The organism is Aquirufa sp. (assembly GCF_044377215.1).
In the GTDB taxonomy this organism is placed as follows: domain Bacteria; phylum Bacteroidota; class Bacteroidia; order Cytophagales; family Spirosomataceae; genus Aquirufa.
Window position 1 is genome coordinate 1 of the sequence record NZ_JBILJM010000005.1, and the last position, 57,050, is coordinate 57,050.

General features: G+C 41.6%; 54 protein-coding genes and 1 riboswitch (1 of these 55 running past the window's edge). Of the genes, 24 read left to right on the forward strand and 30 right to left on the reverse strand.

Annotated elements, in window-relative coordinates; all coding sequences use genetic code 11:
- Positions 1 to 289, reverse strand: a 289-nt coding sequence (locus tag ACIQ6T_RS02970; protein WP_395784073.1) for an ABC transporter ATP-binding protein, incomplete at its 3' end; no start/stop codon positions are given.
- A 128-nt stretch (positions 290 to 417) separates the two neighbouring features.
- Here ACIQ6T_RS02970 and ACIQ6T_RS02975 point away from each other — a divergent pair.
- Positions 418 to 1,452 (forward strand): acyltransferase family protein, encoded by a 1,035-nt coding sequence (locus ACIQ6T_RS02975; RefSeq protein WP_395784075.1) that lies wholly within the window; start codon positions 418 to 420, stop codon positions 1,450 to 1,452.
- A 149-nt stretch (positions 1,453 to 1,601) separates the two neighbouring features.
- On the opposite strand, the gene fusA is transcribed toward ACIQ6T_RS02975, so the two are convergent.
- On the reverse strand, positions 1,602 to 3,695 hold the full coding sequence (fusA, locus tag ACIQ6T_RS02980) for an elongation factor G (RefSeq protein ID WP_395784077.1): 2,094 nt from the start codon (positions 3,693 to 3,695) through the stop codon (positions 1,602 to 1,604).
- A gap of 134 nt (positions 3,696 to 3,829) precedes the next feature.
- Here fusA and ACIQ6T_RS02985 point away from each other — a divergent pair, with 134 nt between their 5' ends.
- Positions 3,830 to 4,510 carry a ComF family protein gene (locus ACIQ6T_RS02985; protein WP_395784079.1) on the forward strand — a complete coding sequence of 227 codons (681 nt, stop codon included), beginning with the start codon at positions 3,830 to 3,832 and terminating at the stop codon, positions 4,508 to 4,510.
- Position 4,511: 1 nt separating this feature from the next.
- Here the strand turns inward: ACIQ6T_RS02985 and gldJ are convergent, their stop codons facing one another.
- Entirely contained in the window at positions 4,512 to 5,717 is a 1,206-nt protein-coding gene (gldJ, locus tag ACIQ6T_RS02990) for a gliding motility lipoprotein GldJ (protein WP_395784081.1), read from the reverse strand.
- Between the two features lie 135 nt (positions 5,718 to 5,852).
- Positions 5,853 to 9,185 carry a transcription-repair coupling factor gene (gene mfd / locus ACIQ6T_RS02995; protein WP_395784083.1) on the reverse strand — a complete coding sequence of 1,111 codons (3,333 nt, stop codon included), beginning with the start codon at positions 9,183 to 9,185 and terminating at the stop codon, positions 5,853 to 5,855.
- Positions 9,186 to 9,240: 55 nt separating this feature from the next.
- Positions 9,241 to 9,335: riboswitch (TPP riboswitch) on the forward strand.
- Positions 9,336 to 9,426: 91 nt separating this feature from the next.
- On the opposite strand from mfd, the gene ACIQ6T_RS03000 reads away from it, so the two are divergent.
- Positions 9,427 to 11,799 (forward strand): TonB-dependent receptor, encoded by a 2,373-nt coding sequence (locus ACIQ6T_RS03000; RefSeq protein WP_395784085.1) that lies wholly within the window; start codon positions 9,427 to 9,429, stop codon positions 11,797 to 11,799.
- A 48-nt stretch (positions 11,800 to 11,847) separates the two neighbouring features.
- On the opposite strand, the gene ACIQ6T_RS03005 is transcribed toward ACIQ6T_RS03000, so the two are convergent.
- Positions 11,848 to 12,585, reverse strand: coding sequence for a glycosyltransferase family 2 protein (locus ACIQ6T_RS03005; protein ID WP_395784087.1), 738 nt, complete (start codon positions 12,583 to 12,585; stop codon positions 11,848 to 11,850).
- A 58-nt stretch (positions 12,586 to 12,643) separates the two neighbouring features.
- Here ACIQ6T_RS03005 and ACIQ6T_RS03010 point away from each other — a divergent pair, with 58 nt between their 5' ends.
- The gene (locus ACIQ6T_RS03010; protein WP_395784089.1) at positions 12,644 to 13,690 is read left to right on the forward strand and encodes a TerC/Alx family metal homeostasis membrane protein; all 1,047 of its coding nucleotides are present in this window, start codon (positions 12,644 to 12,646) and stop codon (positions 13,688 to 13,690) included.
- Between the two features lie 88 nt (positions 13,691 to 13,778).
- Here the strand turns inward: ACIQ6T_RS03010 and ACIQ6T_RS03015 are convergent, their stop codons facing one another.
- Entirely contained in the window at positions 13,779 to 14,666 is an 888-nt protein-coding gene (locus ACIQ6T_RS03015) for an AraC family transcriptional regulator (RefSeq protein WP_395784091.1), read from the reverse strand.
- Positions 14,667 to 14,779: 113 nt separating this feature from the next.
- Between ACIQ6T_RS03015 and ACIQ6T_RS03020 the strand changes: the two genes are divergently transcribed.
- On the forward strand, positions 14,780 to 15,571 hold the full coding sequence (locus ACIQ6T_RS03020) for a phytanoyl-CoA dioxygenase family protein (protein WP_395784093.1): 792 nt from the start codon (positions 14,780 to 14,782) through the stop codon (positions 15,569 to 15,571).
- A gap of 181 nt (positions 15,572 to 15,752) precedes the next feature.
- On the opposite strand, the gene ACIQ6T_RS03025 is transcribed toward ACIQ6T_RS03020, so the two are convergent.
- Positions 15,753 to 16,586, reverse strand: a complete 834-nt coding sequence (locus ACIQ6T_RS03025) for a dienelactone hydrolase family protein (protein WP_395784095.1) — start codon at positions 16,584 to 16,586, stop codon at positions 15,753 to 15,755.
- 80 nt (positions 16,587 to 16,666) lie between these two features.
- On the opposite strand from ACIQ6T_RS03025, the gene ACIQ6T_RS03030 reads away from it, so the two are divergent.
- Positions 16,667 to 20,035 (forward strand): ThuA domain-containing protein, encoded by a 3,369-nt coding sequence (locus tag ACIQ6T_RS03030; RefSeq protein WP_395784097.1) that lies wholly within the window; start codon positions 16,667 to 16,669, stop codon positions 20,033 to 20,035.
- A 66-nt stretch (positions 20,036 to 20,101) separates the two neighbouring features.
- Here the strand turns inward: ACIQ6T_RS03030 and ACIQ6T_RS03035 are convergent, their stop codons facing one another.
- Genes ACIQ6T_RS03035 through glyA form a run of 4 tightly spaced genes read right to left on the reverse strand, consistent with a single transcriptional unit; the run spans position 20,102 to position 24,358 of the window.
- Complete coding sequence (locus tag ACIQ6T_RS03035; protein WP_395784099.1) at positions 20,102 to 20,323, reverse strand: VF530 family DNA-binding protein; 222 nt, start codon at positions 20,321 to 20,323, stop codon at positions 20,102 to 20,104.
- A gap of 3 nt (positions 20,324 to 20,326) precedes the next feature.
- Complete coding sequence (locus tag ACIQ6T_RS03040; RefSeq protein ID WP_395784101.1) at positions 20,327 to 22,186, reverse strand: ABC-F family ATP-binding cassette domain-containing protein; 1,860 nt, start codon at positions 22,184 to 22,186, stop codon at positions 20,327 to 20,329.
- Between the two features lie 6 nt (positions 22,187 to 22,192).
- Positions 22,193 to 23,056: a twin-arginine translocase subunit TatC gene (gene tatC, locus ACIQ6T_RS03045; protein WP_395784103.1), complete on the reverse strand. Its 864-nt coding sequence runs from the start codon at positions 23,054 to 23,056 to the stop codon at positions 22,193 to 22,195.
- Positions 23,057 to 23,065: 9 nt separating this feature from the next.
- Entirely contained in the window at positions 23,066 to 24,358 is a 1,293-nt protein-coding gene (glyA, locus tag ACIQ6T_RS03050; RefSeq protein ID WP_395784105.1) for a serine hydroxymethyltransferase, read from the reverse strand.
- 154 nt (positions 24,359 to 24,512) lie between these two features.
- On the opposite strand from glyA, the gene ACIQ6T_RS03055 reads away from it, so the two are divergent.
- Positions 24,513 to 26,432: a cytochrome c biogenesis protein CcdA gene (locus ACIQ6T_RS03055; protein ID WP_395784107.1), complete on the forward strand. Its 1,920-nt coding sequence runs from the start codon at positions 24,513 to 24,515 to the stop codon at positions 26,430 to 26,432.
- Entirely contained in the window at positions 26,432 to 26,878 is a 447-nt protein-coding gene (locus ACIQ6T_RS03060; RefSeq protein WP_395784109.1) for a hypothetical protein, read from the forward strand. Before ACIQ6T_RS03055 ends, ACIQ6T_RS03060 begins: the two co-directional genes overlap by 1 nt.
- Positions 26,879 to 26,932: 54 nt before the next feature.
- Here the strand turns inward: ACIQ6T_RS03060 and ACIQ6T_RS03065 are convergent, their stop codons facing one another.
- Together ACIQ6T_RS03065 and ACIQ6T_RS03070 are read right to left on the reverse strand one after the other, a co-directional pair.
- On the reverse strand, positions 26,933 to 27,181 hold the full coding sequence (locus ACIQ6T_RS03065; protein WP_395784110.1) for a hypothetical protein: 249 nt from the start codon (positions 27,179 to 27,181) through the stop codon (positions 26,933 to 26,935).
- Between the two features lie 57 nt (positions 27,182 to 27,238).
- On the reverse strand, positions 27,239 to 28,966 hold the full coding sequence (locus ACIQ6T_RS03070; RefSeq protein ID WP_395784112.1) for a M3 family oligoendopeptidase: 1,728 nt from the start codon (positions 28,964 to 28,966) through the stop codon (positions 27,239 to 27,241).
- Positions 28,967 to 29,033: 67 nt separating this feature from the next.
- On the opposite strand from ACIQ6T_RS03070, the gene ACIQ6T_RS03075 reads away from it, so the two are divergent.
- The gene (locus ACIQ6T_RS03075; RefSeq protein ID WP_395784114.1) at positions 29,034 to 29,852 is read left to right on the forward strand and encodes an aldo/keto reductase; all 819 of its coding nucleotides are present in this window, start codon (positions 29,034 to 29,036) and stop codon (positions 29,850 to 29,852) included.
- Positions 29,853 to 29,932: 80 nt separating this feature from the next.
- Here the strand turns inward: ACIQ6T_RS03075 and ACIQ6T_RS03080 are convergent, their stop codons facing one another.
- Genes ACIQ6T_RS03080 through ACIQ6T_RS03090 form a run of 3 tightly spaced genes read right to left on the reverse strand, consistent with a single transcriptional unit; the run spans position 29,933 to position 33,222 of the window.
- On the reverse strand, positions 29,933 to 30,985 hold the full coding sequence (locus ACIQ6T_RS03080; RefSeq protein ID WP_395784116.1) for a 2Fe-2S iron-sulfur cluster-binding protein: 1,053 nt from the start codon (positions 30,983 to 30,985) through the stop codon (positions 29,933 to 29,935).
- A 1-nt stretch (position 30,986) separates the two neighbouring features.
- The gene (locus ACIQ6T_RS03085; RefSeq protein WP_395784118.1) at positions 30,987 to 32,489 is read right to left on the reverse strand and encodes a glycoside hydrolase family 10 protein; all 1,503 of its coding nucleotides are present in this window, start codon (positions 32,487 to 32,489) and stop codon (positions 30,987 to 30,989) included.
- 31 nt (positions 32,490 to 32,520) lie between these two features.
- Complete coding sequence (locus tag ACIQ6T_RS03090; RefSeq protein WP_395784120.1) at positions 32,521 to 33,222, reverse strand: response regulator transcription factor; 702 nt, start codon at positions 33,220 to 33,222, stop codon at positions 32,521 to 32,523.
- A 98-nt stretch (positions 33,223 to 33,320) separates the two neighbouring features.
- On the opposite strand from ACIQ6T_RS03090, the gene ACIQ6T_RS03095 reads away from it, so the two are divergent.
- A complete protein-coding gene (locus ACIQ6T_RS03095; RefSeq protein WP_395784122.1) occupies positions 33,321 to 34,382 on the forward strand; it encodes an AI-2E family transporter in 1,062 nt (353 codons plus the stop codon).
- Here ACIQ6T_RS03095 and ACIQ6T_RS03100 read toward each other — a convergent pair.
- From ACIQ6T_RS03100 to ACIQ6T_RS03110, 3 genes are read right to left on the reverse strand one after another with little or no spacing between them, the layout of a single operon-like run.
- Entirely contained in the window at positions 34,368 to 35,096 is a 729-nt protein-coding gene (locus ACIQ6T_RS03100; protein WP_395784124.1) for a LytR/AlgR family response regulator transcription factor, read from the reverse strand. The genes ACIQ6T_RS03095 and ACIQ6T_RS03100 overlap by 15 nt on opposite strands.
- A gap of 8 nt (positions 35,097 to 35,104) precedes the next feature.
- Complete coding sequence (locus tag ACIQ6T_RS03105; protein WP_395784126.1) at positions 35,105 to 36,148, reverse strand: sensor histidine kinase; 1,044 nt, start codon at positions 36,146 to 36,148, stop codon at positions 35,105 to 35,107.
- A 2-nt stretch (positions 36,149 to 36,150) separates the two neighbouring features.
- Positions 36,151 to 36,792, reverse strand: a complete 642-nt coding sequence (locus ACIQ6T_RS03110) for a histidine phosphatase family protein (RefSeq protein WP_395784128.1) — start codon at positions 36,790 to 36,792, stop codon at positions 36,151 to 36,153.
- Between ACIQ6T_RS03110 and ACIQ6T_RS03115 the strand changes: the two genes are divergently transcribed.
- A complete protein-coding gene (locus ACIQ6T_RS03115; RefSeq protein ID WP_395784130.1) occupies positions 36,787 to 37,284 on the forward strand; it encodes a hotdog fold thioesterase in 498 nt (165 codons plus the stop codon). The two genes, ACIQ6T_RS03110 and ACIQ6T_RS03115, sit on opposite strands and share 6 nt — an antisense overlap.
- Complete coding sequence (locus tag ACIQ6T_RS03120; protein WP_395784132.1) at positions 37,284 to 38,396, forward strand: chorismate-binding protein; 1,113 nt, start codon at positions 37,284 to 37,286, stop codon at positions 38,394 to 38,396. The genes ACIQ6T_RS03115 and ACIQ6T_RS03120 overlap by 1 nt, the downstream gene beginning before the upstream one ends.
- Here ACIQ6T_RS03120 and ACIQ6T_RS03125 read toward each other — a convergent pair.
- Genes ACIQ6T_RS03125 through ACIQ6T_RS03155 form a run of 7 tightly spaced genes read right to left on the reverse strand, consistent with a single transcriptional unit; the run spans position 38,380 to position 44,452 of the window.
- A complete protein-coding gene (locus tag ACIQ6T_RS03125) occupies positions 38,380 to 39,702 on the reverse strand; it encodes a hemolysin family protein (RefSeq protein WP_395784134.1) in 1,323 nt (440 codons plus the stop codon). The genes ACIQ6T_RS03120 and ACIQ6T_RS03125 overlap by 17 nt on opposite strands.
- On the reverse strand, positions 39,702 to 39,929 hold the full coding sequence (locus tag ACIQ6T_RS03130) for a hypothetical protein (protein WP_395784136.1): 228 nt from the start codon (positions 39,927 to 39,929) through the stop codon (positions 39,702 to 39,704). The genes ACIQ6T_RS03125 and ACIQ6T_RS03130 overlap by 1 nt, the downstream gene beginning before the upstream one ends.
- Before the next feature lies 1 nt (position 39,930).
- Positions 39,931 to 42,474 carry a cytochrome c biogenesis protein CcsA gene (gene ccsA, locus ACIQ6T_RS03135; protein ID WP_395784138.1) on the reverse strand — a complete coding sequence of 848 codons (2,544 nt, stop codon included), beginning with the start codon at positions 42,472 to 42,474 and terminating at the stop codon, positions 39,931 to 39,933.
- Positions 42,475 to 42,476: 2 nt separating this feature from the next.
- On the reverse strand, positions 42,477 to 42,920 hold the full coding sequence (locus ACIQ6T_RS03140) for a cytochrome c maturation protein CcmE (RefSeq protein WP_395784140.1): 444 nt from the start codon (positions 42,918 to 42,920) through the stop codon (positions 42,477 to 42,479).
- Positions 42,917 to 43,123, reverse strand: coding sequence for a CcmD family protein (locus tag ACIQ6T_RS03145; protein ID WP_395784142.1), 207 nt, complete (start codon positions 43,121 to 43,123; stop codon positions 42,917 to 42,919). The genes ACIQ6T_RS03140 and ACIQ6T_RS03145 overlap by 4 nt, the downstream gene beginning before the upstream one ends.
- A 1-nt stretch (position 43,124) precedes the next feature.
- Positions 43,125 to 43,799: a cytochrome c biogenesis protein CcsA gene (ccsA, locus tag ACIQ6T_RS03150; RefSeq protein WP_395784144.1), complete on the reverse strand. Its 675-nt coding sequence runs from the start codon at positions 43,797 to 43,799 to the stop codon at positions 43,125 to 43,127.
- Positions 43,787 to 44,452: a heme exporter protein CcmB gene (locus ACIQ6T_RS03155; RefSeq protein ID WP_395784146.1), complete on the reverse strand. Its 666-nt coding sequence runs from the start codon at positions 44,450 to 44,452 to the stop codon at positions 43,787 to 43,789. Before ACIQ6T_RS03155 ends, ccsA (ACIQ6T_RS03150) begins: the two co-directional genes overlap by 13 nt.
- A 149-nt stretch (positions 44,453 to 44,601) precedes the next feature.
- Here ACIQ6T_RS03155 and ACIQ6T_RS03160 point away from each other — a divergent pair, with 149 nt between their 5' ends.
- A complete protein-coding gene (locus tag ACIQ6T_RS03160) occupies positions 44,602 to 44,841 on the forward strand; it encodes a ferrous iron transport protein A (RefSeq protein WP_395784148.1) in 240 nt (79 codons plus the stop codon).
- Between the two features lie 2 nt (positions 44,842 to 44,843).
- Positions 44,844 to 46,970: a ferrous iron transport protein B gene (gene feoB, locus ACIQ6T_RS03165; protein ID WP_395784150.1), complete on the forward strand. Its 2,127-nt coding sequence runs from the start codon at positions 44,844 to 44,846 to the stop codon at positions 46,968 to 46,970.
- On the opposite strand, the gene ACIQ6T_RS03170 is transcribed toward feoB, so the two are convergent.
- Positions 46,967 to 47,416 carry a PaaI family thioesterase gene (locus ACIQ6T_RS03170; RefSeq protein WP_395784152.1) on the reverse strand — a complete coding sequence of 150 codons (450 nt, stop codon included), beginning with the start codon at positions 47,414 to 47,416 and terminating at the stop codon, positions 46,967 to 46,969. The two genes, feoB and ACIQ6T_RS03170, sit on opposite strands and share 4 nt — an antisense overlap.
- 24 nt (positions 47,417 to 47,440) lie before the next feature.
- Entirely contained in the window at positions 47,441 to 47,860 is a 420-nt protein-coding gene (locus ACIQ6T_RS03175; RefSeq protein ID WP_395784154.1) for a DUF2147 domain-containing protein, read from the reverse strand.
- Positions 47,861 to 47,989: 129 nt separating this feature from the next.
- Here ACIQ6T_RS03175 and ACIQ6T_RS03180 point away from each other — a divergent pair, with 129 nt between their 5' ends.
- Genes ACIQ6T_RS03180 through ACIQ6T_RS03190 form a run of 3 tightly spaced genes read left to right on the forward strand, consistent with a single transcriptional unit; the run spans position 47,990 to position 50,182 of the window.
- Positions 47,990 to 48,751 carry a phosphosulfolactate synthase gene (locus tag ACIQ6T_RS03180; protein ID WP_395784156.1) on the forward strand — a complete coding sequence of 254 codons (762 nt, stop codon included), beginning with the start codon at positions 47,990 to 47,992 and terminating at the stop codon, positions 48,749 to 48,751.
- Between the two features lie 35 nt (positions 48,752 to 48,786).
- Positions 48,787 to 49,425 (forward strand): VTT domain-containing protein, encoded by a 639-nt coding sequence (locus ACIQ6T_RS03185; protein ID WP_395784158.1) that lies wholly within the window; start codon positions 48,787 to 48,789, stop codon positions 49,423 to 49,425.
- Position 49,426: 1 nt separating this feature from the next.
- Positions 49,427 to 50,182, forward strand: a complete 756-nt coding sequence (locus ACIQ6T_RS03190; protein WP_395784160.1) for a shikimate dehydrogenase family protein — start codon at positions 49,427 to 49,429, stop codon at positions 50,180 to 50,182.
- On the opposite strand, the gene ACIQ6T_RS03195 is transcribed toward ACIQ6T_RS03190, so the two are convergent.
- Positions 50,179 to 50,682 (reverse strand): phosphoribosyltransferase family protein, encoded by a 504-nt coding sequence (locus ACIQ6T_RS03195; protein ID WP_395784162.1) that lies wholly within the window; start codon positions 50,680 to 50,682, stop codon positions 50,179 to 50,181. The genes ACIQ6T_RS03190 and ACIQ6T_RS03195 overlap by 4 nt on opposite strands.
- A gap of 99 nt (positions 50,683 to 50,781) precedes the next feature.
- Between ACIQ6T_RS03195 and ACIQ6T_RS03200 the strand changes: the two genes are divergently transcribed.
- Together ACIQ6T_RS03200 and ruvX are read left to right on the forward strand one after the other, a co-directional pair.
- Positions 50,782 to 51,327 (forward strand): YcxB family protein, encoded by a 546-nt coding sequence (locus tag ACIQ6T_RS03200; protein WP_395784164.1) that lies wholly within the window; start codon positions 50,782 to 50,784, stop codon positions 51,325 to 51,327.
- A gap of 2 nt (positions 51,328 to 51,329) precedes the next feature.
- A complete protein-coding gene (ruvX, locus tag ACIQ6T_RS03205) occupies positions 51,330 to 51,743 on the forward strand; it encodes a Holliday junction resolvase RuvX (RefSeq protein WP_395784166.1) in 414 nt (137 codons plus the stop codon).
- 7 nt (positions 51,744 to 51,750) lie between these two features.
- Here the strand turns inward: ruvX and ACIQ6T_RS03210 are convergent, their stop codons facing one another.
- Positions 51,751 to 52,578, reverse strand: coding sequence for a phytanoyl-CoA dioxygenase family protein (locus ACIQ6T_RS03210; RefSeq protein ID WP_395784168.1), 828 nt, complete (start codon positions 52,576 to 52,578; stop codon positions 51,751 to 51,753).
- A gap of 289 nt (positions 52,579 to 52,867) precedes the next feature.
- On the opposite strand from ACIQ6T_RS03210, the gene ACIQ6T_RS03215 reads away from it, so the two are divergent.
- The 5 genes from ACIQ6T_RS03215 to ACIQ6T_RS03235 form a co-directional block, all read left to right on the forward strand.
- Positions 52,868 to 53,605: a transporter gene (locus ACIQ6T_RS03215; RefSeq protein WP_395784170.1), complete on the forward strand. Its 738-nt coding sequence runs from the start codon at positions 52,868 to 52,870 to the stop codon at positions 53,603 to 53,605.
- A 51-nt stretch (positions 53,606 to 53,656) separates the two neighbouring features.
- A complete protein-coding gene (locus tag ACIQ6T_RS03220) occupies positions 53,657 to 55,063 on the forward strand; it encodes a BatD family protein (protein ID WP_395784172.1) in 1,407 nt (468 codons plus the stop codon).
- 6 nt (positions 55,064 to 55,069) lie between these two features.
- Positions 55,070 to 56,155, forward strand: a complete 1,086-nt coding sequence (gene aroC / locus ACIQ6T_RS03225) for a chorismate synthase (protein WP_395784174.1) — start codon at positions 55,070 to 55,072, stop codon at positions 56,153 to 56,155.
- Positions 56,156 to 56,158: 3 nt separating this feature from the next.
- On the forward strand, positions 56,159 to 56,596 hold the full coding sequence (locus ACIQ6T_RS03230) for a nucleoside deaminase (protein ID WP_395784176.1): 438 nt from the start codon (positions 56,159 to 56,161) through the stop codon (positions 56,594 to 56,596).
- A 61-nt stretch (positions 56,597 to 56,657) separates the two neighbouring features.
- Positions 56,658 to 57,050: the 5' portion of a superoxide dismutase gene (locus ACIQ6T_RS03235; RefSeq protein ID WP_395784178.1), read on the forward strand. It continues 219 nt past the right edge of the window; 393 of the gene's 612 nt are visible here — the first part of the coding sequence; the start codon lies at positions 56,658 to 56,660; the stop codon falls past the right edge of the window.

The window sequence follows — 57,050 nt, forward strand, 5'->3', positions numbered from 1 at the left end:
AGTTGAAGGTTTGGAAAACAAATCCAATTTCCTTGTTACGAACTGCGGCTAATTCATTTTCCGACATCGTCGAAACGTCTTGGCCGTTTAAGATATAAGACCCGGTGCTGGGGGTATCTAGGCAGCCGACGATATTCATTAATGTGGATTTTCCTGAACCTGATGGACCCATGAACGCTACATATTCACCTTTGTTTACGGAGATTGTGACGTCTTTGAGCGCGTCGATAATCTCTTCTCCCATCACGTAGCGTTTGGAAATATGGTTGGTCTCAATAATTTTTGTCATGGTATCAGAAAAATTCGTATCAAAAATACGCGCTTCCGCTGATAAAGTGGGAATTTTTCGACGAAAGATATTTTGAGGGGATGAAGCGGTTGTAGGAAGGATAAGAGGTTTTACTTAGTTTTGTTTCTATGAAATACATTCCTGCGCTGGATGGCGTTCGTGCACTTGCGATTTTATTGGTGTTAGTTTACCATTGGTTTCCGGAGGGTCAAGGACTAAATATAATGCCAAATGGTCCGATCGGTGTGACCTTGTTTTTTGTATTAAGTGGCTATTTGATTTCCAATATCTTGATGGAGCAGCAGACTTTAGGGACTTATGCGCGTTCCTTTAAGAATTTTGTGGCGCGTCGTGCTTTACGTATTTTCCCAATTTATTTTTTGGTGTTGATGGGGTTGTTGGTTTTGCAACGATTTAATATTGTCTTGAATTCAGATTTTTATGATCATCCTGGGTATTACTGGATGTATTTAGTTAATTATTGGATTGAGTTGCATGGGAATTGGGCAGATGCGCTATCGCCATATTGGTCTCTCTCGGTTGAGGAGCAGTTTTATTTGGTATGGCCATTTTGTATGTTGTATTTGGCTCCGCGTTTTCGTGCTTATTTCTTATGGGTTACGGTTGTTTTTGGAGTGGTCTTCCGGTATTTTTCCGTGCATGTTTATGGCGGGTTGGGGGTAAGTATGCTTTCATGCGTGGATACGTTTGCTTGGGGGGCTTTGCTTGCTCATTACCTCCGTGATGGTCGTTTGGTTGAGGTTGAATTGTGGATTAAGCGATTGCTAATTCCGGCGGCTTTTTGCTTTCTATGCATATGTTTACTGTACACGGATGGGGATTTAATGAAGCAATTATTCTTCCGTACGTTTACGTCGATGGTGTCTGTGGTACTGTTGTTTTACGCGATGCAGCCTGGGGTGATTTCGAAGTTCTTTTCGGTTCAGCCACTCCGTTTGATCGGCCAAATGTCTTATGGCCTATATTTGTATCACATGGTTGTGCCGGATGTTTTTTTCAAATTAGCAGGCCGAGTAGGGGTTTCGATTCCGGAACTGCCTTATAATATTGTTCCTTTAGTGGTGCTCAGTTTATCAGCTTATTTATCGTATCGTTTGATTGAAATGCCTATTCAGGCGTTTAAACGCTATTTTGTAGCGTAAGATTATCAGTTTTTCGCAACGGAATTCGTGCGCAAATAAGTAACTTCGTGCGTAACGCTGCCGGGGTCGCAGACCCCGGCAGCGTTTACCCACCGCACAAAAAAAAGCCCGAACTGTGAAGTTCGGGCTTTGATTAATTTTTAAGATTATTACAATCCCTTTGCTTTCTTAACTACTTCGTCTGCAATATTTTGCGGAACAAACTCGTAGTGAGAGAACGTTAACGATGCTGTTGCACGTCCTGAAGACATCGTACGTAAATCTGTTACGTAACCGAATAATTCAGAAAGAGGCACATCGGCCTTCAAGATAACAGCACCTTGACGCGAATCCATACCTTTCATGATACCGCGACGACGATTTAAGTCACCTGTGATTGGACCCGTATATTCATCCGGAGTAACTACGTCAACGGCCATAATAGGCTCCATCAATTTCGCTCCTGCTTGCTTCGCTGCATCTTTATAACCCATACGTGCTGCTAATTCAAAAGATAATGAATCTGAATCGACATCATGGTATGAACCGTGGAATAAACGTACTTTCATGGAATCCATTGGATATCCAGCCAAAGCACCTGTTTTCATTGCTTCTTCGAAACCTTTTTGAACCGCTGGGATGAATTCACGAGGAATCACACCACCCACGATGTTATTTACGAATTCTAAACCTGGTTTGTCATCTTCTCTCGGTCCGATTTCAAACACAATATCTGCAAACTTACCACGACCACCTGATTGTTTCTTGTAAACCTCACGGTGTTCTGTCGTCTTAGTTAAAGACTCTTTGTAAGCTACTTGAGGAGCACCTTGGTTAACTTCTACCTTGAACTCACGACGCATACGGTCGATGATGATCTCTAAGTGAAGCTCACCCATACCCTTGATGATAGTTTGACCAGTCTCTTCGTTAGATTCTACTTGAAGAGTTGGATCTTCTTCGATCAATTTAGTGATCGCTTTCGAGAAGTTATCTGCATCAGCCGCTTTCTTAGGCTCGATTGCATATCCGATAACCGGCTCTGGGAAGTCCATAGCTTCTAAAATGATTGGGTGTTTCTCATCAGAAAGGGTATCACCTGTTTTGATGTCTTTGAAACCTACTACCGCACCAATATCCCCAGCACCCAAACGATCAATTGCATTTTGCTTGTTGGCGTGCATCTGGAAGATACGAGAAATACGCTCCTTATTTCCTGAACGGTTGTTCAATACATAAGAACCCGAATCCAATCCACCTGAATATGCACGGATGAAACATAAACGACCCACGTAAGGATCCGTAGCAATTTTAAATGCCAAAGCCGCAAACGGCTCTGACTCACTTGGCTTACGCAAAATCTCAGCGCCCGTATCTGGGTGAATACCTTTAACGCCTTCTTTATCCATCGGAGATGGTAAGATTGCCATTACGTAATCCAACATCGTTTGAACACCTTTGTTTTTGAAAGATGATCCACAAAGCATTGGAACGATTTTCATCGAGATTGTAGCTGCACGTAAAGCGGCTAAAATTTCATCTTCTGTGATTGACGCTGGATCTTCGAAATATTTCTCCATCAACGTCTCATCGAACTCAGCCACCGCTTCTAATAATTTTTCGCGGTATTCCGTTGCTTCCTCCAACATATCATCTGGGATAGGTACCTCAGTGAATGTCATTCCTTTATCAGCCTCATTCCATTTGATACCACGGAAGTTAACTAAGTCAACCACCCCTTCGAAACCTTCTTCAGCTCCGATAGGCAATTGAAGTGGCACTGCGTAGCTACCTAACATTTCTTTCACTTGCTTACACACGTTTAAGAAGTCAGCACCTGAACGGTCCATTTTATTAACAAAACCGATACGAGCTACATTGTAATTATCTGCTAAGCGCCAGTTAGTCTCTGATTGAGGCTCAACACCGTCTACTGCAGAGAATAAAAATACTAGACCATCTAATACACGTAAAGAACGGTTTACCTCTACTGTAAAGTCAACGTGACCCGGAGTATCAATAATGTTGATATGGTAATCTTGATCGCGGTATTTCCAACCTACTGTTGTTGCAGCCGAAGTGATCGTGATACCACGCTCTTGCTCTTGCTCCATCCAGTCCATTGTTGCCGCACCATCGTGCACCTCACCAATTTTGTGGGAAACCCCTGCATAATACAGAATGCGTTCCGTCGTGGTGGTTTTACCAGCATCAATATGCGCAGCAATACCGATGTTTCTAGTGAATTTTAAATCGCGTGCCATTTTTAAAGGTTAATTATGAAATGTTTTTTAAATCCAATTGCTATTAATCAAGTACTTGGACAATGAATTGACTAGGTACTCGTTTAGGGGTGCAAAATTACTGAAACTTAATTAAATACAAAAATTTTTCTGAGATGTTTAAAACCTTTTTACAATTGCTTTACCCAAAGCTTTGTTTTGCTTGCCAGGAGCCTCTATTCAGCAGCGAAGAATTTATTTGCACAACCTGTCTGATCGAACTTTCGCGTATTAACCTAGTTGAAAATACACCAAATTGGGTAAGGGCGAAGTTTGATGGGCTTATTGATTTCGAACATGCCATTGCCTTTTTTCATTTTATGCCGGGTAGTCGCGTGCAGCAACTCATGCATCAAATTAAATATAAAGGGGCCTCCGACCTTGGATTTTTTTTGGGGGTTTGGGCCGGGAACGCATTGAAAAAGTCCCATTTTTATGATGATGTAACTTGCCTCGTTGCCATCCCGCTTCACCCCAAACGCCTGCAGGAACGTGGCTACAACCAAGCGGAAGTCATTGCAAAAGGGCTGGCGGATACCTTATCTATTCCGCTACATGCCCATGTACTCAAACGAATCTCGCAGTCTACTTCCCTTATCGGGTTAAACCGCGCCGCACGTTACGAAGAACTTGAAAATGTTTTTGAGGTAATTGATTCCGCTAAACTACAAGGATCACACGTACTGATTGTAGATGATACACTGACCACTGGAGCCACATTTCTGGCCGCGGCACAAAAAATTAGGGCTGCCGGAGCGACAAAAGTTTCCTTCTTCGCACTGGCAGCCCTTAAATAAATTACTTATTCGTACCCGCAGAAATCATCGCACAACGGAAACCAATGGTTGCTGTTGACGAATCTTCATCCAAATAACGGCGTGTTCCAGGTGCCAACCAATAAGCTACGTCAGCCCATGATCCACCTTTGTAAACACGTACCTTGTTTGTGATTAACGAGTTTTGATTTTTACTATCGTAACGAGATGCCTTATCGTCTTTATCTGTCCGACGAACCGGGTTCAAGTCATTGAAATCTTGAAACGATAACGGACGATACAAATCTTGTACCCACTCATTCACGTTTCCAGCCATTTGATATAAGCCAAAGTCGTTTGGTGAATACTTATAAATCTCAGCCGTAATGATGGCTCCATCGTTTGATTTACCTGCAATACCTGCATAGTCACCACGTCCACGTTTGAAGTTGGCCAACATATTTCCACGACCTTTTCCGGTAGACTCGCGCAATGAAGGACCGTCCCAAGGATAAATTCGTTGATTTACCTGATTTTCATCTTGTTGCTGCGTCCCAATCATCGCTTTTGCCGCATATTCCCATTCTGCCTCTGTAGGTAAACGGTAAGAAGGCAAGACACGCCCTGATTCAATTGTTAAGCGAGCCGGAGCTGCTGCACGCGTCGTAGCTGAAGCTGTTGTCGCTGCCGCCGCTGCGCCTTTCTTTGGCTTTTTCTCTTTAGCTACAGGAACTGTGGCTAGATTATTATTAACCGCCGCCGTTCTCCACACACAATAATCAGTCGATTGTTTCCAAGAAACACCCACTACTGGGTACATACGAAATCCTGGAAAACGTAAATATTGCTCCACATAAGGGTCATTAAACGCTAAATCGTTTCGCCAAACAGTTGTATCTGGTAGCGCTGATTCATAGAAATCTTGGGTTGAATCACGCTTAACAGCATTTAAATATTCCAAATAATGTATGTTGGCAATTTCAGTTTCATCCATATAGAAAGATTGAACTGAGACCGTGCGCTCTATATTATCATGAATTCCCATGATGTCTTCCTCCAAAGAGCCCATCGTAAACCGACCACCCTCAATGAAGACCAAGTTTGGTCCGGTTAATTGACCTGTGAATTTTTTGTCAACCTGGAAACCACCCTTCTGATTATACGCCAAACCCGTGGCTGTGGATGAATTTCCAATATTGATACTGTTTGGTTTCCCGCCAGAAAGACCACCTTTTAATCCTTTATTCATGCCACTGGGACAAGAAGTTAGCAAGAAAACGCTAGCACAAAGGCTAAGTGCAATTTTTAATTTAGCAATCATTTAGATTCTTTTTCGTAAGAATTTGAAAAGCAAAGGTATGAAAATCAAACAAAATGCTCAATGCTATCCCAAAATATCCACTAAAATAGTATTTAATTCTGGTATCGTACTCACTTTATCAAGTTGTAAGATCATTTTACCTGATTTTTCCCGCAATTGACATTGTCCTTTTTTCGAGTTAACAAACTGAATAACCCGAGAAACAATATCTTGCGGAATATCCGTTGAAACGAAATAAAGCTTCAACATATTGTTCTTGAATAGTATTTTTTCTACCCGAAGTGCCTGCGCTTTCCAACGGCATCGCACTAATTCGGTCATATCACGCACTTCGTTTGGCATTTGCCCAAAACGATCTTCCATTTCCGAAACAAACGTTCCCAATTCCGTTTCGTTGTCTAATTCATCCAAGCGCGTATATAAGGCTAATCGCTCCGATATACTTTGGACATATTCCTCTGGAATCAATACGCGCAAGTCGGTTTCAATCTGACAATCTACCGTTAACGCTTCCGCAATTTGGGCTAAATCAGTTTCAAATAAGGCACGGAATTCGGTTTCTTTGAGCTCCTGAACCGCCTCATCTAAAATTTTATGGTACATGTCGTATCCCAAATCATTGATAAATCCACTCTGTTCCGCCCCCAATAAATTACCCGCCCCACGAATATCTAAATCCCGCATCGCAACCTTGATGCCATCACCTAAATCAGTGAATTCCTCCAAAGCACTAAGGCGTTTACGTGCATCGCTTGTTAAATTTGCCAGCGATGGGGTCACTAAATAACAGTATGCTTTTTTGTTTGACCGACCTACTCGGCCGCGCATTTGATGCAAATCAGATAGGCCAAAATGATTGGCATTGATAATGAAAATTGTATTCGCATTGGGAATATCTAGTCCTGATTCGATGATATTGGTGGCAACAAGCACATCATAATTCCCTTCGATAAAATCCATCATGATTTTCTCTAGTTTATCCCCGTCCATTTGGCCGTGTGCTACGCCAATTTTCGCATCAGGAACTAAACGTAAAATTCGATTCGCCGCACTTTCTAGTTCATTAATTCGATTGTGAACGATAAATACTTGTCCTCCACGCGCTAATTCATCCCGAACAGCATCACGTAGAAGCTCGTCGGTCATTACCACCAACTTCGTTTCGACGGGTTGTCGGTTCGGGGGGGGAGTCGCAATAATCGATAAATCACGCGCGCCCATTAGCGAGAAATGTAGGGTCCTCGGAATGGGTGTCGCCGTCAATGTTAGCACATCCACATCCACACGCATTTCTTTCAAACGATCTTTAACCTTTACACCAAACTTTTGCTCTTCATCAATAATCATGAGGCCCAAGTTTTTGAAAACGACGTCCTTATTGACCAATCGGTGTGTACCAATTAATATATCTGTTTGGCCATTCGCGACGCGCTCTAACGTTTCCTTGATCTGTTTCGCCGATTTGAAACGATTCACATATTCTACTTTGCATGGAAATGCGGCAAGACGATCATGGAATGTCCTATAATGCTGCATTGCTAATACAGTCGTAGGTACCAAAACGGCTACTTGCTTTGAATCAGCTACTGCCTTGAAAGCTGCCCGAATCGCAATTTCAGTTTTACCAAAACCCACATCGCCACAGACCAAGCGGTCCATCGGATGCGGTTTTTCCATATCTACTTTTACATCGGCCGTCGCTTTTGCTTGATCAGGCGTGTCCTCATATAAAAAGGAAGATTCAAGTTCTGCTTGTAGGTATGTGTCGCGCGAAAAGGCGAAACCTGGGGCATTTTTTCGTTTGGCATACAACGTAATCAGTTCCTTCGCAATATCCCTAACTTGCTTTTTTACCCGCGATTTTTTGTTATCCCATTCGGGCGAACCTAATTTAGACATGGTGGGAGGAGCTCCCTCTTTACCGGAATATTTGGAAATCTTGTGTAGCGAATGAATGGACACCGACAAAACATCGTCGTCGCGGTAGATCAGTCGGATGACTTCTTGTTCTCCATTCGACGTGTCGATTAAGTTCAATCCCGCAAAACGACCAATACCATAATCAACGTGTGTCACGAAATCCCCCACTTGAAGTGATCGTAATTCCTTCAGCGTTAAAGCCTTACTTTTTGAAAATTTATTTTTCTCTTTTGAGCGGTTAAAGCGGTCAAATAACTGATGATCTGGATAAAAAGCTACTTGCGTTTGCGTATCGATATAACCCTCTCGTAAAGATATCTGCAAGGGTTTAAATTGGATACTCGTATTAATCTCATTGAAAATCACATCCAAGCGTTCCAGTTGGCGAGGGGATTCCGAACAGATAATGTTTTGAATTCCCGCAGTTTGATTATCCAAAAGTGCGGCTGCCAAACGTTCAAAATCTTTCTGAAAAGCCCCCGGATTCTTGGCCGGATAAGCAATTACTTCAGCTTGTTTTAAGTGAGCTCTCTTGCCAAATTCGACACAAACATATTCCTGAAGATGTTTTTTTGTCGTCTTTACGGTCTCCCATCTTTCCTCAGGTTTATTCAATAAATTGATGTCTGAGCTGCTATTCGCATCATAAGCCGCTTGGCCTTTGTCGAAATACTGCTCAATGACATCCATCAAAATCGAATGATCTTTGATCCAAATTTTGGTCTTTTCTGGCAGAAAGGTAAAGAAAGATTCGCGTGTCTCTTGGACCAATTTGGTTTGCACATCCGGGATGAGGTGCATGGCCGAAACCGATTGAATGGAAAGCTGTGTTTCTGGATGAAATGTTCGAATGCTATCTACCTCATCTCCGAAAAAATCAATCCGGTATGGATATTCAGCCGCATACGAAAACACATCCAGGATACCACCGCGAACGGAATATTGCCCAGCTTCATAAACAAAATCTGTCCGCTCAAAGTCATATTCGTTGAGCGTTTCTGCTACGAAATTTCGGTCGATTTTATCGCCAACGCGAATGGATAATGTATTTTTAACTAAGGATTTTCGGTTGATTACTTTTTCCGTCATGGCCTCGGGATAAGAGACGATAACTAAGGTTTGGCCTGAATAATTACTGAGCACATTTAATACTTCAGCGCGCATGAGCACATTGGCATTATCGACCTCTTCCCATACATAGGGCTTTTTGTGCGACATGGGAAATAAAATGACCGCCGCGTCACCCATCAATGATTGCAAGTCATTTAAAATGTATTGTGCTTCTTCTTTTCCTTCACAAATAACAAGATATGGAGTTTTTTCTGGGAGAGTTGCCGCCATCAAAACCGTGTCCAATGCGCCACAAAGACCTTTAATGTGAAAAGATTGTCCTGGTTTTGCGTGTTGGATTTGTTCTGAAATGTGTTGAACAATACCGTCAGACTTGTAAATGGCAAGGAACTCTTTAACAATCATATGGATCTAAACCTTCGAATGGCTTGCAAAGGTAGAAAAATTTATATCTTTGTGCATCCACAAAAAGGGGTGCTCTGAATAAGGGCTGAGATTATACCCAATGAACCTGATGCAGGTAATGCTGCCGAAGGGATTTTGTCGAGTTTTTAGCGCTGAAAACTCAGAAAAAATCATCAAATGAAGGGTTATTGTTAAATCATACGGGATTTGACTCCTTTACCTGTTGTTAAACTTTTCAAATATGAAAAAGCTAATGACATTAGTGTTTTTATTTTTTACGCATGTGGTTTTTGGCCAAAAGGTCGAAGGAATCGTTTTCGATCAGGATACGAAGGCCCCTTTATGGGGAGCTTCGGTTTCCGTGAAAGGAAGCCAGAAAGGGAACGTAACCGATTCAAAAGGGCGGTTTCAACTAGCTTTTACGAGTTCTAGTGCAACTATTTTAGTCAGTTTTGTCGGGTATGAACCTGCGGAAGTTCCTGTGGAAAAGTCCAAGCAAATCGGCTTGAAAAAATCTAATTTCTTGCAAGACGAAGTCGTTGTTCGAGCCACCCGGGCAGATGAAAATTCAGCCATGGCCTATTCCAATGTTTCTGCCACGGAATTAGGGAAAAGTAACCTGGGTCAGGACATGCCAATGTTGCTTAATTTTACCCCTTCGGTGGTAACTACCTCAGACGCAGGTGCTGGAATTGGATATACCGGTATCCGAATTCGAGGCTCAGATGCGACGCGTGTGAATGTGACGGTCAACGGTATTCCCATTAATGACTCGGAATCACAAGGGACTTTCTGGGTAAACATGCCGGATTTTGCGAGCTCCGTGAATTCTGTTCAAATCCAACGTGGGGTAGGAACGTCAACGAATGGCGCGGGGGCTTTTGGGGGGTCTGTCAATATGCAAACAAATACCTTTGAACCCAACGCGTATGGAGAGGCGAATGCTTCCGGGGGTTCATTTGGGACGCTAAAAACGACGCTTAAATTTGGATCGGGATTGTTAGGGGGGAAGTTTACGTTGGATGGGCGTTTGTCGCGAATTGTATCGGATGGATTTATCAATCGAGCTTCATCTAATCTACTATCTGCCTATTTTTCTGCGGGGTATTTTGGCGCGAAAAGCTTCGCTCGTTTTAACTACTTTACGGGAAATGAAAAGACATATCAATCATGGTATGGAACTCCAGAAAGTAGAGTTAATGGTTCAGTAGATGAGATGAAAGCTTTTATTGACCGTAACTATTTGTCGGAATCTGATGCAAACAATTTGTTGAATAGTGGCCGTAGATACAACTACTACACCTACGATAATCAAACAGATAATTACGCTCAGGATCATTTTCAGTTGATTACGAATCACCGATTGGCCGAGGCGTGGAATTTGGATTTGAACGCGCATTACACGTATGGTCGTGGGTATTTTGAAGAATTTAGACCCAATGCTGATTTGCAATCGTATGGGCTTGGCGCAAAACCTATCGTTGATGTGGTGCGTCGAAAATGGCTAGATAATGATTTTTATGGGTCGACATTTGCGTTGAATTATGCCGGTTCGCAAAAATTCAAGTTCACTTTTGGCGGGGCATGGAATCGATACATTGGTCGTCATTATGGTTTACTTGTTGCGCCAGTTGCTTTTGCAGGTCATGAGTGGTATCGCAGTCGATCGCAAAAAACGGATTTGAATTTGTATGCCAAAGCGAATTGGGATCTAGCTACAGCTTGGAATGCCTACTTTGATGTCCAATTCCGTACTGTGGGTTATCGCATGCTAGGAACAGCGGATAAGTTTTTGACTTTGGATTCCGACAATTCGTATTCATTTTTTAACCCCAAATTTGGCCTGACACATCAAGTTTCAGAAAAATCTAAAGTTTATGGGTCCGTTTCAGCGGGCAGCAAAGAGCCCAGTCGGCAAGATTTTGTCGACAACGCAGCCGCAGCACCGCGTCCGGAGTACTTGCAGGATTATGAGTTTGGATATGAGCGATCAGGCCTCCGGTATGGATTGCAGTTAAATGGTTATTTCATGAATTATCAGGATCAGCTCGTCTTAACCGGAGCTGTTAATTCAACTGGGGATGCCATACGTCAGAACGTAGATGCCAGTTATCGTTTAGGTGTCGAAGCATCGTTAAATTACCAAATTTCTAAGCGCCTATCTTGGAATGGAAATGTGACGTTGAGCCAAAACCGTATCCGTCAATTTAAGGAGGTCGTTATTGATTATGATACATATGACCAAGCCATTATTCATCACACGAATACGGATATTGCCTTTTCGCCTTCGGTCATTTATGGAAGTACGTTGACCTATACAGCAGGCGCGTTTGAAGGCAGTATTTTACGCAAATATGTTGGAAAACAATATTTGGATAATACATCGGATGACGCCCGTTCACTCGCAGCCTACAATACACATGATATTCGCTTGAAATATACCTTGAAGAAAGGACCAGTATTTACCTTATTATTGAATAATGTATTGAACGAGATGTACTCTTCCAATGGCTACACCTATTCTTATCGGTATGGAGGGGCAACAACGACGGAGAATTTTTACTATCCGCAAGCCGGATTCAATTTCTTGCTAGGCGCGAGTATTCGATTCTAATTCGTATGAAAAAAGCCTCAGTATCTTGCAAGATCTGAGGCTTTTTTATTAGTTCATTAAATCCCATTTCCATCCCCATTTGGCGAGGCGGTAACGGATGGAGTACCAAAGAACGCCTATTCCATAGATGGAGCTTCGTGTGAAGTTGATCGAGGAGGCCTCCTCAAAATATTTTGTGGGGCAGGTTACTTCGCCTACTTCGAATCCTTTCCAGAATACTTGTAAAATCATTTGGTTGTCAAACACAAAGTCGTCGTCACATTTCGTGAAGTTGACCGCTTGAAGCACTTCTTTTGAGAATGCGCGGTAGCCGGTATGATATTCGGATAATTTTTGGTCGATCAGGATGTTTTGAAACAAGGTCAAAAGCCGATTCGCAATGTATTTGTAAATGGGCATCCCACCTTTGAGGGCTCCTTTACCTAAGATTCTGGAGGCAAAAACGACTGGATATAATCCGTTTCCGATGATCGAAATCATGGCTTTCAGTAACATCGGGGTATATTGGTAGTCGGGGTGCAGCATGATCACAATATCGCCGCCTAGTTCAAGTGCTTTGGTATAGCACGACTTTTGATTTCCTCCGTAGCCTTTATTTTTATCGTGGCGGATGATGTGTTTGATGCCAATTTGTTGGGCCACTTCCACGGTATTGTCGGGGCTATAGTCGTCAACTAAAATGACTTCATCTACCCAGTCGTGCGGGATTTCGTTATATGTTTTTTCTAATGTGAGTGCTGCTTTGTAAGCAGGCATCACGACGATTACCTTTTTGCCTTCGTACATATGATATTGGTCAAAATTTGCGACCTTTGTCCCTTTGAATGCGTAAAAATACTTATTTATGAGTGAATCTCTATTTTTTCTTGTCTTTTCAGTGCTCGTGATATTGGTGATGTTAATTGACTTGGGCATCTTTAAAAAGGCGGGGGCGGCGGAAGTTACGTTTCGCGAAGCTGGATTTTGGACGGGGGCGTGGGTGTTATTAGCGCTGATGTTTTACATATTTCTGGGGTATAACGGCGCTTTGGTGCATGGGATAAAGGATTTGGCTGGTTTGCGGGCGGTCCAACAAGCCTATGCCTCGCACATTGATTTGGGCACGGGGTCATATTTTGACCAGTTGTCCATTTTTCAGGATAATTTATCGCTTGAGTTTATTACGGGTTATTTGGTCGAGTATTCGTTGTCGGCCGATAACGTCTTTGTCTTTATATTAATTTTTAATTCGTTTGGGGTTCAGAAGCGGTATTACAAGAAGATATTGGTTTGGGGGATTTTGGGAGCGATTGTGTTGCGGCTTGTATTTATCTTTTTGGGGGCAGCCTTGCTACAGAAATTTGATTGGATCATTTATTTGTTTGGGGCATTTTTGGTTTACACGGGTGTGAAGATATTATTTACGAAAGAGCATGAGGAGGAGATTGACGTGGCTGATCATCCAGTTGTCAAATTACTTTCAAAGTATTTTAATGTCTACAAGCGAAATGTGATTGGGCACTTTTTTGTACGTATGAAAAATACGGGGAAGATTTTTATAACGCCAATTTTTGTGGTGGTTGTGGTCATTGCATTTACTGATATTTTGTTTGCGGTGGATTCTATTCCGGCGATTTTCTCTATATCAAAGGATCCGTACATTGTATTCTTTAGCAATGTTTTTGCGGTCATGGGGCTGCGCTCTCTTTTCTTTTTCCTATCAAGTTTGATGGGCTTGTTTCGCTTTCTGCCGATGGGCTTGGGGGTGTTGCTCAGTTTCGTCGGATTAAAGATGATTGGTCACCATTATTTGGAGCAATGGGGTTTTGGAACCCTAGCATCTTTGGGCGTAATCCTAGGGATACTTACTGCTAGCATCGGATTGAGCCTTTTATTCCCGGTGAAAAAATAATCAGTTTTTTATCAGTTTTTTTCTAGGTGGTGCTGTCCTAAAATGTGATTTTTGGTAACGCTGCCGGGGTCTTCAACCCCGGCAGCGTTTACCCCACCTGCCATTCGCGAACTAATTTCCGATACTGCAGCGGTGTTTCGTTCATGTAATGCTTAAACTGTTTATTGAAATGTGATAGGTTTCCAAAACCGCTTTCAAAGCAGATTTCAGCCATGTTTAATTGGCTACTGCGCAATAATTCACAGGCGTGTTTGATGCGGAACTCAGTCACCATCTCTACAAAAGTCTTTTTCGTCACCTTCTTAAAATAACGGCAAAAGGCCGTTTCAGTCATATTTGCTAAATGCGCAACTTCATCCAAATGTACTTCTTGCGTATAATTCGCGATGACATACGCATATACCCGATTGATACGTGCGAGATCTACGGCCGATAAGGCATAGCTAGCATCATTCGATTCAATGATTTGCACATCAGAGCCTCCTTGACTAAGCTGATTTAGTATATTTAAAAACGCAAGTATCCGTGGAAATGGTGCTAAATCCCCGAGCTGCATTAATTCACGAGCCACCCGATCTTGGGTAGGGCCTTGCACCGACAAGCCACCCCGCGCTTTGTCAAATAGCTGTCGGAGCGCCGCACATTCCGGCCTCGAAAGGAAATCGCCGCCCAAAAAGTCTTTTCTAAAATGTACAACTAATGCTTGTGCTGCTTGAGGGGTTTCTTCGGTGGCCAACCAGTCTTTGCGGTGATTTTGCCAACAATGCGGCACATTTTCACCGAGCAGTACTAAGTCGCCAGGCCCAAAATCTGTAATTTGATTCCCCACAAAGCGCTTGCCTTTCCCTGTAATAATGAGGGTTAGTTCAAATTCAGGATGAAAATGATAGGGTGCGTCAAAGCGTGCTTGAATAACCTCTTTCAGTTGGATGGAGCTTCCCGTAGGTTCTCCTAAATGCTCTAAACTCGCCTTCATTGTTTTATCAAATTACCTGCCTCGCCCTAAAATGCATAAGCTTCAGGTAAAATTGCATTATTATTGGCAAATTTTCAGGTAGTCTTTACCATAAAATTTCTCAAATTTTGGGAATGCTTTCAACTCCATACAAACTCAATGCCAATCAAATTGCTGAATTCCAGCAAAATGGCCACATTTATTTACCCAATATTCTTACCCAAGAAACGCTTGAGCCCTATCGAAGTGCCATTCGTAATTGGGCTGCAGATTTTCAAGCGAAGCAAAAACCCATCGCAGAACGTGATACTTATGGTAAGGCTTTTTTGCAAATGATGAATTTATGGGAAGAAGATGATAAGATAAAAGAATTTGTTTTGGCTAAACGGTTTGGGCAGATTGCCGCTGATTTATTAGGCGTTAAACAGGTGCGTTTATATCATGATCAAGCGCTATTCAAAGAACCCGGAGGAGGATTGACGCCTTGGCACCAAGACCAATATTACTGGCCCATGCAAACCCCCAAAACGGTGACCATGTGGATGCCTTTGGTCGATATTGACGCAGAAATGGGGATGTTGACTTTCGCTTCGGGCACTCAAAAGGCTGAATTGCCTCCAATGCCCATTTCCGATGAATCCGAAGCGATGATCGCGCGCTACGTCCAAGAACAACAATTCCCAATTGCTGCTCAAAAAACGATGCAAGCTGGTGATGCGACTTTTCACATGGGCTGGACGTTGCATGCCGCACCTGGGAACGCATCTCAAACCATGCGCGAAGTCATGACCGTCATATTTATGGATGCAGATGCGGAAGTGATGGAACCTAAAAATGCCAACCAAGAAGCAGATCGCTTACGTTGGTTATCCGGTTATGCACCTGGCCAAAAAGCTGATTCGCCCTTAAATCCTGTGATCAATTAACTAGGTAGCGGCGGGCATTTGCACTTTTTCTTTCGTTTTAAAAAAGAGAAAAAGCCTTTTTTCTTTTGGTAAACTTTAGGTTTCGCTATCGAGTAATGGGTGGTTACGACAACCGCAGCTTCCGATACATAAAACGAACCTATCACTAGTGCTCCTGCCAACACGACGATCACTTTTTTCATTAGTTCAAACGAGCTTTAAAGTAGTTGGTCGCTAATTTCCAGGCCTCTTCAGTCGCGGCCTTATCGTAAGCCGGGTTTGATGGATTCGCAAATGCATGTTCTGCATCAAACGATTTAATTTGAATTCCCTTGCCCGCTAATTTCATATTGTCCTCAAATTCTTTCACGACAGCTGGTGAAATGAATTTTTCCCGTCCAGCAAATAAGCCCAATACATCCGTATTCAATGTTTTTAATTGCTCCACATCCTTAACCGGCATGCCATAATACATGACGCAAGCGGTTGCTTGGGATCCAGCCAGGATAGATGCTTTCAACGAGAGTGCCCCGCCAAAACACCAGCCCACAGTCGCAATTTTTGCTTTGGATCCCGCGTAGGCGATTGCGCCTTTAATGATGCTTTCTAAGCGTAAGGGATTTGCGCCTCCCATATATTTACCTGCTTCTTCACGTGTCGTGGCCACTTTTCCATCGTACATATCAATTGCCAACACATTGACATTCCCCAAATCCGTATAAAAATGTTCCGCTTCGCGCTTGATGTGGTCATTTAAACCCCACCATTCTTGAAAAACAAATAAGGTATAATTGGTTGGTTTTGCTGCCTTAATGAAGAAGGCATTGGCCTGTTGGCCATCCGGCGTCGCAAACGTAATCATCGCTCCCCCAGCTTGACTAATATGCCGGTATGGTTTTGGTAATTTGTGCGAACGCATAAAAGCTTTGTTGGACGCCATTAATTGCATTTCATCTTTAGTGACAAAGCAGCAGGACTGGCCGAAGGTGAATGTGCTAACAAATAGAAATGCAAAAACCGTAAATAATTTGCTCATGGTAGAAATATTTGAGGAAATTTATGAATAAAATTCGCATTTAGGCTAACTTGCGAGACCTATTGTTAAAATTATCAACTATGAAAAAGAATTTGTTCGGCTTAGGCCGAGTAGTGTTTGCTATCTTTGTTAGCATCATATCAATCTCAACTGCTTTCGCTCAGGAGGCAAATCCATTAAAAGGTCAAAAAGTATTGGTCTTTTCACTCACTAAAGGTTTCCGACACAGTTCCATTAAGCCGGGTCAAGTTGCCTTATTTAAAATGGCCAAAGAAAAAGGCTTTTCTGTTGACACAACTGAAAATCCTGCCGTATTCACCGAGAAAAACTTAAAAAACTACCGGGTGGTTGTTTTCATGAGCACAACGGGAAATGTATTAAACGAGCAACAGCAAAATGCATTTGAGCGGTACATTCAAGCGGGTGGAGCCTATTTTGGTGTACATGCAGCGACAGATACCGAATACGATTGGCCTTGGTATAATCAATTAGCTGGTGGCCAGTTCGCTTCGCACCCAGGGCGCCCAAATGTCCAAAAAGGAACATTTACAGCGGTTGACCAATCCCATATATCAACCAAACACATGCCTACGACGTTTGATCGTACGGATGAATTCTACGATTTTAAGAACTTCAATAAAGACGTTAAGGTATTAATTACCTTGGACGAAAAGACGTATAAGGATGGCAAAATGGGGGATTATCACCCGATGGCCTGGTACCATGAGTTCGATGGAGGACGTTCATTTTACACCAACTGGGGTCATACGCATGAAACATTTGATGAACCTTTAGTTCTTCAGCATATTTGGGGTGGCTTGCAATGGGCTGCTTCAGGTCCTGCCATTAACTTCAACAAGCCTTTGCGCACGGGTCCTCTTCCTGAGGATAACCGTTTTACGAAAACGATTTTAGATAAAAATTTGGATGAGCCTACGGAGTTGGCTTTAACAGATGGTGGAAAAATTTTCTACGGAGAAAGAAAAGGTAAGTTAAAGATGTATGACCCTAAGAAGGGTAAAGTGAAAGTTGTAGCTGATTTGAACGTATTTTCTAAGTTCGAGTACGGTTTGATGGGCGTCAATGTGGACCCTAACTACAACAAAAATCACTGGATTTATTTATTCTATTCGCCACAAACAGGCCAGCCTGATACAGCTCAGCACCTTTCGCGATTCGTTTATGATGATGTGAAAGATACCCTAGTGATGGATAGCGAAAAAGTACTTTTACGCGTTCCTGTCAAGCGTGACGGTTGCTGCCACACGGGCGGTTCAATCGCTTGGGATAAATCAGGTAACTTATATTTATCTACCGGTGATGATACCAATCCATTTGATTCGAATGGATACGGACCAATCGATAATCGTGACAAGCGTTCCGGTTGGGATGCACGCGCAACCTCTTCAAACACGAATGATTTACGTGGTAAGATCTTACGGATTAAACCGACAGATGATGGAAAATATACAATTCCAGAGGGTAATTTATTTCCTAAAGGAGTTTACCATGTTAAACCTGAAATTTATGTGATGGGTAATCGTAATCCATATCGGATTGCGGTAGACCAGCATACCGGATTCTTGTATTGGGGTGAAGTAGGTCCAGACGCGGGAGAAGATTCGCCAAAGTATGGTTCAAAAGGACATGATGAAGTGAATCAGGCTCGTGAGGCCGGATATTTCGGATGGCCTTTATTCGTAGCCGATAACCGTCCCTATAACCAACGGGATTTCAATAAAGATTCAACGTGGGCAAAGTTTAATCCTAATGCCCCCGTAAATGATTCACCTTTTAATACAGGTTTTGCTCATTTGCCAAAAGCACAAAAGGCATTTATCTATTATCCATATGGTGATTCTCCGGAATTTCCAGTAATGGGGAAAGGGTCTCGTAATGCGATGGCTGGTGGTGTTTACCACCACGGAGATTATCCAAAGGATTCAAAAGTAAAATTGCCAGCTTATTACGATGGTAAATTGTTCGCATATGATTGGTCGCGGGATTTAATTTATACGGTTAGTATGAAGGAAAATGGCGATTTCTTAAGTATGGAGCGGTTCTTACCTAACATGGGCTTTATACACCCGATGGATTTTGCCTTCTCGAAAGAAGGAGCTATTTATGGGTTGGAATATGGTCCTAACTGGTTTGCGCAAAATGAGGAAGCTGTTTTATTCAAATTGGAATATAACGCAGGAAATCGTACCCCTAAAGTAGTTGCGACAGCAAGTAAAAAAGAAGGTGCCGCTCCGATGCAAGTGAAGTTCTCTTCTGAAGGAACGATGGATTACGATAAGGATCCAATCACGTATAGTTGGAATTTTGGGAATGGCCAAACAAGTACAGCAGCAAACCCTTCCTATACATTTACCAAAGCAGGCGTGTACAATGTAGTTTTGAAGGTTAAGGACAACAAAGGCAATTCAAATACAGCTTCTGTTCGTGTTAAAGTAGGGAATGATGTACCTAAAGTGGACGTACAAATCGAGGGTAATAAAACCTTCTATTGGAATGATAAATCAGTGAATTATCAAGTAGCGGTGGAAGATAAGGAAGATGGAACTTTGGCTGCTAATAAAATTGCGGAGGAAGATGTAATCTTGAACATTAACTATCTAGAGGGATATGACCGGACAATTATCGAGCAAGGCCACAAGAGCAATACGACTTTCTCTAACGGAAAACGTTTAATTGATTTGTCGGATTGTAAGACCTGTCACGCGGTTGAAAAGAAATCTATCGGACCAGCGTATAAGGAAATTGCGAAGAAGTATCGGGCAAGTTCTCAGAATATCGATGAGCTTTCGAAGAAGATTATCAATGGTGGCGGTGGTGTTTGGGGCGAGCAAGTAATGGCCGCTCACCCACAAGTTTCCAAAGCTGATGCGCGCGAAATGGTGGTTTATATTTTGGGCCTATCGGATAAGAAGAAAGCAACGCAGCCTGTTAAAGGTTCGTATGTTACTTCTGATAAGGGGAAGCCAGGAACATTTATTTTCTCTGCTTCATATACAGATAAAGGAAATGGTAAAATGACTCCTGCAACAGGCCAAAAAGTAGTCACGTTGCGCGATGCGAAAGTAGCGGCTGGCTCTTATGATGGTAATGCGAAAACGATGAAAACGAAGGTGGATGGTGTAGGTGAAATTGTGGTGGCTCTTGGCGATCAAGGGTACGCATCTTTCAATCAGATCGATTTGACTGGGATTAAAAATATCAAAGCTTCCGCATTCGTTATGGCTGGCCAAACAGCTGGAGGAAAACTTGAGTTGCGCTTAGGTAGCCCAACGGGGAAACTCGTAAGCAGTGTGGATATTCAAAAAATGGGTCAAGCAACGATGCCAGTTTCCGTAACAGGGGTTAATGATTTGTACTTTGTATTTGTTAATCCAAGTGCTGGAGAGAAACCGCTTTATGCATTAAAAGATTTCTTCTTTGAGAACTAGAGTTAGAGTAGCCTCAGGTTAAAACCTGGGGATATAAATGAAAGAGGCCCCAAACGGGGCCTCTTTTTATTTCGGGGGATGCTCATCCATTCGACTCGCCTTGATGTACAAGTTCTCTACTTTCTTTCGCGCCCAATCTGTTTTTCGCAAAAAGGTTAAGCTCGAATTGACACTCGGCTCATGCGCGAAACAATTGATTCGAATGCGACTAGCCAGGCCTTCCCAACCGTATTTGTCCACCAAATATTCGATAATAAATTTAAGTGTTTTGCCTTCTAAAGGATCCATCGTTTATGCTCTTTCGGATAGTTCTAACCAGCGTAATTCTTTTTCTTCTAAGGTGTTTTTCAATATGTCAATTTCTTTTGCCCAGTCGGCCAACACCTGGAAATCACCTGAGCCGCTATTTAATTTTTCAATCAATGCGTCTTTTTCAGATTCTAATTTAGCCATCTCTTTTTCCAAATCCTCAAACTCTTTTTGCTCCTTAAAGCTCAATTTGGCACCTTTTTGAACCGAGACTACCTCTTTTTCTATGACGGTGGCTTTAGGTACAGAAGCTGGTTCCTTTTCCTTATTTTCTAACGCAATTCGGTAATCAGTATAATTGCCATTAAAGAAGTTTACTTCACCTTCGCCCTCCACCAGGATTAATTGATCTACCAAATTATCCATGAAATAACGGTCGTGCGAAACGAGCAATAAACAGCCTTGGAACTCACTTAAAAAGTCTTCCAACAACTGAAGCGTGTCTAAATCCAAATCGTTTGTTGGCTCATCCAGAATCAAGAAATTCGGATTCTTCACTAATACCTGCATCAATTGCAAACGCTTCTTTTCGCCACCGGATAATTTAGAAACCGGCGTGTATTGTTGGGCCGTCGGAAACAAAAACTTACTCAAAAATTGGCTCGGAGATAAAGACTCATTTTTACCATAAGGAATCACCTCGGCAATTTCCGTAATGGTATCAATGACGCGTTGTTCGGGTTTGAATTCAAAAGGTAATTGGGTGTAATAGCCAATGACTAGCGTTTCGCCGGGATCAATCGTTCCTGAATCCGGTTGTTCCAGTCCCGTCAATAATTGCAAGAAGGTCGTTTTACCTGCTCCGTTTTTGCCTACGATACCAATGCGGTCTTTTTTCTTAAATGTATAGGTGAAATCATTGACAATTTTCTTCTCACCCCAAGCCTTTTTTAGGTGGTTGATTTCAATGATTTTATTGCCCAAGCGGGACATTTGAATATTCAATTCTAACTTGCTGTCATCCACTTTCCGATGCGCCATTTCCTCTGTTTCAGAGAAGGCATCGATTCGGGATTGTGATTTGGTGCCACGCGCTTTCGGTTGGCGGCGCATCCATTCCAATTCCTTTCGATACAGGTTTTTGGCTTTCGAAACGGTACTTGCTTCTGACGCCTCACGCTCGGCTTTTTTCTCTAAGAAATACCCGTAATTTCCTTCGTAGGTGTATATCGACCCGAGGGCCAATTCCATCATTTTATTACAAACTTTGTCTAAGAAATAACGATCGTGGGAGACAACTAAAACGGTGACATTGGGGCCGGATAAAATACCTTCCAACCATTCAATGGTTTCAATATCCAAGTGGTTAGTGGGCTCATCCAGAATCATAATATCCGGACTCTCAATCAATAACTTAGCCAAAGAAAGGCGTTTCTTTTGTCCCCCTGAAAGCGTGGAGACTTGTTGGTCCCCATCCGGAATACCTAAACGCGTAATAATTTGTTTGGCTCTAGCTTCGTAATCCCAAGCGTTATTCGTTTCCATTAAAGCAAAAGAATCTGTTAACTCTTGCGGATCGCCGGATATCATTGCCTTTTCATAGGCCTTGATCGCTACGGCACTTGGTAAATCATCTGTGAACAAATAATTTAACACGCGTTCATTCTCTGCAAAAACGGGGTTTTGAGGTAAATATCCTACGCGTATTCCTTTACGAATTGTGATTTTACCTTCATCGGGGGATTGCATACCCATGATGGATTCCATCAAAGTGGTTTTTCCCGTTCCATTTTTCCCGATTAGCGCTACTTTTTCGCCCTTCTGTAAGCCGAAAAATAGGTTTTTAAACACCCAGCGTTCGCCAAGATTTCGCGAAATGTTTTCCGCCGATAGATAATTCATAAGGTATTAGTCGTTTGCTTCTGCAGCCTCCTCACGCATTTTTCTGCGTAATACTCGGCCCGAAACGATGATGCTGATCTCATACAATCCGAAAAGTGGAAAGGCGACCAACAATTGGGAAATCACATCAGGGGATGGCGTGATAATCGCTGCCAACAATAATATAACAATCAAGGCATGCTTGCGGTATTCGCGCATGAATGAAGGTGTCAAAATACCCACTTGCGATAATACGAATGCAATCATAGGCAATTGAAAGGTTAATCCGCAGGCAAGCGTCAACATAGACAAAAGCGAGATGTAGTCGTTAATGTCGAATTGATTTTGAATCGAAGGATCTAACTTAAACGTAGCTAAAAAGTTGATGGCCATCGGTGCTACCAAGAAGTATCCGAAAGAAACACCGATAAAAAACAATACAGAAACCCAAAATACCGCTCCGCGGGCAGCTTTTTGTTCTTTTTCTTTTAGTCCAGGTCTAATGAAACGCCAAACCTCATAGAAGGCATAGGGGAATGCAAACATCAAGCCAACAATAATTGACTGGGTAAGCGCCATCATGAATTGACCTGAAACCTCCCGACTTTGAAGAATAAAATCTGCTTGTTTCAAGCAAAGACTCGTCCATCCAGTCATTTCTGCCAATCGGCATAACACTTGGTTTGTCCAAAAATCAACCTTAGTCGGCCCCATAATGATAATTCCGAAAATTTCATTTCGGAAAATCCAAGCTGCTATCGTAAAAATTAGGATAGAAGCCATGGACCGGATGATGTGCCAGCGTAACTCTTCTAAGTGATCCAGAAAAGACATTTCCGTCCCGTCCTTATCCTCATCTACTTCATCGTCCCAATCTTGATCTAAAGCCATTGTTGTATATTATAGATATAATGGGAATTGCTTTACCCATTCATTTACTTCTCCTTTAATTGTTTTTAATACCGCCTCGTTGTCATGGTTCATCAAAGCCTTATCCACCATCTCAACAATCTGTGACATGTCAGCTTCTTTCAGACCGCGCGTTGTCATTGCCGCTGTACCCACACGCATACCCGAAGTGACAAATGGAGACTTGTCATCGAATGGTACCATGTTCTTGTTAATGGTAATGTCGGCTTGAATCAAGGTGTTTTCTGCTAATTTTCCACTTAGGCCTTTTGGTCGTAAGTCGATGAGCATCAAGTGATTATCTGTTCCTCCTGAAATAATATCATAGCCTTTCGCAAGGAAAGCCTTTGCCATTGCTTGCGCGTTTGACTGAACTTGCTTCGCATATGTTTCAAATGTAGGTGTTAGTGCCTCGCCAAAAGCAATCGCTTTCGCAGCAATCACGTGCTCCAATGGGCCTCCCTGTGTTCCTGGAAATACGGCGCCGTCTAGGCAGGCCGACATCATTTTTAGGTCACCTTTCATGGTTTTGAAACCGAATGGGTTTTCAAAATCGTTGCCCATCATGATCAAACCACCACGAGGCCCACGCAAGGTTTTGTGCGTTGTCGTGGTGATGATGTGGCAATGTTGCACAGGGTTATTTAATAATCCTTTGGCAATTAAAGCGGAAGGATGTGAAATGTCGGCCAATAGTATGGCGCCAATTTTATCTGAAATGTCACGCAAGCGAACATAATCCCAATCACGTGAATAGGCCGATGCGCCACAAATAATCAATCTTGGTTTTTCTTTCAAAGCGGTCGCTTCTACTTTATCCCAATCAATTAAACCTGTTTCTTTTTCTACGCCGTAGAAGAACGCTTGGAAGTATTTTCCGGAGAAATTCACAGGCGAACCGTGTGAAAGGTGGCCGCCATGAGCTAAATCAAACCCTAAAATTTTATCACCGGGATTTAAAAAAGAAAGAAAAACAGCTGCATTCGCTTGTGCTCCTGAGTGCGGTTGCACGTTGGCCCACGTAGCGCCAAACAATTTCTTTGCCCGCTCAATGGCTAAAATTTCTACTTCGTCAACGACCTCACAGCCTCCATAATAACGCTTTCCTGGTAGTCCTTCGGCGTATTTATTTGTCAAAACGCTTCCTTGTGCTTCCATCACCTGTGGCGATGTGAAATTCTCGGATGCGATTAACTCAATTCCAAATTCTTGTCGGTGAGCTTCTTGATCAATAAGTTTAAATATTTCGGTGTCTCGTTGGGTTGGGAATGTGCTAGCAGCCATGAATTAATGCAGTTCTTGAATACGTAATTTAAGGGTGTAAAAATACGTTTTTTTATCTGAATAGAAAAACGATTGTGCTGGAACTATCGCGACAAATATCACGTTTGTATCCAAGTAAAAAAGCGTATTTTTGCAGGCAATAATTTTCCCAAAAATGAAATTAAAATTTTTAGCACTGTTCCTGTTGTTTTCGGTTCAGCTTTTCGGTCAAAAAATTACTCCAGCGAAATGGTCTTGGACCTTATCTCCTGCGCAACCTACTTCGGGTCAAGAAGCAGAATTAATTTTTAAGGTATCTATTGATAAAGGTTGGTATTTATATTCGTCGGATTTTGACACTAATTTAGGGCCAGTTGTTACGACGGTTACGTTAAAACCTGGCTTGGGTGTTGAGTCCATTGGTCCGTTAAAAGCGATTAATCCACATAGCAAGGAGGATAAAGAAATTTGGGGAGGAACGTACACCTATTTCACGGAGCAGGGTGAATTTCGTCAGAAGATTAAAATCACTTCTGATAATTGGGTGATTGACGGGGTATATGATTCCCAAACATGTTCAAATGAAAGTGGCCTCTGTGTTCCAATAAAGGGTAATTTCAAGATTTCAGCTACGGAGGACTCAAAAAAAAAAGCCTCTGATGTAGCTGGAGGTGGTTTGATTGAGTTCTTTTTTGTGGCATTAGGCGCCGGTTTGCTTGCATTGCTGACGCCTTGTGTATATCCTTTGATTCCGATGACCGTGAGTTTCTTCACCAAGAAACAAGGTGGAAAGCGTCTTGCTTTCTTATACGGTTTATTCATCGTTTTGATTTACGTGTTTTTTGGGACGATACTCGCCTTCTTTGCGGGGGCTAGTTTTGCGAATTTCTTGAGTACACACTGGATTCCTAATCTGCTCTTTTTTGTCATTTTCATCTTCTTTGGAATCTCCTTTTTAGGTGCTTTCGAAATCGTCTTGCCGTCGGGTTTAGTTAATTCAGTCGATGCCAAATCCGACAAAGGAGGTTTGATGGGCGTGTTTTTTATGGCCTTTACACTCGTTTTGGTATCATTTTCGTGTACGGGCCCCCTAGCAGGATCCATTCTGATTGCTGCCTCACAAGGTGTTTTCTTAAAGCCAATTATTGGGATGTTGGGTTTCTCCTTAGCGTTTGCGATTCCGTTTACGATGTTTGCGATCTTCCCAGGATTTATGAAATCGCTACCTAAATCGGGTAATTGGATGAATGAGGTAAAAGTGGTTTTGGGTTTCTTAGAAATCGCATTGGCGTTTAAGTTTTTAAGTGTGGCGGATCAGGTGTATCATTGGCATTTATTAGATCGGGAGATTTTCTTGGCGATTTGGATTGCGATTTTCGGAGCTTTGACTTTGTATTTATTTGGCAAAATTTCTTTGCCACACGATGGGCCTGCGAAAAACTTGTCGGTGCCACGCACCTTATTCGCCACAACTGTATTAGCCTTTGTAATTTATTTGATTCCAGGTATGTTTGGCGCGCCTTTGAAAGGCTTATCGGGCTGGTTGCCGCCGTTGAGTTCGCAGGACTTTAAAGGATCGGAATCAACTGTTTCTGCTCCCGTAAAAACGGATCAAGGCCAAAAGAAATATGCTGATTTTCTCACGTTACCATTGGGCTTACAAGGATTTTTTGATTTTGAAGAGGCAAAAGCCTATGCGTTGAAAGTGAATAAACCTTTGTTTATCGATTTCACTGGGCATGGTTGTGTAAATTGTCGGAAAATGGAAGAGAATGTGTGGTCGGACCCGCAAGTATTAAAACGCCTACAAGAAAAGTATGTCGTGGTGGCTTTGTATTGCGATGATAAAACAGAATTACCTGCTGACAAATGGTATGTTTCTAAAGTCGATGGTCAAGAAAAAAAGACCTTGGGCGATCAAAATCTTGACTTTCAAATTGCCCGTTTTAATTCAAATGCGCAGCCTCATTACGTATTGTTGAATCCGCGAAATGATGCAGCCCCAATGGTGAAGCCGGTGGCATTTGATGCCAATATTGCCCATTTTGTTTCCTTTCTGGATCAAGGGGTGTCGGTCTATAATGGTGCCAAATAATGCAGTGGGGAGCCTATTTTGCGGTTATGGCCGCTTCGTCGATTAAATTTGTAGCTGGACCTTTGACTGGTTTTGGGTTGGGATTATCCATGCTCGAGACCATTGTTTGCACCTGGGTGGGGATGATGTTTACGGTCACCGTTATGTTGACGATAGGTCGTTTTCTAGTCCAACAAATTGCCCGGATTCGTATCCAAAAACCAAAATTATTTTCAGGACGCGTTCGTTATGCTGTCAGTATTTGGCAGCGATTTGGGATCAAAGGTATCGCGGTTATGACGCCTTTGTTGTTTACCCCGATCGGTGGTAGTTTGCTTGCCCTGTCTTTTAAAGTTCCTACACCACGCGTGTTGTTTTTTATGGCGATTTCAGGGATATTTTGGTCTATTGTTTTTACGGTTTTGTTCTACCAATTGACTTTCGTTCGCGATTTAATCATTCACTAAGGGCATAAAAAAAGCCGGTCATCGACCGGCTTCGTTCTTAAGCTATATTGGTAGTTAATTTCCTTTTGAAATTTCTTTTCCTTGAAATAGTTTTTCACGAATAGCATTTGCTCGAACTTCTAATTCCGGCTTGGCTGTATATGTGTTTTTCGACTGCGCAGCGGCTGAATCTGGATGAATTCCGTAAACATACTTATCATCTTTGCGAACGTCTTTTTGTTTGATTGTATTATTTTTTTGATAATCACATGCAATAGCAGTTACAGCTAGGGCAACAATCGGAAGTAAATTTTTTAATTTCATTGTTCTTATTGACAAAATTACGATGCAAAAGTAAGGCCAAAAATTGGTTTAAAAAAATTAGCTTTCTTCTAATTGTTGAATTTTTTGCGCTAAGAAGTCCATCAATTCTTGGATGTAAGCTTGGCTGAAATTGAATTCAATTCCTGCCGTGGCGTAAATTTCTTTGATCGGTTTGGTATAGCCCAAACTCAATGCATTCAAATATTTATCCAATGCCTGCGTTGGATTTTGGCAGTAATTACGCCAAACCGCTAGCGCTCCCAATTGCGCAATGGCATATTCAATGTAGTAAAATGGTACCTCAAATAAGTGCAATTGTTTTTGCCAAAGTTTCGTTTTAACGTCTTCATGCGCACTCCAATCTGTTATTCGATCTGAGAATTGTCCATAAATTCGGTTCCAAGCTTGCGCACGTTCCGCTGGGGAATGACTCGGATTTTCATAGATCCAATGCTGGAATGCATCAATTGTCGCCACCCAAGGCAAGGTGTCCAATATGTCCTCTAAATGCTTGATTTTTGCTCTTTTAGCCGCTTGGGGATCTGCAAAATAGGTATCCCAATAATCCATCGTTATTAATTCCATGCTCATGGAAGCCAGTTCAGCAACTTCCGACGGGAAATTTCGGAAGGCGTTTAAGGCTAAATCTTTCGTTAAAATCGAATGAACCGCGTGCCCGCCTTCATGTAGGAGCGTAACCATATCTCGTACCTGACCAGCCGCATTCATGAAAATGAATGGGAAACCACTTTCCTCTAAAGGGTAATTATATCCACCTGGGTTTTTCCCTTTGCGTGAGTCTAAATCAAATCTGTCTAATTTGACCATTTCTTTCAAACAATTACCCAAAAATGGATCCATCTGATCGAATACCTCAATCGTTTTGTTTAGCAATTCTTCGCCCGTTTCAAATGGCTTTAAGGGTTCCCGTCCGAGAACATCTACGGCCTTGTCCCAAGGTTTTAACGCCGTAACGCCAAGTACACTTTTGCGTTTTTCAGCTTGACGGTTGATCATAGGAACCACCGTTTTTGCAACCGCCGAATGAAATTCAAAGCAATCTGCTGGGGTATAATCGAAACGACCGAGACTCGCAAATGCATAATCGCGGTAATTTGCGAAGCCTGCGTTTAGAGCAACTTGATGGCGTTTGCCAATTAATTGATCAAATAAATCATCGAGTTTTTCTTGAATAGCTAAGCGTGCTCCAGATACTTTTTCGTAAACCTCCTTACGTTTTTCGCGGTCATTTGATTCTAAATAGGCGTTGGCTTGTTGGAGCGTTTTTTCTACCCCATCAATCTCCACCATTAAACCACCTGTGGCCGCACCATATTGCGTTTGTAAATTTTGCAATTCAGTAAAAAGTGGAATGTTTTCTTCGCGGAATATTTCGATCGACTTTTTCAAGCCACGTAACATAATCGAATAGCCTTCTTGTGGGAGTTCAGCGGCAAATGGACTTTGCATCACTTTATTATTCCAGGCGTCCTCGAAGACCGAGGCATTTGGCATAATTTCATTGACAAACTGCTGATAGCTTTGCTGGTGCGCCTCATTTTGATTATCGCACGACATCTTAATATACCGCCACGCAAAGTTTTCGGAAAGGTAGCTTTCCAATTCAGAACGGTTTTGACAAAATTCGATTAAATCTTCTAAGGAGTTGATTTTCGTTTCGCTGAGTTTTTCAAAATAAGGTAAAACACTTTCCCACGAACTTAATGTAAAGTCGGCTGCTAAGAATTTACGTGTGATTTTTTGTGGGCTTACTACTCGGGTCATCGGCTGTTTTTTTTGTAAAAATACATCAATTTTAGCTAGCTTTAAAGTCGAAATTAAACTAGATCTAATGTTGCAAATTCCAAATGTTCGATTGAATTCAGGTTATTTAATGCCTCAGCTGGGTTTGGGGGTGTATGCGCCAGGCCAACAAGACGAAGTTGGGCAATCGGTACGAGAAGCGCTTGATCTTGGGATTCGCTTAATCGATGCGGCTTCCATATATGGAAACGAATTGGAAGTTGGCCAAGCAATATCGTCCACTTCCGTTGCACGCGAAGAATTATTTATAACAAGTAAGGTGTGGATGGACGACATGGGATATGATTCAACCATGCGTGCGTTTGAAAAGTCGTTGCATGATTTGTCTTTGGAGTATATCGATTTGTATCTGATTCATTGGCCTAAGGAAGATAAGCGCAAGGAAACGTGGAAGGCGTTGGAATCCTTGCATGAACAAGGTGTCATCAAGTCCATCGGCGTTTCAAATTATTACCAAAAAAACTTATTGGAGCTTTTGAACTATGCGCATATTTGTCCGGCTGTGAATCAAATTGAGTTAAGTCCGTTTTGTTATTTGCCGGATGAATTAGCGTTCTGTCAGGAGCAGGGTATCCAAGTCGAGGGGTATGCGCCTGTCGTACGTGGATTGAAAAAAGATCACCCGGTTTTAGTTGAAATCGCACGTAAATGGGCCAAGACTACCTATCAGATTTTGATTCGTTGGAATATTGAAATGGGCGCGGTGACGATTCCAAAATCCATTCATCGTGATCGCATGATTGAAAATGCAATGGTATTTGATTTTGCGTTGGATGAAGATGACCTGACTCGATTAGCTTCTTTGTATGATAATACGCGGGTGGCTTGGGATCCCCGAGATTTCTAATTCCCCCCTACCTTTGGCAAACCTTGGAGGATTGCCAAAGGTAAGTGGAAAAAGTGATTTTCAAGCCCGAAAAACTGATATTAATCTAGATCAATCACTACCCCATCACTCGTCGGATGTGCCACGCACGTAAGAATATATCCTTTTTGAATTTCACCTGCCGTCAGTCCATCTTCCTCATCCATCACTACAGATCCAGACTTACACAAGCCCATACAAGCCGTGCACATGCCAGCCTGACACGAATATGGAATATCTAAATCGGCCTCCAGCGCGGCCTCCAATATGGTCTCATGAGGTTGCACCATCACCGCATGTGATTTTCCCTCATAGATTAAGGTAATCTCACGGGCCACTGAATTATCCTCGATCGACGTATCTGCAGAAGGAGCTGCATTAAATAATTCCTTGTGTATCTGGTCGGCAGGGACATCAAAAATCCCCAATGCGGCCTGCACATCATCCATCATACCCACCGGTCCACATAGAAAATAATGCGCTTTGGCAATGTCTAAGCCAAATTCCTGTTTCAAATAATACACCGTAGACGCTTGATTGATCCGACCTTTCAAGCCCGGCCAGGAAGCAGAAGGCTTACTGATCACGTGCAATACCTGCAAACGATCCGCGAATGATGCTTCTAAGGCGTCCAACTGCTTTTTGAAGATGATTTGGTCTTCGTAGCGCGACCCATAAATAACCCGAATTTTCGATTTAGGTTCTCCGTGCAAAACAGATTTAATCATGGACATAAGCGGCGTGATGCCAGAGCCAGCGCCCACAAACACATAGGTTTTAGCTTGATTCGCATCAGCTTCTAACACAAAATTCCCCATGGGAGCAATAACCTCAATCGCGTCGCCCACATTAATGTGGTCACATAAAAAATTCGAAACCACCCCACCCGAAATACGCTTCACCGTAATTGCCGGTGACATATCGGTTTTAGGAGAAGAAGAAAGTGAATAGCTACGGCGCGGTTTTTCCCCCGCGATAGTTGGGATCAAGGTTAAAAATTGACCCGATATATACGACAAGGTCTCATGTATTGGATGCCAAAAATGGATGGTTTTCGTGTCCGAGGTCTCCTCCGTGATTTCTTTAACTGTCAAATGTAAAAAACGTAAACTCATATTAATTAGGGTTAGGCACGATCCATTGAACCGTGCCGGCAGTTGACTCATTATGTAATCGATCGACGGCCGTTACGACAAATCCATGACCGGATTCAACGGTTGAAGCCTCTATCTGCATTTCTGTTTTGCTTCCTTTATAAACTATATTTTCTGCCTGTTCCAAAGCTTTCAATCCCTCCTTGCGATGGATTTTATAGACCAAATAATAGGTGGCAGGGTCTTTGTCCATACTCATTTCGCCAGGTTTCCATGTCAAAACCCATTGTCCCCCCTTTTTGTTTAAACTCACTTGGTGCGGAGCCGTGGGCGGAATGCTGTCCAACCAAGGCATCGTGGGCACTAACGCCAAATGCGCAAAATATGATTTACGCAAAGTGTCTTGGAAGCCTTTTAGGTTTTTGGCTAATTGGCTTGAACTGAAGTAAATAGACCCTTTAACTTGATCTAAACTCCGCGCGTGTTGCAATTGCTTGGCTAATTCCCCCGCATTCCATTGATCCGCTAAATGATAGGCCGCATGACCCACGTAGATCGGTCGGCCATACCCATGCTCATTCCACCAGGCGGCAAGTGGCCCAAAGGGAGCTACGCGATGCGTATTTCCCCAATATAATTGGGGGGCTAAATAATCAAGCCAACCAGCCTTCGCCCATTTCTCCGTATCGGCATACAAATCGTCATAGGACTGTAACCCGTTTCGTGTCGGGGATCCATATTCGGGATCTGAGCTTTTATGTCGCCAAATGCCAAACGGACTGATGCCAAATTTCACACGTGGGTTGACTTCTTTAATGGCTTGAGCTATTTCTTGAATTAGGTTATTCACATTTCTACGCCGCCAGTCGGCCAAACTTTCATTAGGTAATTTATACGTTTGATACGCCTCACCATCCTGAAATACTTCATTTTTAATCGGATAGGGGTAAAAATAATCATCAAAATGAATGCCATCTACATCGTAGTTTTGCACAATATTTTTGACAACATTGGTGATATAATGCCGAACGGCAGGGATGCCAAAATTCAAAAGATGTTGGTGATTATACGTCACAATCCACTCGGGGTGTTTGCGCACAATACTCTCCGAACTAAGTAAAGATTTAGTGGACATGCTGGCCCGATTCATATTTAGCCAGGCATGAAACTCCATGCCTCGCGCATGACTTTCCGAAATCATGAAAGCAAGCGGATCGTAATAGGGTTTTGGTGCTTGGCCTTGTAGTCCAGATAAATATGCGGACCAAGGTTCTGTGCTTTTGGCATAGAGGGCATCTGCTGCAGTACGCACTTGAACAAATAGGGCATTGATTCCGGTTTTATGATGGGAATCTAAAAGCTCAATAAATTCTTTTTGTTGGGTTATTCCATTGTAATTGCGCGCACTTGGCCAATCGATGTTTTGGACCGTTGCTACCCAAACGCCTCGTAACTCGCGTTTCGGATGTTCTGCCAACAGGCTAAATGAAAATAAAACTAGAATAAAAGGAAGTTGCTTCATCATTGAAGCCGCAATTTACCAAAAATGGCTCGAATTAGGCCTTTTCAATCGAAAATAAATAACCTACCCCCTTCAGAGTTTTGATGTAATATTCCGGAATTTTCTCGCGTAGCTTTCGGATGTGCACATCGACTGTGCGTTCAACGACGTACACGTCTGACCCCCAAACTTTTTCTAATAATTCGTCCCGGTTAAATACTTTATTCGGGTTTTTTGCGAGGTAAGAAAGTAATTCAAATTCCTTTTTAGGTAGCACAAGTGTGCGTCCATCAAAGGTTGCTGCATATTGTGTCCGATTAATCACTAATCCTCCAATCGAAATAATTTCTTGACTTTCTTCCGCTGTATCGCGTTTCAAAATCGCATTGATGCGACTAACTAAAGCACGCGGCTTGATGGGCTTAATGATATAATCATGTGCTCCTGCATCAAAAGCCGCCACTTCAGTAAACTCTTCTCCTCGCGCTGTTAGGAATAAAATCAGTGTATTTTTTAACTCAGGAATGGCTTTAATCTTGCGTGCCGTCTCAATTCCATCCATCACGGGCATCATCACATCCATGATAATTAAGGCCGGCTTAAATTGTTTAACAATTTCCAATGCTTCTTGTCCATCATGAGCTTTGGCCAAAACATAATTTTCTTTTGCTAAATTGTACTCCAGAAGCTCGAGAATATCAGGGTCATCATCCACTAAAAGTATTTTCGCCTGATTAAACTGTGTGCTCATATTCATATTGGACAATTAGTTTAAATGAAGTGACACAAAGATAGGAGTCGCTATATTACGAAATTGTTAACTTTTTTTTACTTTGATTTAATTATTCCTGCCCAATGCCCGAAAAAACTGCTTATCCGATTCGTTTAGCTGCCGTGCTCATTTCCATCGCGCTGGTTATTTTGGGATTGTATTTACTCCAGGACTTACTTATTTTATTATCATTTGGAATGATTCTTGCGATGTTGCTTTTGCCCATTTGTGCTTGGCTTGAGCGTCGTGGATTGCCCCGTGCCATTTCCATTAGTATCTGCTTACTGCTGCTTGTTTTGGTTTTAGGCGGATTATTATTACTACTTATCGGGCAAGCGGCCGAGTTTGTAAGCGACTGGCCCATCTTTATCAAAAAGGCCGAATCATGGTTGAATAGCCTCCAAAGTTTTTTATCTAAAAACCTAAATATCTCTCGCAAAAAGCAAATGGGCGAGGTGACAAATCAAACCATGAATCTATTAAAGAATTCCGGATCGATTTTGTCTACAACGTTCACCACGTTGATTCACTCGATTACCACCCTGATTTTAGTCCCCATATTTGTATTTTTCTTCTTGTATTATCGGCAGTTTTTTTCTGAGTTTTTAAGTAAGGTTTTCCCCACGACCGAGCGTTCTGTGTTACAAGGAATTATGCACAAAACGGGCGGAGTAGTGCAGAGTTATTTGGTTGGCCTTTTAGCCGTTATGTTAATCGTTGCCATTTCAAATTGCATTGGTTTTTGGTGGCTAGGCGTTGATTACTACCTGTTTTTCGGATCTTTGACGGGTATTTTATTGCTGATCCCTTACGTAGGGATTTGGGTGGGAGCGGCCTTACCGATCGTTTTAACCTTAGTTACCTTAGGACCTGGGTTTGCTATGGGCGTAGTTGCTTGGGTAGCCGCAGTTCAATTTGTGGAAGCAAATTTCATAACACCGTTGGTCATCGGATCCAAGGTGAGTATTAACCCCATGATTGCTATGTTGGCCTTATTAGCCGGGGAACTAATTTGGGGAATACCAGGGCTGATTTTAGCCTTACCTTTAACTGCTATTCTTAAAGTTATTTTTGATCATGTGCCTGCCCTCCATGCCTATGGATTTTTGCTCGGCGAAGCCCCTAAACGATCAAAGCGAGAGTAATTCCTTGAACCTAATGGACTGTCGGCGCGATATCTCAATCTTCTCGCCCTTACCCATCAACGTAACCTGCAAGCCTCCAGAAAACCAAGGTTCAATTTTGTCAATGTAATTTAGGTTGATGATATGCTTGCGATTCGCGCGAAAGAATACTTTGGGGTCCAAGCGATCTTCCATGGCATTTAAGGATTTCAAAACTAATGGTTTCTGATCATCAAAAAACAAGCGGACATAATTTCCCATCGATTCACAAAGGCGAACGCGATCTAGGCGGACGAACCAACATTTCTCCCCGTCTTTCACAAAGATTTGGTCTTGGGCACCCAATTTATGACTAGGGCTTTCGGTAGCGCGCGTTTGCGCTTGCACCTGCTTTTCTAATTTTTGAATGCTATCGCTGAGGCGAGATAGGTCGATGGGCTTTAACAAATAATCCAAGGCATTCACCTCAAATGCCTTTAACGCATAGGCATCAAAAGCTGTTGTAAAAATCACCTCGGGTAAATAACCCTCCCAGGTTTCAAGCCATTCAAATCCTGTTTTTCCAGGCATTTGAATATCCAAAAATAACACGTCTGGCTGTTGGGTCTCAAGCAATTCGGACACCTCATCCGTATTAGCAGCCTCGCCAATCACTTCGATATGTGGGAAATTTTCCAATAAACGTTTGAGTTCATTGCGGGCTAATCGCTCGTCGTCTACGATAATTGCTTTCATGGTAGGTATTATTTTAGCTCAAGGTAAGGCAAAACCATCATTGCTTCCACGTGATTTTTGTCCAATGGACGAATACTTAATTGAGCGGTTTCTCCAAACAATAAATTAAGCCGACTCTTTGAATTTTCAAATCCAATCCCCAACGAATTTGTCATTTCTGCTTTTAGTTGGCCAGGATTAATCACGGAGATATGTACGCTTCCCTCATTCAATTGCGCAGCGATTGTGATCATGCCACCTTTTACCGAATGCGAAATTCCATGTTTAATGGCATTTTCAACAAGCGTTTGGAGCATCATAGGTGGTATTTGAGCCTTTTTACATGCGGATGGGATATCCATTTTCCACGTGAGTCGATCCTCATAACGAATCTTTTCTAATGCCAAATAATCAGCTACCGTTTCAAGTTCCTCTGCAAGCGGAATCGTTTTTTTGCGCTCGGTCAATAATGAGCTACGGAGTAATTTTGACAATTGGTTAATCCCCTTTTTTGCCTTTAGAGGATCTTCCGTAATTAGTGCTTGCACGCTATTTAATGCGTTGAAAACAAAATGTGGGTTCATTTGGGCGCGTAAAACTTTACCTTCAGTTTCCTGTATCGTGCGTTCCAATCGGTCCTGCTCACGTTCCATGTCTAGCTTTTTATTGGAATATTGGAAGAAGAAATAAATCAACTGCCAAATTGCCAATGGCTTCATGAAATTGAATAAAATCTGAATGACAATAAATGGGCTCAATGTAACGTCATAGCTTTCTTGCAGAAAGGTATAATCCATAGGGATGTTTAATCCTACCAGACAGAGCGCCATGAAAAGTAGCGCTAGGATATTCATTTGTAATAAGCGAAATAAGCTCAGATCTTGCCAATGGAAGTGTTTAGTTTTCCGTCGGTATTGGTGGGTTAAGAAAATGGCGAGCGAAATATTGGCCAACGATGAAAAAAGCCATGCCCATTTCCAACCATATTGATTTGTGTAAAGCAGCGCTTCATTGAGCGCCCATGCGAACCATCCGCCGAATTGCAATGACCAATAAAGCTGATTTTTTTTCATCCTTACATAGATTCGGGCAAGTCGCGTAAGTGATCTGTTTGATTTGCTTGTAACAGGTTGAACCGACCCAGCTTGTAGTCGTATTGAATATGATACAAACATAAATTTTGATGCGCAAAATCATCCATTTTGTGCAATGGTTTTTCAAACAAATGCGTAAGTAAAACTCGCATGGCACGCCCATGCATCGCAATCAATATCGATTTTTCTTCTGGACGCGAAAGAATTAGGTCGACGACCGGTTTTTGTTTTTCTAAAACCTCAAGTGGACTTTCCCCCTCCTCAGACTGCACGTGCACATTGCCTTCACGCCATGTTTTAGTTAAATTTCGATAGTAAGTATCGTCTGCTGTATTCGGGGTGCGACCCTCACGAACACCCCAAGAAATTTCGTTTAAACCAGCGTGTTGCTCCCATGGAAGCCCCTTTTCGATGAATTGTTGGACCGACTGATGTGTCCTCTTCAGCGCAGAGGTATAGATTTTGTCTAATTCAAGGTGATGATAATGCGCGTAGAAAGCTTCGGCTTGTCTTTGACCCAATTCATTCAAATCTGCATCAATACCGCTGCCCTGAACTACCCCGGAACGGTTGTATATCGTTTCGCCGTGGCGTATCAAGTAAATGTCTTTAATCGAATGCATAAAAAATTACGAAAGGGTCTTTATTCGGCAAATATTTCCGAATTTTACGCCACAAAACTACGAATATTTATGTTTAATACGGCCATTTCTCTTGATACCATAAATGCATGGGCAGCGGGTAATATGATCGAGCATCTGGGAATTGAGTTCACTGAAATCCATGCAACCTTTATCAAAGCTAAAATGCCTGTTGACCATCGAACAAAACAGCCTTTCGGCTTACTACATGGTGGCGCATCCGTTGTATTAGCAGAAACGATGGGTAGCATTGCTTCTAGCTTAGCTGTACCAGATCCGGAACATTACAAAGGGGTCGGGGTTGAAATTAATGCCAACCACTTGAAATCGGCGCGCGGAGGTTTTGTCGTAGGAACCTGCATTCCGTTACGAATTGGAAAAACACTACATGTGTACGAAATAAAAATTCATGATGAGGACGAACAATTAATCTGTGCGAGTCGTTTAACTGTAGCTATATTGAAAGTAGATTAATGTCAAATTTGTGGAGTCAGTTGTGGGAAGATGCAGTTCAATCAGAACATGCCATCGTTGTTTGGCGATTGCCTAATCAGCCTGAAAAGCACTTGATGGTAGACGCTACTGGGGGAGTGAAACAAGCTTCTTTGGATTTAGCGGCCTTACCAAGTGGATTTATAGTAGCCCCCTTTGAAGGAGAACCCTATTTTTTATTGGCAAGTCACATACACTCCTTACCTGTTGTCACGTTCAATTTACCCGTGGGAAATGATGTTGCTGTGGTGGTAGACGAAGATCAAAAGGCGTATTTTAAAGAGCAGGTTCAGCGATCGGTTGAAAAGATTCATCTTGGGGAGTTTCAGAAAGTAGTTTTATCGCGTACGGCAGAACAAATTTTTGATCCGTCTTTTGATGTTTTGGAGGCCTTTGATCGTTTATGTTTGGCTTATCCAACCGCATTTGTATGTGCCGTATATCTTCCTGCTTTAGGGAGTACGTGGATGTGCGCTACCCCTGAAATACTTGTTTCGCAGAATAAAGCGGGAGTTTTTAGTACGATTTCACTTGCAGGTACGCATGCAGCTTCGCAAGCAGATGGCACGCAGTTATCTGTCCAGGAGGTGCGATGGTCACAAAAGGAGATTGAGGAACAAGCCTATGTAAGCCGCTATATCATTGATTGTTTTAAGCGGATACGCTTGAGAGAGTATGTTGAAAATGGGCCTAAAACCGTATTGGCCGGAAATTTGATGCATTTAAAAACGGAATACTTGGTTGATACGCAGAAGTATCATTATCCAGGTTTAATTTCTACTATGTTAGACCTTTTGCACCCGACTTCTGCCGTTTGTGGCACACCTAAAGAAGCAGCAAAATCTTGGATTCATTCCGTAGAAAAGCATCAGCGATCACTATACAGTGGATATTTGGGTCCTGTTAATGTGGATCAAGAGACACATTTGTTTGTTAATCTACGTACTGTCCGCTTGGAACATGGTACTAAACAAATGAAGGCGACTTATTTTGCAGGTTGCGGAATTACGGAGGAATCTGTTCCTGAAACAGAATGGCAAGAGACAGAAATGAAATGCCAGACACTCCAGCGGGTACTTAGTGCTTCCCTTTAATAGGTTCGTCTTTCGATATTTTCCCTGTAATAATCACTTTAACCGTATCAATTCGAGCGTCTGTTACCGTAATGATTTGGAATTGAAAAGGGCTTAATGTAATAACCTCATTCACACCAGGAATGTCTTCATACAAGCTAATGAGCATTCCTCCCAGCGTTTCATAGTCGCCATCGGGTAAATTCCAAGCATATTTTTCGTTTAAGTAATCAATTTCATGTCGGCCTGAAAGCAAATACGTATGATCATCTAATTCCTTTTCAATCCAATCTTCGGAGTCATCATACTCATCTTGAATTTCACCAAAAATCTGCTCCATAACATCCTCCATGCTGACCAATCCGGAGGTACTTCCAAATTCATCAACGACTAATGCGAGTGATTTACGCTCTTTGGAGAACTTGATCATCAGGTCATTCGCTGGCATGGCTTCAGGAACGATTGGAATGGGGGTTAAAATGGCCAACAGGTCTTTTGGCTTTTTGAATAATTCCAACGAATGGCAATAGCCAATTACCTCCTCAAGTGTTTCTTTGTAAACCAAAACTTTAGAATGGCCACTCTCGATAAATACATGGGTTAAGCCTTCAATGCCTTCCTCTACTTCAATAGCCGTAATTTCTGTCCGAGGAATCATACATTCGCGGACCTTTACTTGTTTGAATTCGAGGGCATTGTGAAAGATTTTAGTGTCAACTTCATTTTCCTCTTCAGTCGAAATCTTCCGATTTAAATTTTGTAAGTAATGATTCAAGTCTGTGAGTCCAAAGGCGGGCTTTTCCTCCGAATAAGGAAGACGTAAAACTTGGGTAATGAACCATTTAGATAGGCCAACAGTGCTCCATACTAAGGGGAACATAAGCGTATTAATTATCCAAATTGGGATAGCAAGGAACTCTAGAATGGCATCTGGATTGATTAAAAACACACTTTTTGGGGTGAATTCAGAGGTCATTAAAATTAAGATTGTGGCTAGAATAGAAGCTAGTAAGCGAGCTATAATTTCATTTTCAATTAATGAAATGTTGTTCAAAATTAAATGGTGAAGATATTCTTCCATGAAAATACCATAAGCAACCAGCGATAATGTATTTCCTATCAACATTGTGCCTATAAATCGAGACGGACTTTGGTTGAAATTAGAAATGATTTTGGCGCTCAGGATATTTTGTTTCGACTTGAGTTCAAAGTACAATTTATTCGAGGAAACAAAGGCCATTTCGACTCCAGAAAAGAATGCAGAAAATACCATGGAAGTGATTATTCCAATGATTTGACTACTTTGAATGGTATATTCTGGACTCATTAATTATTTTTTTTTGATTCTTCTTCCTCCTTTTTCAATCGGTTATTTTTCGAAAATTGATAATAAAAGAGGCAAGCAACGGCGTACATAAGCCATCCATAATGGTAAAATATTTCATTCCAAAAGTCGCCTTGAATCTCCTTGGGTGTCGGACTATTTAGGTCAATAATCCAGATAATTAAAAATCCGATGGCACCCGAAATACTTAATTTTTCTCTACGGCTCATGTTAAGCGATATTTTTTTCTGTCCGACGAAATGTAGCGACAAATAATCCAATAAACATAAGAATCGATCCAACCCAAACCAAATTGATATACGGTTTTTCCAATGCCTTAATAATAATTAAGTCTTGCTGGGTCGTATTAACCGCAAAACTAAACTGCTGTGTCTTTGGGTCTATCGCCGTAAATTTAATTTTTATACCTGTCTCCTCGCTTTCAAAAGCGGGCATCGCAACCATACCGTCTTTAATAATAAAGGTTGGTTTCAAATCAAACTGTTGGAAGTTTTTACCCAGCACCAGAAAGTTGGCCTGAACAGCGGCATCTGTTTCGCTTAGGCTTACCCCTTCGACATTCGTTACGCGGCTCACGTCTTTTAGGACGGCTACAAAATCATTTAAAAACAAAGTATCGCCAATGGAGACCTTTGAATTTATAGTTTGACTCCATTGCTTTTCCTCACCCGCCTCGGCAGCCAAGCGTGGGTCTAGCGAAACATAGGTGTAAATATCATGTCCCCAGGCGTGTTTTACATCCGGCGAAATGGCGGTTCCCATTTTTGGATTTACTTGCCAGCGCGGATATAGTGAAACTACTTTTCCCTCTGCATTCTTAAACTCTAATTCGTAATAATTATTCTCAGGCTCTACAGTTAGTGTATCGCCTTTTTTCGCAATAGATTCTCCATCTTGTGTTACGTCACGAAGCGCCACAGCATGAAAATCGCCCTCAATAATTTCAAAATCTTTTTTGTTGTAGTATCCTGATTTTCCGCGAATAGCAATTTTACGGCCTTTATAAGTCACCAAATAATCTTGCATTTGCGCCCCTTGTCCTAGCCAAAGTGGAAGATTTTCTTTGTTTTCTTTGTTGTTATCTTTCGTAAATTCTTCGACTTTATTTGAGATGGCAAATCCCGACCGATTTAGTGAGACAACTTTAGAGTATCCAGATGAAAACAACACCCCAATCAACATAATCGCTAATCCTACGTGTGCCATTGCACCGCCTGATAGCGAGAATTTTTGTTTAATCAAAAACCAAAGGATGGTTCCATTGGCAATTGTAGAAAATAGACTACTCCACAAAAGTACAATGTAGGAAGCCGTATAGATCTTGCCCAGGTTAACAAATAATACGGTTAGTAAACTGGCAATTAACACCGCATTTAAAAGTGGCTTCCATTTAGTTGATTCCTTAATTTTCCCCCACCAAACGTACTGACCTACTGCACTTAAAATAGCAACTGCTACAAAAATCCATATTTGAATTTTACTGTAATGTTCTGCTTGATCAGCAGGTAGTGCCAGATTAGAAACTAATCCAAAGGCCTCCGCGATAGTATTGTAGACCGGAATAGACGTTGTAAATGTTAGTTGGAATGCCGATAAGCCCAATATAGATGCACCAACAAAAATCCAGAATTCCTTTGAATAGACCCCAATTTCCTTTTCGTCTTTGGGTAGGTCTTTCCAACGATACCAAGCGAATGCGATGGCACCAACAAGGAAAGTTAGCATGTAAACGAGTAATTGACCGGATAGTCCAAGGTCTGTAAAAGAGTGCACTGAAGCATTTCCTAATACACCGGAACGATTTAAGAAAGTTGAGTACAGAACCAAAATAAAGGCTGAAATCACCAAAATTATGGAGGTTTTTAACGCCGCACTTGAATTACGGTAGGCTACCATGGTGTGGATGGCACCAATTAGAATTAGCCAAGGTACGAGCGATGCGTTTTCTACGGGATCCCAATTCCAATATCCACCAAAATTTAAGGTTTCATATGCCCAGTAAGCACCCATCAAAATTCCAATGCCTAGGATACCTCCGCAGGCCAAGGCCCATGGTAATGCAGGTTTAATCCATTCGGTCAACTTATTTTTCCAAAGCCCTGCAATTAAGTAGGCAAATGGAATTAAAGTCATGGCAAAACCTAGAAACAAGGTAGGTGGATGAATCACCATCCAATAATTCTGTAATAGTGGATTTAAGCCTCGGCCATCTTTCGGGATAAAGTTTGGCTGCATGCTCCAAACGGGCAAGTCGGGTTGTGCTTCGCGCAAAAGCAAGAATGGGGAGGAGCCAATTTTCAAGTCGATGACCGGAATGATAACGCCAATAATCATGGAGGTTAAGAAAGTTTGAACAAGCGCAAAAACGGTCATCACTGGGCCCTCCCAAGTGGGATTTCTGATCATTAACAGCAAACCAAGTAGCGCCTGCCAAAATATCCAAAGTAAGAAACTGCCTTCTTGTCCTTCCCAAAAACAAGAAATCATAAATTGAAGTGGTAGGGCAAGCGAAGCATGCGTAAACGCGTAATGGTATTCGAAATAGTGATTGTAAATGATGTGAAAAAGGCTGTAGGCCACACCGATTACAGCGGCAAAATGGATGAAAAATAAGGTGCGCGCAGTTTGTCTCCATTCCGTGTTTAGCGCATCTGTTTGACTCGTCTTATAGTACGCGAATGTAGCGAGAAGAGCTGTTACAAATGAGATAATGACGAGGCCATGTCCTATTTGGCCAATACTTTCGTGTATCATAATTATTTTTTTGCTTCTACTGAAGCGCTTGAGTCGGCGGAAATTTTACCCTCTTGGTATTTCGATGGGCATTTCAATAATATTTTATCACAATAAAAAATCTTGTCGGCCTTCATGCTTCCCACCAACACGATTTTTTCTGATTTCTCAAAATCCTGTGGTTTCGGAGCGGCGTAAATTACTTCATTTTCTCTACCCAAGCTATCCTGTACAATAAATTGCAGCCTGTTGGCATCTAACGCAGGGTTAAATTGTAGCCCTATAATATGCCCTTGCACGTCTTTCTTTAACTTGCCGACCACATGAACTTTTTGATTAGGGTCTTGCTGACCGATGCGTTCTGCTTCATCGAATCCCACATACGTACTTGCATCCCCTGTGGTAATCAGTATAATTCCGATGGCAATCGCAATAAGGATTAGCCCTACGATATGTGTTTTTTTCATTTGAGGCGATTTTCTAAATCAGTGATTTTGCGGTCTAAGCGAAACAAATACACAAATAATCCCACCAAAATGATGCCGATTACAGCGATTACCACATTTATTTTACCGTCGGCCCGAAATTGATCGGCCATTTCTACCTCGGATTGTGCATTTGCCACGAAAGTAGTTAGTATTAAAAGTAGGCTGAATAAGTTCGTTTTCATATTATTCTTTTTCTTCGATTTGTTGTTCAATCTGTTTAATTCGGACGCGCAGATTCGCAATCCAGAATCCTAACATGGTCCAGCCTATTATCGCTGGATAAAATACCATACGCATGCGATTGTCTAAGTCCATGGAATTGAATCCAGGGTTACCGCCATTCCCCGGGTGCAATGAATCCGTCATGCGGGGAAGAATCCAAATGAGCACCATGAAAACAATAAAGGCAAATATATTGTATACGGATGATATTCGAGCTTTTTGTTGGTCATCTGGGAGTGATGAGCGAACCAATAAATAGGCAAGATAAATCAGTAAGCCTACGGCAACAGAATTTAATTTTGGGTCGTTTGTCCACCAATCACCCCATGTAAATTTGGCCCAAAAGGACCCAGTTACTAGGCCTAAAAGTGCAAAAACAAGACCTGTTTCGACATAGGCATAGGATTTGGTGTCTGCCTGCAGATCTCCTTTTCGGAGGTATTGAATTGAATGATATACGGATGTTCCGAGTAGGAATATCATGGTAAACCACATCGTTACGTGAAAATACAAGTTCCGTACTGTTTCGTTTAATATGGCTTGGCGAGGCACTTTGCCATTTAGACCCTCATAGACGGTGTAAAAAAGAAGTGCAATGCACACGAATTTCCAAAAGTTCTTTTTTAGTGTCTCCATATGTAGGGAAATAAGATGCCTGATAAAACGACTACAATCGTATTTAGTGCTCCGAGAATGGCAATTTCGTCATAATTTTCTTGAATGGAAATTCCGTCCATAGCACTTTTCGATAATTTCAATAAAAGTAGTAGTAAAGGAATGATAATAGGGAAACTTAAAACGGCCATTAATGTTGCCGAATTTTCAGCTTGTGCTGCAATGCCTGCCATGAGTGTGAGTGTCGATGCAAGACCAATGGACCCCAAAATAATGGATAGAAGGTAAAGTGGCATGTTACCAACTGGGTTGCCCATGACCCAGGAGTAAAATAAAATTCCAATCAATGAAACCCCAATCATGACGATTGAATTATAAATTATTTTAGAATAGATGACTGCTTCCGGGCTAACAAGGGTGTAATAAAAGATGTTTCGTTGGCTTGGTTCCTGTGTAAAACTCTTCGCGATTGCATTGATAGCGATGAAAAGCAGGATAATCCAAAACAACGTATTCCAAGTTATGGGGTTGATGCTATGTTGTTTTGCTTTAAAAGAAAGGTAACAAACGAAAATGGTGGAGGCCAGGTAAAGCAGCAATCCATGCAATGCATAGCGCTGACGCCATTCCAATTGCATTTCTTTTTTGACTAAAACAGGTATCTGACCGAACATTTTGTTTGAAAAATCCTAAAGGACCCGCAATTTACGATAGAAATTTTGCTTTCGGGTACAATACGAACTAAAACTATTGCTTATCATTTTTTAGGTCAAAAATACTTAGTACATTTAACCTAATTTTGAATAATTCTAAATAAGTGGACTTGAATACGCGTAAGACTTTAGCTGATTTAAAAATAGGTGAGCGTGGCGAAATTATCGGTTTTACGGATGCGTTACTTTCGTTGAAGTTATTGGAAATGGGCTGTTTGCCTGGTTCTGAGGTAGAAATGACGCATCTAGCGCCATTTGGTGATCCGATAGCGATTAAGGTCTCAGGTTACACGTTGACCATGCGCAAGGATGAAGCGGCAACTATTCAAATTAATCCCTTAAAAAACTGATTTTGTCACAAAGGCCTAAAATAGCGTTAATTGGTAATCCAAATGCTGGGAAATCCTCCTTGTTCAATAGCCTCACGGGTTTGCGGCAAAAGACGGGTAATTTCCCAGGTGTGACCATGGATAAGTTGTCAGGTGTTTGGGAAATTGAACCGGGACAAGAAGTTGACATCTTAGACTTACCCGGTATCTACAGTATTTATCCGAAGTCCATTGACGAGGAGTTGGTTATCAATATTTTGGGTAATCCTACCCATGAAGATTATCCGGACATGGCGATTGTGGTGGCGGATGCTTCTAATTTAAAACGAAATTTATTGCTTTTTTCGCAGGTGCGTGATTTGGGTATACCCACGGTACTTGCTTTAAATATGATTGATGTTGCGGAGTCGGAAGGGTATGTGATTAACTCAATCAAGTTAGCCCGCGAGTTAAATGTCGAGGTAGCTGAAATTAATGCGAAAAAAGGGATTGGTGTTAATGGCTTACGTTTGGCTGTTGGTAAAACGTTAGCAAATCGTTACGCGTCAAATGATGGATTACCATTGCCAGTGGATGAGCAATTGTTGGCAGGGATTGAATTGAAGTTCGGGGAGGCGGATCCATACCGTTCTTTATTGTGGCTTATGGAGCATGATCGAATGAAAATGTTTTCCCCGGATCAGCGCAAGACCTTTGATGCCATACAGGATGAATTTCAATTTAAATCTGAAGAATACAAAACCTCTGAAACGGTCAAAAGGTATGAAGCCTTATCTGAGGTGGTCGAGCGTTGTGTGATTAATTTGAATCGTCAATGGGACGCTCCGCCTGTTAAAACGTGGACGGATCGGCTTGATTCACTTTTTTTACATTCGGTCGGCGGGTATTTATTTTTCTTCTTGCTGTTATTTGTGATGTTTCAGGCAGTATTTACTTGGGCAGTCTACCCGATGGATGCGATTGATGGGGGTGTGGCGTATTTGAATGATTGGTTGAAAGCAGTTTTGCCCGCATCTGCTTTGACGGGTTTATTGACCGACGGCCTTGTGGCGGGAATTGGTGGAGTTTTGATTTTCGTACCTCAAATTGCCTTCCTATTTTTCTTTATTGCCATGTTGGAGGAAACGGGCTACATGTCTCGTGTCATGTTTATTATGGATAAATTGATGCGTCGATTTGGCTTGAATGGCAAATCTGTTGTTCCTTTGATTTCAGGGGTTGCATGTGCTGTGCCTGCTATCATGAGTACGCGGTCAATTGGATCATGGAAAGATCGTTTGATTACAATTATGGTAACGCCCTTGATGTCTTGCTCGGCGCGTTTGCCAATTTACACCATCTTAATTTCGTTGGTTGTTCCGGAAAAAAGCACCTTGTTTGGGCTATTCAATTTGCAGGGATTGGCTCTTTTTGGTATGTATTTGTTGGGCTTTTTAATGGCCATTATTTCAGCCTGGGTGATGAAGCAAATTTTGCAGGTCAAAGAGCGAAGTTATTTTATCATGGAATTACCCACCTACAAAGCGCCTAGGTTCAAACACATGGCGATTTCTATCTTAAATTCAGTCAAGGCCTTTGTTTTTGAAGCAGGTAAAATTATTGTTGCCATATCAATTGTTTTATGGGTATTAGCTAGTTATGGCCCTGGTGATAGTATGAGCCAAGTTGATGCACGCTTACGAAAAGCTAACCCTAACCTGTCAGCCAGTGAGTTATCCAATCGAATCGCTGCAGAAAAGTTGGAGCAATCTTATGCCGGACATTTTGGACATTTTATAGAGCCTGCTATAAAACCTTTAGGTTACGATTGGAAAATAGGTATTGCTTTAATAACGTCATTTGCTGCGCGCGAGGTGTTTGTGGGAACGATGTCCACTATTTACAGTTTGGGCGGAGATGTGGATGATGAAAATGCAACAATTAAGAATCGGATGCGCGCCGAAATCAACCCTGATACGGGGAAGCCACTTTATGATGCCGCACTTGGATTTTCGTTGTTGATATTTTATGCTTTTGCGATGCAATGCATGAGTACCTTAGCGACGACCTACCGGGAAACAAAATCGTGGAAATATCCCGCGATCCAGTTTTTCTACATGACTGCCTTAGCTTATTTGGCTGCGTTCATCACCTATCAGGTTTTGGCTTAGAAGTTGACAGGAATAGACGTAGCTGCCAGGTTACTCGATCCTTTTGCTAGTAGCTTTCCTTCTTTATTATAAAGTTTGGCTTCTACATTCGCAATTTTCTTACCTACGCGATAAACCTCGGAAACGGCTATTACTTTTTCACCCGCTTTTGCTCCAAAAAGAAAATCAACATGTAAGTTGATGGTCACATAAAGGTGTTCTATTTTTAACGTAATGAGTGTCATACCCATGATCTCATCCAAAATTGTGGTGATGATTCCGCCATGCATTACTTGCGCATGGTTACACTGGTCAGAGCGAACGTCAAATTCAGCCGTAATTGACCCTGCGGAGGCTTTTAGCAAAGTTCCGTCCAGCCAAGTTGTAATTGGATTGGGATTTCCATCCGCAATTTTTTTATTTAAATTCTGATTTAAATATGCGATAATTGACTCGTTTGGGATCATCTTAGGCGTTAGTTTAAGGGGTAATTAAGAGCGGGACCATGTAGAGGTTCGGCCAAACATGGCTGAGCCTACAAAACCGCGTATGTCTAGTTTTTGATTTTTGTCTTTTACCTTTAAAATGCAATCATAGGTTTTGCCAGAATTCGGGTCATAAATTGTTCCTGATTCCCAGCTTTCCCCTGTAAATGTAAAGTTTTGAAGGATGACCGCACCCACTAAATCGCGGTTTCTGAGTTTAGGATCTGGATTGTTTGTGTCCTTTTTCCCAGGAATTTTTCCCCAGGATATTTTTCCAAAATAGCGGTCTCCTTGTTTAAAAATTGTGATTTTCCCATCCCGCTGTTCCGAAACCCATTCCCCAAGAATCTGGTCTGAACTACCGTTTGCGACACTATTAAACGTAATTAAAAGCGAACAAATTAATAAAAGAAAAAAAGGTCTCATGATGATAAGTTAAAGTCCGACAAATATATGAGTATTTCGGGATTTGCCACAACGAGATGGAATGCTTATTTTTGCGAACTAGTGTCTAGCATGTACGTATTTAATTAATAGTTACAATCTAAAAAACCTATGAATTACAATTTGAGCCAAATTCCTGACCGGACAAGTAAGCCAAGACAAAAAGGGTTGACCATGGTCATGGACAAAGGGTTGAGCCTTCGTCAAGTTGAGGATTTTATTGAGATAGCTGGTGCCTACACGGATATCGTTAAATTGGGTTGGGCAACATCTTATGTTACGCCAAATCTTAAAGAAAAACTAGCTATTTACAAGTCTGCAGGCATTCCCGTTTATTTTGGCGGGACGCTTTTTGAGGCTTTTTATATTCGAGGACAGTTTGATGAATATCGACGTGTTTTAGATGAATTTGGAATGGAATATGCAGAGGTGTCTGATGGTTCGGTTGAGATGGAGTCAGACGTAAAATGCGAGTTTATTCGGACATTGAGCCAACAAGTCACCGTGCTTTCCGAAGTGGGCTCCAAGGATGAAGCTAAAATAATACCACCGTATAAATGGATTAAATTGATGCGCATGGAATTAGAAGCAGGTGCATGGAAGGTAATTGGGGAGGCACGTGAAGGAGGCAATGTAGGACTTTTTCGTTCTTCTGGGGAAGTTCGTCAAGGGTTGGTAGAAGAAATTTTGACTGAAATTCCAGAGGATAAGATACTTTGGGAAGCGCCGCAGAAATCTCAGCAAGTTTGGTTTGTTAAGCTAGTGGGCGCCAATGTGAACATGGGAAATATCGCCCCAAGCGAAGTAACTTCGCTTGAGACAATCCGACTAGGTTTGCGTGGCGATACGTTTGATCATTTTTTGACTAAATAAGTCTTTCATTTACCGCATGATTTCCGCGCTTTCATATGATTCAATTATTGCTTGATCTATTAAAAGATCCATTAACTTTTTTAAGCGATTTTATCGCTGCCAATGGTTCACTAACCTACGCCCTTTTATTTGCAATTGTATTTGTTGAGACGGGATTAGTAATTATGCCCTTATTGCCTGGAGATTCCTTGCTTTTTTCCGTGGGATTATTAGCGTCTGCTAGTGGTCAATTGAGTTTGTCAACAGTTATTCCTTTGCTCATTATAGCTGCGCTTTTGGGAGATCAATTGAATTATTTTATCGGCCGTAATTTTAGTTCCTGGATCAAAAGTAAAGAGCAAGTTTTGTTTTTGAAACGAACTCATATTGAAAAGACAGAGGAATTTTATGCTACGTATGGTTCAAAAATGGTTATTTTAGCACGTTTCGTCCCAATTGTTCGGACGGTAGCTCCATTTGTCGCTGGCGCTGGACGTATGTCTTACCCCATCTACTTATTGTATGGATTTTTGGGTGCTTGCCTATGGGTTTTCAGTATTACGTTGGCCGGTTATTACTTAGGCGACAATGAATGGGTTAAGTCCAATTTTGAAAAAGTAGTCTTAGGCATTGTAGCTGTATCCGTTCTGCCCATTCTTATTGGGGTACTTAAACAGTCATTTTCGAAGAAATAAGATGGCTATAACATCGCTTTTTGGACTGATTGGATACCCGCTTGGGCATTCGTTTTCTAAGAAATATTTCACGGATAAATTTGATGTATTGGGACTTTCGGATTCGCATGCGTACACACAGTTCGAACTTCCATCAATTCAAGATTTTCCAACTATTTTACGGGATAATTTGAATCTCAAGGGACTTAATGTGACGATCCCTTATAAGCAACAAATCATTCCCTTTTTAGACGAAATTGATGAATCGGCTGCACGTATCGGCGCTGTTAATACCATTAAATTTATGCCAAATGGCCGAATCAAAGGATTCAATTCCGATTATTTTGGTTTCCAACAAACGCTCTTAGATTGGTCGGCCTTGGCTGAGTTTAAGTCTAAGTCGGCTTGCGTATTAGGTCAAGGTGGAGCTGCGAAAGCGGTGATTGCGGCTATTGAGGATTTGGGAATATCTGTGGTCAAAGTTTCACGTACGCCAGCGGATGATTCAGTTGGGTATGATTCACTTGCAGATTTGTTGCCTGAAATTGGTTTAATTGTTAATACCACTCCGTTAGGAATGCATCCCCATGTAGAAACTTTTCCTCCAATTCCGTTTGAACGATTAACGAGCCAACACTACCTATATGACATTGTTTACAACCCGCTAGAAACTAGTTTTTTGCGCAAAGGGAGAGCGCAGGGTGTGGGCGGTACGCATGCAGGGTTGGCCATGTTACATGGTCAAGCAGAAAAAGCTTGGGAGATTTGGAATGATTAACGTAAATATACACCGCACTTTGCCGGATCCGAAATAACTACTTCTACATGTTCGGAGAGCGTAGTGGATAATGCATAACCAATATAGTCCGCGGCAATTGGAAATTTTCGATAATTACGATCGATTAGTACGGCAACTTGTAGCTTCTTTACTGGGATACTTAGAAATGGGGCTAAGCTGTAAGAAAACGTCCTTCCGGTATTTAAAACGTCATCCACAATAATAACAACTTTATTCTCGAGTGCTGATAAGTCGGTGTCAAATTGCACTGGACTTTCGTACGGAACGTCTTTATTTAAGGTGATGGAGACTGCTTTCGCTTGAATACTGGATATTTCATGCAAATGTTTGCAGATTATTTCAGCTAATGCGAAACCTTGACCTACGATTCCTGCGATTATGATTTCCTTTTCTTCGAAATTATTTTCGAAAATCTGAAAAGAGATTCGTCTGATTTTTTGCAGTAAGGCTGGACCGTCTAGTACTTGTTTTGCCGACATATTCTTTTGCGTAAAAACTAAATTAGCGAATTAAAATTACCCAAAATTATCCAATTTTTGTACCTTTGGGCTTTATTTAGCGTTTAAAATAATTTACTTATGGCTAAAATGTATGGTGGGCAGCAACGCGCTCAGATGCAAGCACCCTCCAATCCACTGGCAATCAAGACCAAAAAATACGGATTGGAAAAAAATAAATACGTAGGCCTTTGCATGCGTCAATTGTTTTCAAATCAATGGAAATGGGCTTTTATTCCTTTAGTGCTCCTTGGGGTAAATGTATTCCTCAACCTTTCTGGAACCTATAAAAATTATTGGATTTACATATTTTTAGCCATTGGTGTGGTTGGTTATATTCTGTTTTGGTTAATTCAGTTCACAGGAATTACCCAACTTGCGCAATACAAACAATTGTTTGACAAGTATCGCTACGAGATTGACAGTCGGCAAATTTTCATGAAAATTTCTGAAAAAGAAGGCGGAATATTAAAGTGGGATATGATATTATCAGCTTACAAAGACAAGCAAGCCTATATCTTAGAAATGGGCAAGTATCAGTTCTTGTACCTGCCATTTTCGATTTTTTCTGATAATGACCGTAAGTTGATGGATAAAATTATGCGCGACAAGGGTTTTTACGCCTAGGTATGGGACGAATAATGGCGATTGATTTTGGATTGAAACGTACTGGCTTAGCCGTTACGGATTCGCTTCAAATCATCGCAAATGGGCTTGATACTGTTCCTACACATACGTTATTGGATTATTTGGCCGTTTATTTCAAGCAAGAACTTGTAGACAAAGTGGTTATTGGGATGCCCAAAAATCTCGACAATACAGACACAGATTCTACCCACGGCGTACGCGTGTTGATTAAACATTTCAAAAAGAAATTTCCTGAAATGGCCATCATAGAACATGATGAGCGATTTACCTCTCAGCTTGCCATGCAAGCAATGATTGCGGGGGGCATGTCAAAAAAAGACCGTCGCGTCAAAGGCACCGTTGACCGTATTTCTGCGACGATAATTTTACAATCATTTATGGAATCGCAGGATTAAAAGGCTATTATTTTGTAATGACTTTCGCAAATCGGTGGTAAAAAGGAGTCCGACTATTTTCAGTTTTGGGTTTGTACTTCCCTGTGATAATGGGGACGTACATGACGCGCCGACGGGATTTTTCGCCAAAATTAGGGGATACCTCAACACGATGCCAAAGGCGTCCATCGTGAACGGTTAAATCACCTTGTTCAATTTCAAAAGCAATTTCGCGTGCATCTGGACGGTGATCAATAAATTGCTTTTTACCAAAAAGTAATTTTAATACGCCTTGGTTTTGCGTGCCGGGTAAGACGCGAAGACCACCATTCGATGATGGGCAGTTATCAAGGTGGATGCCGACGTTTAGCATTGGCAAAATTCGCTGGCCCAAAAATAAATCACGTGGAGAATCAGTATGCCATCCCATCTGTGTGAATTTGGAGTTTGGATGGTTAATGTAATGATTAAAAACTAGCCCATCTTTTTCCTCTTCGCTAATTCTACCTTCATAAGGCGCAAGTAGTTCAATTAATAAGCCAAAACGAGGATCTTTTAAAAATTCAGCTAAAACGGAGCTATACTTATTAGTAAAGCACATCCGTTGAATCATTTTATTGCCTGCTGAATCCTCGCCGAATTTGAGGGGAATTCCATTTACTTTTTCAACTTCTTCTGCGAGCCACCGCTGTTCTATTTTTGAAAATTCAGTAATGAACAATTCAGCCGTTTCAGGGGATATGAATTTCTTGAACTGGATAACACCATGTTTTTTGAAATAATCCTTTTGTTCTTGGGTTAAATGGTCCCCTAAAGTAAATGTTTTGGATTCAAATCTGGCTGTTGATATTTTCATAAGCTTGCAGCGAATGAATGCTGATTTTGTTTCACGATTCAGTGTAATTAGTGGAAATTTTGAGGACGCAATTTACTTATATGTTTGTTAATTTTTCCAAAATATGTTCATTTTTTCTGAAGAAAATCAGTTTACTATTTTTAGGGATACACCTACTCGTTTTCAGTTTTGTTTCTTCAATTGATGAAATAGCCATGTGAAATGAAAATAGGTTTTATTCGATGCTCATATTTTATTTTGGGAGCAAAAAATAATTTTTAGTCTGGCCTAAAAATTGTAGATTGCAGACATGCGATGGATTTGCTTAGTATTTTTATGTGTATCATTTGCTTTATCGGCTCAGCAAGAGGGTCGTATTGAAACAGATAGGCCGGACCAAACAGAATGCCCATTTATTGTTCGAAAGGGTTATTTTCAAGCGGAAATGGGTTTTAATCGAAATGTTTCAAAGGATGAACTCGATTACCTGATGCCTACGTCTCTTTGGAAATTTGGCTTGGTAACGTGGGCAGAGTTGCGATTAAACTCGGTACTTCAAAAGCAGGGAGACATTTCCCGCTTTAAAATGGAATCAGTAGGAGCAAAATTTCACCTAGTTGAAGGGAAAAAATGGGTCCCGCGTACTGCTGTGATTGTTCAATATGATATAAATAGTCAAAATCGGGATGCTAGTGAGCGAAATGAAGTTTCTCATTCGTTGGGGAACGTTGTATTTACCATGCAAAATTCACTTGGCGGGCCTTTTGGTGTGGGTTATAATATAGGTTCAGAATTTCACTCAAATGGGGGAATGGAAGGTATCATTCGTGTTGCGCCGAATGTTAACTTAGGTCAAAATGGCTATGCGTATATTGAGTTTTTTGGGCGACTACCTAAATCAAACTTGACAGACACGTGGGTTGATGGCGGACTTGCCTATTATGTAACTGATGACCTAAAATTGGATGTTTCATTGGGGAAAAGTTTGAATGTAGGCCAACTATGGTATGCGGCTGTCGGGATTTCCTTTCGTGTTAAACTTTTTTAATTTTAAATCTGAATCGATTCTTCTCCTTGACAATTTGTGTAAATTGCGCGGATGCATCAGATTATCATATTATTTCTGGGTTTATTGTTCTTCCTTGGTGTTCCAAAGCCAATCGTTGCACAGACACGTGAGGGATTAACGGTACAAATCGGGAGTAAATCAATTACGACCAATGAAAATTTAGTGATTTATTTTACGATTCCGGTTTCGGACCAATCACCTGTTTATCAATTTCCAGAGATTCCTAATTTTAAAAAATTAGGTGTTAGTCGCAGTAAGGCATCCCTTTTTCAAAATGGGCAAGTGGTACAAACGCAAACTTTTTCACAATATTATCAACCAGCGGGATCTGGAAATTTTGCAGTACCTGCGCAGGAGGTTCAGGTAAATGGCCAGCAAATTTCTTGGGAGTCGTTTGTTGTTCAAGTAGCTGAGGGAGCTACCGAGGAGATTGCCAATGATCTTGTGGTTCCTGAAGAATCTTTGACCAATACGAATGAGGCCTTCTTTTTGGTCAGCAGTAATTTACGTAACCCGTTTGTTGGCCAAGGATTTACCGTAAAAATGTCTTTTTACGTTCCAGAAAATAACGCGATCGAGTTAGTTTTTGACCGTAATGACTTACAAATCCCGGAACTTATTCATCAAATGCGGCCGCGGAATTGTTGGGAAGAAAATTTTGGATTACAATCTGAACGTATTTTAAAGGTACAATTTCGGGGGAAGAGATATACCGAATATCGCTTTTTTCAAGCCACTTATTTTGCGTTAGATAATCAGGTGATTCGAATTCCAACTTTGAATTTTCGAGTCAAAGAAGTCAGTGCTGGCAGGGGCTTGGAACGGAATATTAAGATTATCTATTTTAAGTCTACCCCATTTAACATTACCCCAAAAGCATTACCAAGACACCCTTTGGCACGGAAAGTGCCAGTAGGAAGTTTCAAATTAGAGGAATCAATCAGCCAAAAAGCAGTTAGGACTGGCCAAACGTTATTTTATCGTGCGCGCATGATTGGTGATGGAAATAGTATTCTTTGGGATTCGAAAGAAGTAGATTCTGATTATTTTGTCGAGTTTTCTCCTGTTTCCACAGAACGTTCTGTTGTCCCTTTTCGCGATCAAATGATTGGTCAAAAAACCGATATTTTTAAGATTATTCCTGAGCAACCGGGCCAAATTTCATTGGGAAAATATTTTAAATGGATCTATTTTAATACGGATAAAGAGCGATTTGACACCTTGCGGTCCTCACTTGTCTTAGTTGTAAAAGGTCAGCCAATTGATAGATTCTTACATACGGAAGAGGAGTCAGGAGGCATTTACAATCAGATTGAAAAGAAAGATTCTTTGTCGGTTCTTTGGAATAGATGGATCAATTGGAGACAATTGGTTAATTTTGTGATTCTTTTGCTGATGATAACATTGCTATTTCTATTTGGGAAAGCAAAAAAATAAGGAAACATGGGGAGTATATACGGGAAAATTTTTCAGATTAGTACGTTTGGTGAATCTCACGGAGCGGCTGTTGGTGTGATTATTCAAGGATGTCCAGCCGGGGTAGATTTTGATTTGAATTTTATTCAATCCGAATTAGACCGTAGAAAACCTGGACAGTCGCGCATTACTACGCAGCGAAAAGAGGCAGACACGGTTGAGGTGCTCTCTGGTATTTTTGAAGGGAAAACGACGGGGACACCGATTGCCATGCTTGTTTGGAATGGTGACCAGCGGTCCAAAGATTACGCTCATATTGCTGATCAATTTCGCCCCTCTCATGCCGATTACACCTATTTTGCCAAATATGGTTTACGTGATTACCGCGGAGGAGGACGTTCTTCGGCTCGTGAAACGGTTGCCCGTGTGGCGGCTGGAGCGCTGGCAAAATTAGTATTGAATCAATTGGGTGTTCGAATCACGGCTTATGTTTCCCAGGTAGGAACGCTCAAGTTAGAGACGCCTGCAGAACAATTAGATCTAAGTTTGGCAGAAACGAATGCCGTTCGTTGTCCGGATACTCAATTGGCTGAAAAAATGTTCACTTACATTGATCAAATCCGCAAGGAAGGGGATTCTGTAGGAGGTGTTGTGTCAGCTTATATTACCGGTTGCCCAATTGGATTAGGAGAGCCCGTATTCGATAAATTACATGCGGAATTGGGCAAGGCGATGTTGAGTATAAATGCGGTCAAGGGATTTGAATATGGAAGTGGATTTGATGGGGTTGCTTTGCGCGGCTCCCAACATAATGATATCATTGAAAAGCAGGCTGATGGGACCTTGCGGACAGTAACTAACCATTCAGGAGGAATCCAAGGAGGAATTTCAAATGGCGAACCCATTTATTTTCGCGTTGGATTTAAGCCTGTGGCAACCATCATGCAAAATCAGGATAGTGTGAACGAGAAGGGGGAGAAAATAACTGTTTCAGGTAAAGGAAGGCACGATCCGTGTGTTGTACCACGTGCAGTGCCCATTGTAGAAGCGATGGCTGCGATTGTCCTTTTAGATTTTTATTTGCGTAACCGAGTTATTCAAATGCCGGCTTAAATTATGCTGAACGAAGACGCATATTATATGGGCCTAGCGCTCCGACAGGCTGAAATAGCCTTGGAAGAGGACGAAATACCCGTAGGCGCACTAGTAGTTTGTCAAGGAAAAATTGTGGCGAAGGCCTACAATCAAACGGAAATATTAACGGATGTGACTGCACATGCAGAAATGTTGGCAATCACATCAGCCGCTCAAACGATCGGAGGAAAATATTTAAAAGATTGTACCTTGTATGTGACCTTGGAGCCTTGCCTCATGTGTGCTGGAGCCCTTTATTGGTCGCAACTTGGTCGTTTGGTTTTTGGTGCCTCTGAAGAAAAGAGAGGTTTTCAAGCGATGGGAAGCGCTGTATTACATCCCAAGACGGAGATTGTTGGCGGACTTCTCGCACAGGAATCCGAATCATTATTAAAAGAATTTTTTTCTCGAAAGCGCTAAGCATTCGAACAAATTAGGAATTAGAATCGTTTAAAAATTATTAACACTAAAATATATCGATATGGCTTTTGAACTAGCACCCTTACCTTATGCAAATAATGCATTGGAACCTCATTTTGACGCATTGACTATGGAAATTCACCATGATCGTCATCACAATGCGTATGTAACGAATTTAAATGCGGCGGTTAAAGACACTCCCTTAGAAGGAAAGTCTTTGGAAGAATTATTTGCTTCCATTTCTACATTGGCACCTGCAGTTCGTAACAATGGAGGTGGACATTTTAACCACGATTTATTCTGGAATATCTTATCGCCAAACGGTGGAGGCGCTCCAGTAGGCACTTTAGCGAAAGCGATTGATGTGAAATTTGGTTCTTTTGATGCCTTCAAAGAAGAATTCAAAAAAGCGGGTTTAACACGTTTTGGTTCTGGCTGGGCGTGGTTGGTAGCT

What these genes read in the sequence shown, in the direction of transcription:
- ACIQ6T_RS03175 (WP_395784154.1), bottom strand. Translation starts at nt 47,860, where the DNA reads ATGAGACCTTTTTTTCTTTTATTAATTTGTTCGCTTTTAATTACGTTT.
- ACIQ6T_RS03095 (WP_395784122.1), top strand. Translation starts at nt 33,321, where the DNA reads ATGCCCGAAAAAACTGCTTATCCGATTCGTTTAGCTGCCGTGCTCATT.
- gldJ (WP_395784081.1), bottom strand. Translation starts at nt 5,717, where the DNA reads ATGAATAAAGGATTAAAAGGTGGTCTTTCTGGCGGGAAACCAAACAGT.
- ACIQ6T_RS03125 (WP_395784134.1), bottom strand. Translation starts at nt 39,702, where the DNA reads ATGAGTCCAGAATATACCATTCAAAGTAGTCAAATCATTGGAATAATC.
- ACIQ6T_RS03035 (WP_395784099.1), bottom strand. Translation starts at nt 20,323, where the DNA reads ATGGATCCTTTAGAAGGCAAAACACTTAAATTTATTATCGAATATTTG.
- ACIQ6T_RS03105 (WP_395784126.1), bottom strand. Translation starts at nt 36,148, where the DNA reads ATGAAAAAAAATCAGCTTTATTGGTCATTGCAATTCGGCGGATGGTTC.
- ACIQ6T_RS03000 (WP_395784085.1), top strand. Translation starts at nt 9,427, where the DNA reads ATGAAAAAGCTAATGACATTAGTGTTTTTATTTTTTACGCATGTGGTT.
- ACIQ6T_RS03210 (WP_395784168.1), bottom strand. Translation starts at nt 52,578, where the DNA reads ATGAAAATATCAACAGCCAGATTTGAATCCAAAACATTTACTTTAGGG.
- ACIQ6T_RS03055 (WP_395784107.1), top strand. Translation starts at nt 24,513, where the DNA reads ATGAAATTAAAATTTTTAGCACTGTTCCTGTTGTTTTCGGTTCAGCTT.
- ACIQ6T_RS02985 (WP_395784079.1), top strand. Translation starts at nt 3,830, where the DNA reads ATGTTTAAAACCTTTTTACAATTGCTTTACCCAAAGCTTTGTTTTGCT.
- ACIQ6T_RS03030 (WP_395784097.1), top strand. Translation starts at nt 16,667, where the DNA reads ATGAAAAAGAATTTGTTCGGCTTAGGCCGAGTAGTGTTTGCTATCTTT.
- ACIQ6T_RS03215 (WP_395784170.1), top strand. Translation starts at nt 52,868, where the DNA reads ATGCGATGGATTTGCTTAGTATTTTTATGTGTATCATTTGCTTTATCG.
- mfd (WP_395784083.1), bottom strand. Translation starts at nt 9,185, where the DNA reads ATGATTGTTAAAGAGTTCCTTGCCATTTACAAGTCTGACGGTATTGTT.
- ACIQ6T_RS03090 (WP_395784120.1), bottom strand. Translation starts at nt 33,222, where the DNA reads ATGAATATGAGCACACAGTTTAATCAGGCGAAAATACTTTTAGTGGAT.
- ACIQ6T_RS03170 (WP_395784152.1), bottom strand. Translation starts at nt 47,416, where the DNA reads ATGATCCCAAACGAGTCAATTATCGCATATTTAAATCAGAATTTAAAT.
- ACIQ6T_RS03070 (WP_395784112.1), bottom strand. Translation starts at nt 28,966, where the DNA reads ATGACCCGAGTAGTAAGCCCACAAAAAATCACACGTAAATTCTTAGCA.
- ACIQ6T_RS03220 (WP_395784172.1), top strand. Translation starts at nt 53,657, where the DNA reads ATGCATCAGATTATCATATTATTTCTGGGTTTATTGTTCTTCCTTGGT.
- aroC (WP_395784174.1), top strand. Translation starts at nt 55,070, where the DNA reads ATGGGGAGTATATACGGGAAAATTTTTCAGATTAGTACGTTTGGTGAA.
- ACIQ6T_RS03010 (WP_395784089.1), top strand. Translation starts at nt 12,644, where the DNA reads ATGAGTGAATCTCTATTTTTTCTTGTCTTTTCAGTGCTCGTGATATTG.
- glyA (WP_395784105.1), bottom strand. Translation starts at nt 24,358, where the DNA reads ATGGCTGCTAGCACATTCCCAACCCAACGAGACACCGAAATATTTAAA.
- ccsA (WP_395784144.1), bottom strand. Translation starts at nt 43,799, where the DNA reads ATGGAGACACTAAAAAAGAACTTTTGGAAATTCGTGTGCATTGCACTT.
- ACIQ6T_RS03145 (WP_395784142.1), bottom strand. Translation starts at nt 43,123, where the DNA reads ATGAAAACGAACTTATTCAGCCTACTTTTAATACTAACTACTTTCGTG.
- ACIQ6T_RS03085 (WP_395784118.1), bottom strand. Translation starts at nt 32,489, where the DNA reads ATGATGAAGCAACTTCCTTTTATTCTAGTTTTATTTTCATTTAGCCTG.
- ACIQ6T_RS03115 (WP_395784130.1), top strand. Translation starts at nt 36,787, where the DNA reads ATGCATAAAAAATTACGAAAGGGTCTTTATTCGGCAAATATTTCCGAA.
- ACIQ6T_RS03015 (WP_395784091.1), bottom strand. Translation starts at nt 14,666, where the DNA reads ATGAAGGCGAGTTTAGAGCATTTAGGAGAACCTACGGGAAGCTCCATC.
- tatC (WP_395784103.1), bottom strand. Translation starts at nt 23,056, where the DNA reads ATGGCTTTAGATCAAGATTGGGACGATGAAGTAGATGAGGATAAGGAC.
- ACIQ6T_RS03110 (WP_395784128.1), bottom strand. Translation starts at nt 36,792, where the DNA reads ATGCATTCGATTAAAGACATTTACTTGATACGCCACGGCGAAACGATA.
- ACIQ6T_RS03155 (WP_395784146.1), bottom strand. Translation starts at nt 44,452, where the DNA reads ATGTTCGGTCAGATACCTGTTTTAGTCAAAAAAGAAATGCAATTGGAA.
- ACIQ6T_RS03130 (WP_395784136.1), bottom strand. Translation starts at nt 39,929, where the DNA reads ATGAGCCGTAGAGAAAAATTAAGTATTTCGGGTGCCATCGGATTTTTA.
- ACIQ6T_RS02975 (WP_395784075.1), top strand. Translation starts at nt 418, where the DNA reads ATGAAATACATTCCTGCGCTGGATGGCGTTCGTGCACTTGCGATTTTA.
- ACIQ6T_RS03100 (WP_395784124.1), bottom strand. Translation starts at nt 35,096, where the DNA reads ATGAAAGCAATTATCGTAGACGACGAGCGATTAGCCCGCAATGAACTC.
- ACIQ6T_RS03185 (WP_395784158.1), top strand. Translation starts at nt 48,787, where the DNA reads ATGATTCAATTATTGCTTGATCTATTAAAAGATCCATTAACTTTTTTA.
- ruvX (WP_395784166.1), top strand. Translation starts at nt 51,330, where the DNA reads ATGGGACGAATAATGGCGATTGATTTTGGATTGAAACGTACTGGCTTA.
- ACIQ6T_RS03040 (WP_395784101.1), bottom strand. Translation starts at nt 22,186, where the DNA reads ATGAATTATCTATCGGCGGAAAACATTTCGCGAAATCTTGGCGAACGC.
- ACIQ6T_RS03230 (WP_395784176.1), top strand. Translation starts at nt 56,159, where the DNA reads ATGCTGAACGAAGACGCATATTATATGGGCCTAGCGCTCCGACAGGCT.
- ACIQ6T_RS03025 (WP_395784095.1), bottom strand. Translation starts at nt 16,586, where the DNA reads ATGAGCAAATTATTTACGGTTTTTGCATTTCTATTTGTTAGCACATTC.
- ACIQ6T_RS03195 (WP_395784162.1), bottom strand. Translation starts at nt 50,682, where the DNA reads ATGTCGGCAAAACAAGTACTAGACGGTCCAGCCTTACTGCAAAAAATC.
- ACIQ6T_RS03190 (WP_395784160.1), top strand. Translation starts at nt 49,427, where the DNA reads ATGGCTATAACATCGCTTTTTGGACTGATTGGATACCCGCTTGGGCAT.
- ACIQ6T_RS03020 (WP_395784093.1), top strand. Translation starts at nt 14,780, where the DNA reads ATGCTTTCAACTCCATACAAACTCAATGCCAATCAAATTGCTGAATTC.
- ACIQ6T_RS03065 (WP_395784110.1), bottom strand. Translation starts at nt 27,181, where the DNA reads ATGAAATTAAAAAATTTACTTCCGATTGTTGCCCTAGCTGTAACTGCT.
- ACIQ6T_RS03005 (WP_395784087.1), bottom strand. Translation starts at nt 12,585, where the DNA reads ATGTACGAAGGCAAAAAGGTAATCGTCGTGATGCCTGCTTACAAAGCA.
- ACIQ6T_RS03060 (WP_395784109.1), top strand. Translation starts at nt 26,432, where the DNA reads ATGCAGTGGGGAGCCTATTTTGCGGTTATGGCCGCTTCGTCGATTAAA.
- ACIQ6T_RS03080 (WP_395784116.1), bottom strand. Translation starts at nt 30,985, where the DNA reads ATGAGTTTACGTTTTTTACATTTGACAGTTAAAGAAATCACGGAGGAG.
- ACIQ6T_RS03200 (WP_395784164.1), top strand. Translation starts at nt 50,782, where the DNA reads ATGGCTAAAATGTATGGTGGGCAGCAACGCGCTCAGATGCAAGCACCC.
- ACIQ6T_RS03120 (WP_395784132.1), top strand. Translation starts at nt 37,284, where the DNA reads ATGTCAAATTTGTGGAGTCAGTTGTGGGAAGATGCAGTTCAATCAGAA.
- ACIQ6T_RS03140 (WP_395784140.1), bottom strand. Translation starts at nt 42,920, where the DNA reads ATGAAAAAAACACATATCGTAGGGCTAATCCTTATTGCGATTGCCATC.
- ACIQ6T_RS03075 (WP_395784114.1), top strand. Translation starts at nt 29,034, where the DNA reads ATGTTGCAAATTCCAAATGTTCGATTGAATTCAGGTTATTTAATGCCT.
- fusA (WP_395784077.1), bottom strand. Translation starts at nt 3,695, where the DNA reads ATGGCACGCGATTTAAAATTCACTAGAAACATCGGTATTGCTGCGCAT.
- ccsA (WP_395784138.1), bottom strand. Translation starts at nt 42,474, where the DNA reads ATGATACACGAAAGTATTGGCCAAATAGGACATGGCCTCGTCATTATC.
- ACIQ6T_RS03180 (WP_395784156.1), top strand. Translation starts at nt 47,990, where the DNA reads ATGAATTACAATTTGAGCCAAATTCCTGACCGGACAAGTAAGCCAAGA.